The organism is Aquabacter sp. (assembly GCF_965279295.1).
GTDB lineage: Bacteria > Pseudomonadota > Alphaproteobacteria > Rhizobiales > Xanthobacteraceae > Aquabacter.
Window position 1 is genome coordinate 1 of sequence record NZ_CBDIHQ010000009.1, and the last position, 57,671, is coordinate 57,671.

Genomic DNA, 57,671 nt, shown 5'->3' on the forward strand with positions numbered 1-57,671 from the left:
CCGGCGTGAGGGCTAACCCCTGCCGGGCTTCCAGTATCGCGGGCGGAACCAGCAGCACCGCTCCCAGGCCCATGATCATCGCAAGAAACGACAAGGCGCCCAGCGCGGGGCGTATGCGCAGGATCGCGGCATAGAAGGAGTAAATCACCAGCCCGGCAAGCATCCAAGGTCGCCGATGTTCGGCTTAAAGTGCAGCAGAATATCGAGATCGCCTCCGCTGACGATGACCAGCACGCCCAGCAGCGAGATGAAGATGCCGATGGTCTGGCCGCGCGAGAGCCTGTCGCGAAACAGGACGAGGGCTCCACAGCGCGATCAGCAAAGGCGAGATCGACTGCACCAGAAGCCCATTGAGCGCCAAGGTATATTGCAGTCCGTAATAGCTCATGGCGTTGAAGCTGGCGATGCCGGCGGCCCCTAGAACCAATAGGAGCGGCAGGTTGCGCGCGATCACCCGCCGGTCGGCGACGATCTGGCGCCAGGCAAACGGCAGGATGATGAGGGTGGCGAGAAACCAGCGCAGGCAGGCGAGGGTCAGCGGCGGGATATGTCCGGCCACGAAACGGCCGAGCACGATGTTGCTCGCCCACAGCAATGCGGTGCAGCTCAGAAGAATATAGGGGGCGTCGTACAGGCGCCGGCCGATGCGGGCGAGCGAAGCAAAGGGCATGAAAATTCCTGACGTCCCCTGCGGTTTAGCCGCCAGAGGGACGTCAGGAAAGTCAAAGTTTTACACCCTTCCATCAGCATCGCTGATAGGTCGGTCTCATTTTCCGAGCAGGCCCTTCAGCGCGCCGTCCTGTAACAGCATGTAGGAGGTAGGTTCGTCCGGGCAGAGCCCGCCGGCGCATTCCAGGACCGTCGAGACGCCATTGGACAGCGCCAGGATGGACGCGATGACGAGGCTGGCTATGGCAAGGGCGGAAAGCGCGGAGAGCGGCACACGCCGGTCCTCGAACTGCTTGTCGAACATCAGCATCACCGCGCTGCCGAGGATGATCAGCGTGAAGATGACGACCGCCCAGACATAGAAGTGCATGCCAAGCAGGGCGGCTCCGAAGGTGCCGGTTCCGGGCGTGATGTGCAGAAGTGTCTGGCGCACCGAGATCGACCCGCCGACCAGCGCCGCCAGGATCACCATGGCATAATGGCTCGGGCGCGGGCCGAACTTGACGTTGAGGGCAAGTCCGATGCCGGCCGCGACAAAGCCGACGCGCTGCAGCAGACACAGCGGGCAGGGCAATTCGCCAAACACCAACTGGTCGAAGAAGGCCACCGCGAGGATCGCGGAAAGGCCGAGTAGCCCGAGGGCATTTAGTGTGCGGGAAAGTTCAGGAGACATGGCTCGCCCCTCACAATGTAATGGCGAGAGGATCGGTGGCGTGCAGCTTGAACAGCACGAGCAGCACCACCATCGACAGGGCGAACAGGACAATGGACGCGGTGCGTTTTCCCGCCATCACCAGCGCAAAGGCAAAAAACAAACCGAAAAACGGCACGCTCATCATTGGCAATCCCCCTCCGCGCTTGTGCGCGATTCCGTCGGGGAGCCTAGAGCAGGCGCCAATCCGGCCGCAATGCGGTCGGATTGGAAAAGCTTCCCTTAGCTTAATTTTGGCGCGTTAACGGCCGGTCTCGCCTCGTTTGGCGCTTAAGCTCAAGGTATGGGCGGGCTTACGCCGCCCGGCGATATCGCGCCGCGGCATGGGACTGGAGGAAATTGGGCAACATAGCCTGGCGGGCGGCATCCAGGGCGTCCCACTGCGCGGCGTCCGGCAGGGGCGGGATGGTGATCGGTTCCCTCAGGTCGAAGCCGGCGAGCGCTGCATCCACCAGTTCGTCCACTTCCATCACACCCGGCAGCGTGTTCACGTCCTTGCCCGACTTCTCCCAGATATCGGTGCGGGTGGCAGCGGGAAGAACCGCCTGGACGTAGACGCCCTTGGGGCCCAGTTCGAGCTGCAGTCCCTGGCTAAGGTATAGAACGAAAGCTTTCGTGGCGCCGTAGACCGTGAGGCCGAGTTCGGGGGCAAGGCCGACCACGGAGGCAATATTGATGATCGCGCCGGTGCCGGCAGCGGCAAAGCGCGGCGCCACGGCGCTGGTCAAGCGGGCGAGGGCGGGTGGTGTTGAGGGCGATCAGCTTGCCGACATCATCCGGGCTCTGCTCGATGAACGTGCCCGCCGCGCTTGCGCCGGCATTTGTTGACGAGGATGCCGATGCTGGCGTCCGTCCGTACCTTGTCTTCCACCTTGGCAAGGTCGGACAGGCTGGTGAGGTCGGCCTGGATGATCTCGACGGCGACCCCGGCTTCCGCGCGCAGGCGCTCTGCGAGAACTTCCATGCGGGCGCGGTCACGCGCCACCAGAATGAGATCATGACCGCGCTTGGCAAAGCGGTCGGCATAGACGGCGCCGATGCCGGTGGAGGCGCCGGTAATCAGGACTTTGGGCTTCGAGGCCATGTACGTGATCCTTCAAGGGAAATGGTTTTTGATGATGACCATCATATAAGTTTATTGATGATGATTGTCATGTATAATGTCAAGCGTGCGTATGGAGGCCCCGATGAAGGTCAGTCGTGAGCAGGTGGTAGAAAACCGCCGCAGGATTCTGGATGCCGCCGGCCGCTTGTTCAAAGCCCAGGGGTTCGAGGCCGTGACCGTCGCGCAGGTGATGAAGGCCGCTGGCCTCACCCATGGCGGTTTTTATGGCCATTTCAAATCCAAGGAGGATCTGGTCGCACAGACCATTTCGCATGTCCTGAACGCGGGCGCGCCCAAGCAGAAAGATCTGTCGGGCTATGCCGCCTTCTATCTTTCGTCCGCGCACCGGGACGATGTCGCGGGAGGATGTCCGGTCGCGAGCCTGGCGACGGAGACGGTGCGCCAAAATACGCAAACCCGCACGGCCATGACCGAGGGTCTTAAGCGCCAGATCGCGACTTTGAGCAAAGGTGCGCCGGGCGAGAGCGAAGCTGAAAAGCGCCGGGCGGCCATTCGCGGCTGGGCCGCCATGGTGGGCGCCTTGGTTCTGGCGCGCATGAGTAACGATCCCGCTCTTTCCGACGAAGTGCTTGCAGCGGCGCAGAGCTGGATCGAGGAGGTCTGATATCGAATATATTGAGCGCTTGGTGCGAGGTGACCGGCTCGGGGGCACGCGGTCGAAGCACTTTTGGCACTGTGTGCGGGCTGCTGTGTGGGCGTGGTGTTGCTGGCGGGGCAGACTTGCGTGCCGCTTGCAACCCTCAGTAACGCGCCGCTTAAGACATCACGTCTGATAAAATACGTCTAAAACGTCAAATTCTTTCCGCTCTGGGAAAGAACCGGCGACCCCTGGGGGCCGCCGGCATCGGTCTCAGGAGACCTTCTTACGCTTCGCAACGGCCTTGACCGGAGCGGCAACGACCGCGTTCCGGCGCTGTTGGCCGAGGCCCATCTGCTTTGCCAGTTCCGAGCGCGCCGCCGCATAGTTCGGGGCAACCATCGGATAGTCGGCGGGCAGGCCCCACTTGGCGCGATATTCCTCGGGGGACAAGTTGTAAGTGGTCCGAAGGTGGCGCTTCAGCGACTTGAACTTCTTTCCGTCGTCCAGGCAAATGATGAAGTCAGGGGTCACCGACTTCTTCACCGACACGGCCGGGGTCTGCGGTTCGGGAACAACGATGACGCCCTTGGAAAGGCCGGTCAGAGCGGCGTGCACGTCGCTGATCAGCGCCGGCAGCTCGGCGGGAGACAAGGTGTTGTTCATCACGAATGCAGAGACGATCTCCGCTGAAAGCTCCAGGAACACGGAGTCATCGGGCGCCTTAGTTTCGTCTGTCAAATCTCTCTCCTGCTGCTTGAGTGCTTGTTGTTTACCCCCAAAGGAGAAATGCGCAACCTCGAAGTGAATATTTTTATCTAATAAGCCCAGAAATGTATCTCAAAACCCGGAAGAAGCGCCCCGTACCTGCACCAGAACGCAAGCTTTATGGGAAAAGAGAGGCATGAACGTCATCCGTGTGCCTGCGCACGAAAAAGGAGGCAGAGATGAAGATCGACGGACAGTGTCATTGCGGCGCGATTGCTTTTGAGGCGGAAGTGGAGCCTGATTCGGTCAGCATATGTCATTGTACAGATTGTCAGACCATCTCCGGCTCGCCGTTTCGGGCGACCGTGCGTGCTCCTGCAGACAGATTTCGCCTTTTGAGGGGCACGCCCACGCAATATTTGAAGACCGCCGAGAGCGGGAACAAGCGGCTTCATACTTTCTGCGGAGCGTGCGGTACGCCAATCTATGCTTGTGCCCCAGAAAGCCCGGATAATTATGGATTGCGGGTCGGCACCATTTCCCAGCGTGCGCAATTCTTGCCTCGCCGTCAGGCTTGGTACAGATCGGCTCTGCCCTGGCTTGCGCTGATCCCCGAAGCTCCGGCCAGCGATAAAGCCTGAATGCACGGCAGGCTGGGTCGCCAACAGCATTATCGGTGAAGGACCGCCGCGCGTTATTGTCGCGCGGCGCCGGGGGCTAGGGTGTCGGCGGTTGTGGACCTCTGAAACGCTCCGGGTTCAGAAAACAACATGGCTTGTGCATGCCAAGTCTTAAATCATCGATTTTCGGAGGTATTTTAATAATGCGAAAGCACAAGCTCGGCTGTTTCCATCCAAATTAATATCCGGCTCGAAACCGAGGTCGTATTGAAATGAACTATTGGCGAAGTTGTCGGGCTGTCGCGCCTCCATTATAGGAAGGGAATATACTTTAGGGGTTTTTTGTGGGAATTATTGCTTCCTGCCGGTCCAAGGCATTTTTCGGCCGCTTGCGTCTTGTCTCCAGTACCGGCGTGGCGGGCATCCTGATCGCGGCTTCGGCCGGCTTTCCGGTCGCGCGCGCGGCGGACGAAAGTGTGACGCGACGGGTCGAGACCGGGGCACGCGGCGCAAACGGCAGGATTGTGGTTTTCGGGCATAACGTGCCCGGCGAGCGCGGCGGCGACGGGCCGGCCCTCACCATCTCCAACATCTATTCGACCACGCGTGCCACCGGGACTGCCGTGACGATCGGTTCGGTGGGCGGTAACGGCGGTGAAGGCAACGAACTCCTCGGCTTCAACACGTCTGCCGGTTTCGGTGGGAACGGCGGGGCGGTGAGTGTTGATCAGAAGGGTGTGCTCGCCGGCACCGGACCGCAGACGCAGGGCAACGCCTTGCTTTCGGTCTATTCCCAGGGCGGTGCGGGCGGCGGCGCGCTGCACGGTTTCGGCGGTGGCGGCAACGCCGGAAATGTCGACCTGAAGGTCAGCACGAGCATCACCACGTCAGGCGCGCTTTTTGCCGGCGTATGGGCGCGCTCAGCCGGCGGCAATGCCGGGCGCGGCGGTGTCACCCAGGGCCTTGTTGCAAGCAACGCTGGTGGAAATGCCGGCAACGTGAAGGTCACGATCGCGCGCAACGGTTCGGTCGCCACCAACGGCAAGAATGCCCCCGCCGTGATCGTTGAATCGTTGGGCGGGCACGGCGGCAATCGTGGCAACGGCTATCTCTCGGACAATTGGGCCTCGCGGGGCGGCAATGCCGGCGAAGTCACCTTTGAGAACTTCGGCTCGGTGTCCGCGATCGGCGAGAATTCATCGGCCATCCTTGTTCAGAGCGTCGGCGGCAGCGGCGGCGACCAGGGCAGTTCCGGTGGTGATCCCGGCGGTCCGGGCGGCAATGCGGGTAAGGTCTCAGCCATTCAGTGGAGCAAGGTCGTCACCAGCGGCGCGTACAATTTCGGCATTCTCGCGCAGTCGCTCGGCGGAAGCGGCGGTGCCGGCGGGGCCTCTGATTTCTTCTCCGGCGGCGATGGCGGCGCGGCGGGCGCGGGCAGCACGGTCTCCGTGGCGAATTACGGCACGATCACCACCAGCGGCAAGGGCTCGACCGCCATCGTCGCGCAAAGCGTTGGTGGGGGTAATGCCGCGAATGCGTTCAGCCTCGGGCCCGTACCGCAGCCTGCCGGCGGCGGAAACGGTGGTAGCTCCGGCATATTCTTCGGCAGCGGCGGCACCGGCGGCACCGGCGGGGACGGCAACAAGGTCTCCGTCACCAACGGCGGCCATATCATCACGACCGGCGAAGCCGCATTCGGCATTCTCGCCCAGAGCGTCGGCGGCGGCGGCGGCTCGGGCGGAAAGGCGGTCACGTTTGGTCCGTTGCTCGGCTTCGCCCTGGGCGGGCGCGGCGGCGGCGGCGGAAACGGCGGGGATGTGGAAGTTCTGCCGCCTTCTGCCTTCGTCGCCTATCCCGAGTTCCTCACCGGCAGTTCGGACATCACCACCAGTGGCAACGGCGCGACGGGCATCGTCGCGCTGAGCATCGGCGGGTCGGGCGGCATCGGCGGCACCGCAACGGCGCGCAGCGCAACGCCGGTGCTGGCGATCGCGGTGGCGATCGGCGGCGCTGGCGGGCAGGGGGGCTCTGGCGGAAAGGTCACCGTCGCTAATTCCTCGGCCATCACCACGGCGGGCATCCAGGCGTTCGGCATCGATGCCAAGAGCATCGGCGGCGGCGGCGGCAATGCCGGCAATGCGAGCGCCTATGCCCTCTCGCTTCCCGCTCCTGGCGTTCCCAGCATATCCGTGACTTATGCCGCCGGCGGCACCGGCGGAAAGGGCGGCAACGGCGGGGTGGTCAACGTCAGCAACAGTTCCGAAATCCGCACCACAGGCGCCGAGGGCAAGGGCATCCAGGCCATGAGCGTCGGCGGCGGCGGGGGCAGCGGCGGCGCTGCTTCCTCCATGTCCGACATGCTGAGCTTTTATCTCAACGTCGGGGTGACCATCGCAGTCGGGGGAACCGGCGGCGAGGGTGGCAACGGCGCGGCGGTCATCGTCTCCAACAGCGGTATCATCGAGACCTTCGGCAGCTTCTCCCCGGCGATCAGCGCGCAAAGCATCGGCGGCGGCGGGGGCAGCGGCGGCACCGCGAATGCGGTGGCCAATGCCGGCCTGTCGTGGAACGACAAGTTGAACACGGTCGCCACCACCGCACTGCCCATCGCGAATTCATTCACCGCCCGTCGGACCGTGGGCGGCAGCGGGGCGGTCGCCGGAAACGGCGATGCAGTGACCATCACCAACACCGGCTCGCTGATCTCCTGGGGCGCCAATTCGCCTGTCGTGTTCGCCCAGTCGATCGGTGGCGGCGGCGGGGACTCGGGCGGCTATCTCGCCAGCGGCAAGGGCAATTTCAGCGTCAACAGTTCGGTGGGTGGTCTGGGCGGGGGCGGCGGCAATGGCGGCGCCGTCACTGTCACCAACTCCAGCAACAGCATCATCGAGACCCACGGCGTCGGCTCCATCGGCATCCTCGCGCAGAGCGTGGGCGGGGGCGGCGGCATCGGCGGCATGTGGGCCGGCTCTCAGAAAAGCCCGGCGAGTGCCAGCCAGACGGACATCGGCAAGACCGTGATTCAGTTCGCCGATGAACTGATCAAGATCGACAAGGTCTTCTCCGAATTCCTTGGCTCCAAGGAAAAGAACGCCCTCAAGCAATATTCTCTGCTAGATAAGAACAGTGATTTCCAGAAGAAGCTCGGCATGGCGTCCGATGTTCTGAAGATCGTCAAAATCCTCGCGGACGGTAACAAGAGTATCGCCGCGCGCATCGCGGAGGCCGGGGGTACGGTGATCGCGGGCGTCTTGCTGGACGCGTTCAAGGATGGCGTAAAGAACATCTACAAGGAGTTCTCCTCCTCCGCCGGCGTGAACCTGCCGAGCATCTCGCTGGAGCAGTCGGTCGGCGGATCCGGCGGCAAGGGCGGCGCGGGCGGCGACGTGACCGTTCTCAATGACGGCACCATCCTCACCTATGAGACCGGCAGCTGGGCGGTATTCGCGCAGTCGATCGGCGGCGGCGGCGGGTTCGGCGGCGCGGCGGCGGCCACCGGCAACAACAAGATGAACATCAGCGCGACCGTCGGCGGCAGTGGATCGGACGGCGGCAAGGGCGGCGACGTCAAGGTCACGAACAATGGCATGATTGCTAGCCTTGGCGGCGGCGCGTTCGGCATTCTCGCGCAGTCGATCGGCGGGGGCGGCGGCACCGGCGGTGCGGCGTCCAGCGCCAACACCATTTCGCTTGCTGTGACCTCGCGGGTCGGTGGAAACGCGGGCAAGAGTTCGGACGGTGGCAAGGTCACCATCATCAATTCCGGCACCATCTCGACTTTGGGCAAGGAAGCGCACGCCATCGTCGCGCAGAGCGTCGGCGGCGGCGGCGGCCTCGCCTATGTCAGCCGCTACGATCCGAGCGACCCCGCCAATCTCGCGAACTCTGCGGAAGAGTATGCGGGGGTCAAGACCTCCTACGACCTGATGAAGGATTTCGGGCTCAACGTGGGCGGTGGCACCTCCGACACCTCAAGCACCCTGTTGCCGATCCCGAGCCTTCTGCTGTCCATCGGCGGCGATGGCATGCGGGATTCCGGCGGTAGCGGCGGGGCGGGCGGCAGTGGCGCCGAAGTGTCGGTCACGCACAGCGGCACCATCAGCACCGCCGGCATCGGAGCGTTCGGCATTTTCGCCCAGAGCATTGGCGGCGGCGGCGGTTTCGGGGCCGATGTCAGCAACGGCACCAGCGAACTGGCGATCAAGGGCACTGAAGGCGGCGTGGGCCTGCTCGGCGGCAGCGGCGGTGTCGGCGGCAATGGCGGTCATGTCATCATCACCCTCGGCGACGAGGCGTCGATCTCGACCACCGGCATGGGCGCCAATGCCATCTTCGCGCAATCCATCGGCGGCGGCGGCGGGTATGGCGGCGTCGGCACGTTCACCGTCACCGGCCTGCCCAAGGATCAGGTGATCAAGGACAGTGCGGCAAGCGGCAATGGCGGCTTGATCGAAGTGAAGATGGGTGCGGCCGGCGACGAGATGGACATCCTCACCACCGGCGCGCGCGCAAACGGCATCTTCGCCCAGAGCATCGGCGGCGGAGGCGGCACGGTGTTCGACCTCGCGGGCAACGGCATTCCATTGACCAGCGACGCCAAGGGCCGGACGGGCGCGGCCGGGGTGGGCGGTGCCATCACCATCGACACCGTCGGCCAGATACTGGCGCAGGGCGCCGGCTCCTATGCGATCTTCGCGCAAAGCGGGGTGCAGAAGACCGATGGGACGCTCGATGCCAGCAGGCTCGGCGGCAACATCAATATCACGCACCAGGGTGACCTGTTGGGCGGCAGCGGCGCAACCGCGGCGGCGATCCGCATCGACGGCGGCAATGCCAACCGCATCGATATTCTTTCGGGCTCCTCGGTCAGCGCGGCGTCGAATGTCGCCATCCTGGGCTCGTTCGGCACCGAGAGCGTCTATAATTCCGGGACCATCGAGGGGGCCATCGACCTGGTCAGTGGTCGCACCAACGAGGCGAACTATTTCTATAACCTCGCGGGCGGCACCTATCGCTCCCATCGCACCATCGATCTCGGGACCGGCGGCCTGTTCCGGAACGAGGGCACCTTCCATATCGGCGACGACGATTCGATCGCGCGGGTGATCGTCAACGGCAATTTCCAGCAGACCAGCACCGGCAAGCTCATGGTCGACGTGTCCAGCAGCGTCGCCGCGCATGAAGCGACCAGCGACCGGCTGGATGTGAACGGCAACCTCACGCTGGCGGGCCAGATCAAGGCCAATGTGATCGAGGGGCTGAAGCCGCAGGCGTTCCAGGTGGCAATCGCGACCGGGACGATCGATCTAAGCGCGCTGGCTTCGTCGGCTTCCAATGGAAGCCCCTTCAACTGGTCGGTCTATCGCGACGGCAATTCGGTCTTCGTCAAGCCGACCGCCAATTTCGCAACCCCGGCCGGCTTCACGGCCACCGGCAGCGAGCAGAACGTCATGCGCCGCCTCCAGGACATCTGGGGCGCGGGCAATCTCTCAGCCGAAGCCACCTCGTTCTTCGGCTATCTCGCGGGCGCCAATTCCGCCTCGGAATATATCGAGGCCATCGACAGCCTCGCGCCCGAGGAAACCGCCAGCACCGCCACCCAGCAGACGCTAGACGCGCAAAAGTCCATGCACGCCTCCCTGAGCTGCCCGGTGTTCGAGGGTTCGGGCACCCTGATGCAGGAATCGGACTGCGCATGGGCGAGGATCATCGGCAACTGGACCCAGCAGACCACCTCGGCAGCGGCGTCTGGCTTCAACCAAAGCGCCATCACCTATCGCGTCGGCGTTCAGAAGGAGATCATCTCCGACTGGTTCCTCGGGGCGACGGCAGGCTTCACGCAGTCCTGGCTCAACGACGCCAGCGGCTATTCGAGCACGCAGGGCAATGGCGCGGACGCGGCGGTCTCCCTGAAGCACCAGATCGGGCCATGGCTGTTCGCCGTCTCGGGCCATCTCGGCTTCGGCAGCTATGATTACAACCGGATCATGGATTTCGGGTCATCCGTCTATCTCTCGAGTGGCACCTCGAACGTCCTCACGGCGGCCGGTCGGTTCCGGGCAAGCTATGAGTTCGCCTTCCCGCAATGGTACGTAAAACCCTACGTCGACCTCGACGTTCTCTACACCTACCTGCCGGGCTATGAGGAGGATGGCAGCACCCTCTCGCTCAATTTCGCCACCGCCCAGCAATGGAATTTCGCGGTCACGCCGACCGTCGAGTTCGGCGGGCGCTTCGACCTCTCACCGGACCTGTGGCTGCGCCCCTACGCCTCCGTCGGTGTCAGCTTCTACCAGAAGGACAGCATGGCGATTGGCGTGAGCCTGAACGATGCCACGGGCACCGTTGGCGATTTCACGACCGAGGTCAGCATTCCCTCCACCCTGGTGCGCTTGGGAGCCGGTGCGCAGCTGTTCAGCAGTCAGGGCTACGAAATCCGGGCGGAATACAAGGCTGACATTGGCGACAACTACCTGTCTCAGGAGTTAAGCGCCCGGTTCGCGGTGCCGTTCTAAGCTGATCTCCGACGTGGCTTGCGATGCCGGAGGCCTTTAGTTTATCTCGACGATTTCAACCTCGCGGCCGGCCACCATCGCTTCTTCCCCAACAGCCTTGCCCAGGACGGCGCTCGCAAGCGGGGAGACATAGGACACCGAGCCTTGCGCCGGGTCGGCCTCGTCCTCGCCGACGATACGGAAGATCTGGCGGCGCCCGTCGGAGCGGTCGAGGGTCACGGTGGTGCCGAACTGAACGGTCTGGGGATCGGCGGGGCTCTCGATCAATTGGGCATTGGCGCGGCGGGCGCCGTAATAGCGCAGATCCCGCGTGGCACGCGCCATGGCGGTTCGGTCGGCCTGCACGTCGCCGGTCTGCGCCGCTCCATAAGCCGTGCGAGCGTCGGCCAAGGCGGCATCGAGCGCCGCCAGCCCTTGGACCGTCACAAGATTGGGATGCGGCGAGATCGGCCGGTCCGGCAGGTCGGCGGCGGTCGCTTCGAGGTCGTTCTCGCGCGTGAAGGCGACGGACATGGGGCAGGAAATCCGAATGATCTGTGTTTGAAGGCAGGAGTATCCCGCATCGGTGTGACGAAACCGGGACTTGGCAGATGTTACCGGTTTTGCGCCCTCATTCCACGTTCCACTGGCACATGCGAAACCCGCCGCGCCGCTGGCGCATATCCAGGTGCACATGGTCCGCGTGGGAACTGTCGGCCCCCGGACCGAGCACGGTGAGAAAACGCGCGCAGGTGCTTTTCTGAATTTCCGCACGGATTTCGGCCGTGGCGGCATCGGCATGCGCGAGGCTGATCAGCCGCCCGTCCGCCAGCTTGATGCCGAGAAGGTCGAAGGCGTTGCCGCTGGCGTGCTCGCTGATCGGCGCGTCGGACTGGCCATTGCGCATGCGGCAGGAATATCCGCCCACGCCTGTCACGCCTGTCACCGCGGTACCGTGGCGCTTGGCGATGGCGGTGAGGTCATCGCGGATCCATGACGCAAGCTCCAGCGCCATGGTGCACCGGACGGTCACAGCGGTTTCCAAGGCAACGGTCGGCCCGTCAGGGACACGGACGCGGGAGAGCGACACTGGACCTGGAATGCTGCACGCGGCCATGGGCTCTGCCTGCCCGTCCGTCTGTTTTTGCGGCGTCGCCTCTCCGCCGCGCGCCTCCAAGTCTGCGAGGCAGGCGGTGAAGGTGGCCTCGTCGAGCGGCGGCGGTGGCGCCGCAGGTGGGTTCGGGGATGGGGTGGCAGCCTGGGGAGGCCCCGCGATCTCCGGGGGGCGGGGCAGGGGAAGCGGCGGTGCCGTGATGCGCGGCGCTGTTGCCCCTGCGACGCGTGGTTTCGGCTGCGGAATGGGCACGAGCCTGCCCGCTTTCGGCTTTGCAGTTTGCGGCTTGGCAGCTTGTGGCTTGGCGGGCGGTATGTTGGCGGGCGGCCTCTGCGCGAGCGCCGCGTGCGGAAGACCGACGCAAAGTCCCGCCATCATCAGCCAGGCGATCGAGGTCAAAGCGGGGCGTTGTGGGCGCCTCATATGCCGGTCTTTTCCACGAAGCGCATGCGTACGCCCGGCTTCAGCATCGACGCCAAGTCCTCCGCGTCCCAATTCGTCAGGCGGACGCAGCCATGCGAGGAGGTCTTGCTGACCTGCGAGGGCTCGGGCGTGCCGTGGATGCCGAAGGTCGGCTTCGACAAGCCGATCCAGATCGTGCCGACCGGATTGTTGGGGCCGGCGGCGAGAACCAGCTTCTTCTTGTTTTGCCCCTGCTGAAAGTTCTTCTCGGGGTCGTAATGATAGGTCGGATTGCGGGCGATGCGGGTCACCGTATAGTCGCCTTCCGGCGAAGCGATCTCGGTGCTGCCGATGGTTGCGGGATAGCTCGCTAGGATCGTGTCGCCCGCGCCATAGACCACCAGCATGCCGGTGCTCTTGTCGGCTTCGAGCCGGCTTACCGGGGTTTCCGGGGCTTTGTGCGGCACCGAGGCGACGAATATCCGGTCGCCGGTCTTGCGGTATTTTTCGCGGGGATTGAGCGCGTTGAGCAGCCCCTCGCTCATGTGGAAGCGTTCCGCGAACATCTCCTGCGCGTCTTTGTAGGACAGGCGCTTCATGGCGGCCTGCTTGGCGTAGTCGCGCGGGATATTTCGGGAGAATGGGGCGGAGATGTCTGCCTTGGTCAGGATGTATTCCGTGACGATGTCGCCCGCCGCCGGACCGCCGAGCGCCACCCAGGTGGCCTCGTCCATCTTGTCGCCGTCGCCGAGATTGTTCTGTCGGCGGAATTGGGCAATGGCTTTGTGATAGTTCTCGCCGTCCACGCCGTCGATCTCGCCGGGCGAGATGCTGCGACGGGCGAGCAGGACCTGGACTTTGACGATGACAGGGTCGAGCTTCTTCGTATCCTTCTTATTTCGATCCGCCTTGGCGCTCTTCTTCGTGTCCTTCTTGACATCTTGCTTGATGTCTTGGGCGTAGGTCGCCTTGTTCACGTCGTCGGCGGTGAGCGCCAGGACCGGCCCGGTGATGCACAAGAAGATCGCGAGCGACCAGGCAGAGAGGCGCGAGTTATACATCGGAGTTCAGTCCAGCTAAGCGGGACGGAAACAACCGATGTCACGACTTGTTCCTGCCCCGCTTGCGCAGGCGGGGCAGGTGCACGCTCAGGCGCCCCAGAATGCCCGCATCTGCTCGGCATCTGCGAGGCCGCGCTCGTGTCCGTTCTTGAGACAAGGCTCGATCCATTTGGGGTCCATGATGCTGTCGACGAAGGTCACGCCGGGCAGCAGGCCAACCACCTTGAGTACGGTATTCGTGCCCTGGCTTTCCAAGGTCTTCACCTCGTCCTGAAGCGTGTTCGGCAGGCCGGAGGTGCGCAGGCCGACCTTTACTGCATCCGCGCCGCCATCGGACAGCGAGATGATCAGGGCGCGCGCGACGCCGGACACCACGTCGCTGTGGGTGCTGGTCTGGCAGATGCCGCCGTCCATGCACAACCGGTCCTTAAGCCAGGTCGGCCCCATCGATCCCGGCAGCGAAGAACTGGCCGCGCAGGCTTCGTTGATGTGGATGTCCGACTGGCTGGAAACCACGAGCCTTTCGCCGGTGTAGCAGTCGTTGGCGGTGGTGTACATTTTGGGCGAGGGCCATTTCTCCCCGCCGATCAGATGCTTGACCGTGGTCGGATAAGTGTCCGCCCCCGCCGGATTTCGCGCGGCCATGGCGGCCCGGCCGATCTGCTGGATGGTCGCGGGAACGGCGGAGGTCGCGGTGTTGGCGATGGCCCGCGCGCGCAACTGGCTCGCGTTGGGCGCTATGGCGGGAATGAGTTCGGCGAACAGCCTGGGAAACCGCCCGAGGATGTCCAACTCGGTGGAGAGACGCCACAGGTGTCCGCCCATCAGCGAGGCGCCCATCACCGAGCCGGCCGAGGTGCCGACCGTGATATCGGCGCTGGCGAGATCCACGCCCTTCTGTTTCAGGCCATAGAAATAGCCCGCCATCCAGGATGCGAGATAGGCGCCGCCGCCGCCGAGAACGAGGCCTCGCTGCTTGCCGGTTCCAAGACGGGGCTGATAGGGGATTGCGTGGGCAAGCCCATCGTCCCAGCCGGCTGCCGCGGGCGCTGCGGCAGGGGCCGGTGTGCCGGCGCTTGGCGTTCCCTGTGCCATCGCCGCCGCGTTCGTGAGCAATGTGGCCGCACCCACAGCCAGCAGATCGCGTCGCCCAAGCATGGTTCATCTCCCTCGGCAAACCTGTGCCGGCACCCTGCGCCTTCTCTCGAGGCGAGGCCGGCACCTCCCGTATGCACGCACAGTTTTAGTGTGGTTCGGTTGGCCGGCAAACACCGATAATCTACCCGGTTCGGCCGACGCGACGATGCGCCCAGGGGAGAGCATTCTGGTTCGCTGGTCGGCAAAAGATGGCCGAAAGAGCGTGCGAATCACCGGTCCCGTCGTTGTGGATTGTCGGAGCGCCAATCGTCGCGTGATTTGAAATATCGAAAGAAATGCAGAGTCTCACTCACCTGGTGCATCTTTATGGTCAGGTTTCAGCTGGCGTGTGACTGTTCTGCAACGTCGTCTAGAATCATACGTCCGGGTCTGCTGATTTGGCCGCCGCTCCCTGCGATTTCGATTGCTTGCCGTCCCGTCATCGCGGACACAGGAAGGTAATACGTTCGGGGCGACCTGGGCTTGCCGCTCTGTGGGGGAATTAAGATGCGCAATGCATGTGATGTTCGTGGTCCGGAGACTGCCGTGACTCGCGATAGCAAGCAGGCGGATGTGTTCACCCCGCTAAAGGCCGGCTCCTTCCGCAGAAAACTCCTCGTTACGTCCGCTCTCGTTCCACTGCTCGCGGGATCGCTGATCTTGTCGGCGTCTTTGCCGGCATTCAGCCAAGCCATCATCGCCATCGACCCGACCGCAGGCGGTAGTGGCGGTGTAGGTGGGGAGGTCGGCGGCGGCGGCGGTGGTGGTGCCGGCGGCGGTGGCGGCGGTGGCGGCAGCGAAGTCAATTCGGCACTAGGCCGAGGAGGCGTGGGCGGCGCTGCGGGGTACGGGGGTGTGTCGCAGGCCGGGGGCGCCGGCGGGAACCAGAGCGGCGTGGGCGGCGCGGGTGGAGATGGTGGCGGCACCAGTGGTGCCGGCGGCGCCGGTTATTCCACGTCCGGCACCACCGGCGGCGCCGGTGGAACCGCTAACGGCGGAGCGGGCGGCGTCGGTACCGCCGGCCGCGCATCAGGGCCCTCTACGGACGGTGCGGGCGGCGGCGGCGGCGGTCACGGCTATGTGGGATCGGTTCTTCCCACCAGCACCGCCACGGGCGGCGCCGGCGGCAACGGGGGCGCTGCGGATACGGGCGGCGGCGGCGGCGGCGGCGGCGGCTTTGGCGCGATCATCAGTGGTGGCGGCAGCAATCTCGGGACTCTGGCGATCACAGTCCTGGGTGGTGATGGTGGCAACGGCGGCATAAGCACCTACGGCCTGGGAAGCGGTGGAGGCACCGGCGGCGGCGGTCTCTATATCGACAGTTCCGTCGCCACGACTTTGACGGTCAATTCCATTGTCTACGGCGGTGATGGCGGGCAGGGTCAAAGCTTTGTCTCTGGCGGCGGTGGCGGCGGCGGCAGCGGCATATTCGTCGTAAACACCGGTGGCGAGACAACTCTCACCTTGGCCAGCGGCGCCCAGGTCTCTGGCGGCAATGGTGGTATCGATATCTCCAGCGGAGGTGCAGGACACGGTGCCGGTGGGGTCGGCATCTCAGGCTCGCAACTGACCGTTATTCTCAGCGCGACCGCGACTGTCTCAGGCGGTCTGAGCGGTGACGGGACCACGCAAGCATACGCCATCGATTTCTCCAATACCGGAAACGTCCTGGAACTTCAGGGCAACGGCATCGGCTATGCTTCGATTACCGGCAATGTTCATGGCTCGGAATTCGATAACACCAGCAACTCGATGAAGCTGACGGGAACAGGCGGCGCGTTCGATCTTGCCGGCATTAACTATACGCTCATTGACGCAAACGCGAAGTTCCAGAATTTCACCTCGTTCGAGATCAACACGACCAACACCACCGATACGTGGGTCGCGGTCAATAATTCTAGTTTCAATGCCCAGGGAACCGTTTGGACCGTCACCCGCGGCGTTCTCCAATTGGGCGACGAGTCCAGCGCCGCCATCCTCCCCGGCAGCCTCAATGTTGCAAGCGGCGCGACATTGCGGAACGTCGCCAGCGGCGCGACCAACGCGACGATCTATGGCGACTTGACGGTCGCGGCTGGCGGCAAGCTGACGCTGTCCGCCTACAATTCCGATGCCGCGCTCAGCGTAACCGGAGCGATGGTTCTCAGCCCCACCTCCACCCTTACAGTGACGCTGGGCGCGCCGGCGTCGCAGACACCTCCGCCCGGCATGCCTGCGCTCATTTATGTGGGTGGTGGCGGCGCGATCACAGTCGACGCCACGTTGAACATCACGCCCAACGCCAACCTTGCTGTCGGCTATTACCTGCTGATCCTGGGCGAAGGCGATGCCTTCGGCAGCGGGCTCACCCTCGGCACCGCGCCTGACGATTACGACTATGCGCTGACCTACGACACGACGTCGACGTTCAAGACTGTGACCCTCCAGGTCCTCGCGGGCGGCGCCTATTGGAACGGCTCGACGACCACGGGCTCGACCCTGGTCGGTGGCAACGGCACCTGGACGGCGGACACCTCCGTCCACAACTGGACCGACGCCAGCGGTGCGACGCATGTTGGGTCGGACGGCAGCAAGGCCGCGATCTTCGCTGGTACCGCCGGTACTGTGACGGTGGCGAACGACGGTGTGACCACCAAGGGCCTGAAGTTCCTCACCTCCGACTATATCATTCAGGGCGCTACGCTGACCTTGGTGAACGCCTCGGCCAAGCCCGTCATCAATGTGGACGGCGCCGCGACCATCGCAACCATCAATGCGGTTCTCGCCGGCACGGACGGCATGGAGAAGGTCGGCGACGGCACGCTCTATCTCGGCGGCATCAACACCTATACCGGCGGCACCAAGGTTACGGCCGGGACGCTACAGATCGATGTCGCCAACGGCATCAGCGGCGATGTCGAGAACAACGCCGCGTTCATCTTCAACAATTCGGCTGCCTGGACCTACTCGGACGTCCTCTCCGGTACCGGCACTCTGACGCTCCAGGGCGGCGGCACCGTCACCCTTACCAATACCAACACCACCAGCGGCGCCATCACCATATCCACCGGAATACTGGTGGTCGGTGACGGAGCGACCGCCGGGTCGATCGGCTCGGCCAGTGGCGTCGCGAACAGCGACACACTGGCCTTTGACCGCTCCGATGCAGCCAGCTTCACGGGCGTGATTTCCGGCGCCGGCACGGTGGAGCAGCGTGGCACCGGCGCCCTCACCCTCTCAGGCGTCAACACTTATACCGGCGAGACATCCGTGCTGGCCGGTGCACTGATCGTCGGCAATGCGTCGGCCCTCGGCACTGTCGACGGTGGCACCACCGTGTCTAGCGGCGCCACCCTTGCGTTCAACCTCGGCGCGACCACCATAGGCGAGAGCATCACCCTGTCCGGCGCAGGCGCCACGGGTTATGCCGGCGCCCTGGTCGGAAGCACCGGACTCCAGCTGTCCGGCTCGATCATGCTGGCGGCGGACGCGACCATTGCCGGAACCGTTTTGATTTCCGGGCCGGTTTCCGGCAACAACACCACCCTCACCCTCAAGTCGGCCGGCGAAATCACCGGCGATTTGGATCTTGGCAGCGGCGGGCTGATATCGGACGGGCAGTGGGCGCTCAGCGGTGCCAACAGCTACACCGGGGCCACCTCGGTCAGCGGCAATTATCTGCGCGTCAGAAGCGACACCGCGCTCGGCAGTACGAGCAGCGTCACTGTGAACGACGGCGCGTCTCTCTGGCTGTACGGCGACGCTGGGCCGGTTAATGGCGGCGCGGCGACACTTCACCTCTCCGGCACGGGCTTCAACGGCTTCGGCGTTCTCTACAGCACCCTTGGCGTGAACAGTTATGCGGGCGCCATTGTGCTCGATGCGGATAGCAAGATAGGCGTCGAGGCCGGGGTAAGTGTCAGGTCGCTCACCTTGTCGGGGGGCATAACCGGAGCTGGAAAGAGCCTTACTCTCGACGCCGGTGCATTTTCTATCGGGGCGACGTCATTCACAAGTTCGGGCTTAGTCTCCGGCGCGATTGCGACGGGCGCAGGCACCGTGACCGTCCAAGGCGGCGGCACCTGGACCTTTACGGGCGCGAACACCTATACCGGCAACACCATCCTCGCGTCGGGCACCAAGCTCTCCATCGGCGATGGCACCACGAACGGGTCGCTGATGAGCGGCGCCATCGTCAATGATGGCACGCTGATCTTCAACCAGCCCGGCAACCGTTCGTTCGCGGGCGACATGTCCGGCGGCGGCACGCTTCAGAAGCTCGGCGCCGGAACCCTGACGCTGACAGGCGATGTGACCAGCACCGGCTCCAAGACAGTGACGGCGGGCCGGCTCCAAATCGGTGACGGCGGCGCGGACGGGTCGATCACCGGCAACATCTCTCTCGCCAACCTCGCGGTTCTGGCATTCGACCTTTCGAGCGACCGCACCTATAGCGGCGTCATTTCCGGTGCCGGCGGGGTCCTGAACCAACTGGGCACCGGCAAGCTCACCCTGACGGGAGCCAACACCTTCACCGGCGATACGCTGGTTGGAAACGGGACACTGGAACTCTCGGGGGGCAGTCTCGCCGGCGGGGTCTTGATCGCGGGAGCGGGGACACTGCAAGGGGGCTCCAGCGCGGGGACCGTGACCGGCGCCGTGGTGAACTTCGGCACCATCGCGGGAACCTCCGGCACCACCTCGCTGAACACCGGTGCGCTCACCTTCGCGGATTCGACGTCCACCCTCTCGATTACTTTGGTCGCACCGTCGACGACGGCGGCGGTCTCCGTCACCGGGAACCTGGCTCTGAACGGTTTGCTGGATCTGACGGCCGGCGTCGGCTTCGCTTCGGGCACCTACCGCCTGATCGATTACACCGGCACACTCAGCGGCACGATGGCGCTCGGTACCAGGCCCGCGCGTTCCCTCTTCACCCTCAGCACCGCCACCGCAAATCAGGTCAACCTGATCGTAACGGCAGGTCTGTGGTGGAACGGCTCGACCACGACCTCCGGCTCGGCCGTTGTGGGCGGGGCCGGCACTTGGACCGTTGCCTCCGGCCCGACCAATTGGACCGACGAGACCGGCGCCACGCCGGCGGCCTGGGCCCAGAATGGCCTTGCCATCTTCGGCGGCACGCAGAGCGGCACCGTGACGATTTCCGGAAACGCCCAGGTCGCGGGAATGGACTTCCTGACCACCGGCTATCTGCTGACCGGCGGGACCGTGACGCTTGCGGCGGCGAGCGGGCAGACCCAGATCAACGTGGAAAACGCGATAACCGCGACCATTCGCTCGACCCTCTCCGGCACCACCGGGCTTGAGAAGGTCGGTGCTGGAACTCTCGTGCTGACGGGGAACATGCCCTACAGCGGCGGCACCACCATCACCGCCGGCACACTGCAGGTGGGTGACGGCGTGGCGCTGGTCGGATACATCGGAAATGGCGCCTTCGTTAACAACGCAGCCCTCGTGTTCAATCTTCCCACGATTCTTGGGCTTGTCCAAAGTGGCGTGATCTCCGGCTCCGGCACGCTGACGAAGCTCGGCGGGGGCATCCTGGAGTTCACCGCCGCCAACACCTATAGCGGCGCGACGACGGTGTCCGGCGGCATTCTCAATCTCTCGGGCAGCGGCACGCTGGGGTCGTCCGCAGCGGGGACGACGGTGGAAGCGGGTGCCACGCTGGCGCTCTACGGCGTCACCACCAATGAGGGGCTGACGCTCTCGGGCACGGGCGACTCGAATTCAGGCGCGCTCCAGGGCGGAAACCCCGGCACGCCGGGCGGCAGCACGGTGAACGGCGCCATTGTTCTGGCAGCGGACAGCCTGATCACTGTCGACACCACGCAGACCTTCACCCTCACCGGCGGGATCACCGGGGCGGGCAAGACGGTGACGTTCGGCGGCGAGGGAAGTCTCGTCGTCTCCGGGGTGATCGCCACGGGCGCGGGGGGCGTCGAGGTTGCCGCCGGTAGCGTGTCGGGTCAGGTGACGCTCTCCGCGGCCAATACCTATGACGGCGTCACCAATGTCTCGTCCGGGAGACTGATCATCACCAGCGCCAGCGCCTTGGGCTCGAGTGCTGCTGAGACCATCGTTGCCAGCGGCGCGACGATGCGGGTGGATGCCGGTGGTGTGGTGAGCGAAGCGTTCACGATCTCCGGGACCGGCGCGTCCGGCTATTCCGGCGCGCTCTCCGCTGGCTCCTCCAGCGTCGAGATGAGCGGGATCGTCACGCTGGCGGCGGATGCGACGATCGACGGCGGCAGCTATGGCGCCTTTAGCTTCACCGGCGCCATCACCGGCGCGAACCATACCCTGTCCCTCAACGGCGGCGGCGGCACGATCACGGGCGCGATCGGTCTCGGCAGCGGTGGCCTCAACGTCGACGGCGGGATCTGGCTGGTGGGTGGCACGAACACCTATTCCGGTACGACCACCGTCGCGAACGGGGCGATACTTGTGGCCAGCAACGATGCGGCGCTGGGCAGCACCGCCGGCGGCACCGTGGTGGCGGACGGCGGCACGCTGCAACTGGATGCGGCTGGCGGTTCGATTGCCGTCGGCAACGAAGCGCTGACCATTTCGGGCTCCGGCCAGGGCGGGTTCGGTGCCCTGCGGACCTTCGGCATCAACAGCTATGCCGGGGCGATCACGCTCGCCGGCGACACCTTCATATCGTCCGAAGGCGTTGGACCGGGGATGCCCGGTCAGTTGACGCTGTCAGGCGGGATCACCGGTGCGGGCCACGACTTGTCGCTCCGGGCGGACGACGACGCCCTAATCTCGGGTGCGATTACCACTGGCACCGGCAGCGTCACCCTTCTCGGCGGGGCGTGGACCTTCACGGGCGCGAACACCTACACCGGCGGCACGACGATTTCCGGCGGCTCGCTCTCGGTCGGCGATGGCGGGACGACGGGGTCGATCCTGGGCGATGTGGTCAATAACGGGGCCCTGACGTTCAACCGTTCGGATGCGACCGCATTCGCGGGCGGCATCTCGGGCACCGGCGCGCTGACCAAGCAGGGCGCGGGCACGCTGACGCTGACGGGCGCGGCGACCCACACCGGCGGGACGACCATATCGGGCGGCACGCTGTCGATCGGCGATGGCGGCACGAGCGGCTCGGTGGCGGGCAACATCGTCGACAACGCGGCGCTGGTGTTCAACCGCTCCGACGCGGTGACCTATTCGGGTAATATTTCCGGATCGGGCACCCTTGAGAAGCTGGGCGCGGGCACGCTGACGCTGTCGGGCGCCAACATCTATGGCGGGACGACGACGGTGTCTGCCGGCACGCTTACGGTTTCGGGCGGTTCGGCGATCGGCGATCTGAGTGCGGTGACGGTCGCGCTCAACGCGAACCTGGTGGTGACCACCATCGAGACCGTTGGCTCCCTCGCAGGCGCCGGCAGTGTCACATTGGACTACGCTCCCGGCGGCCTGACTGCGGGCGACGCCACCTCGACTGTGTTCTCCGGGGCGATTGGCGGGGTCGGCATTCTGACGAAGGCTGGCACCGGCGACCTCACGCTGAGCGGCACCAACACCAACACCGGGGGCATCATCGTCCAAGCCGGGCGGGTGTTGCTGTCCGGCGGGACCGCTGTGGCCGATACGGCGATCGTCGGCTTGATGGCCGGCGCGACACTCGTCCTGACGAACGCCAACGAGGCGATCGGCGCACTCGGCGACATCAGCGGCGGCACCGGCGCGCGGACGGTGGAGCTCAACGGCAACACCCTCACTGTCGGCGGCAGCAATCTTGCGCGGTCCTATACCGGGACGATCAGTGGAACCGGTGGCCTGACCAAGGTGGGTACGGCCTCCCAGACTTTGTGGGGCACCAATACTTTCGAAGGCCCTGTTCATGTCATGGAAGGTGTCCTTCTGCTCCGGGGCGGCTCGGCTCTGGCAGACAGCGTGGCGGTGACGGTGGATGCCGGCGCCGATTTGACAATCAGACAATCGGTGGAAGCGATAGGGTCGCTTTCGGGTGCGGGCACCGTTAGCAGTCTCATGGTGTCGACACTTGTCACCGGCGGAAACAATGCATCCACCACGTTCTCGGGTGTGCTGCAGGCGCCTTTCGGCACCCTGAGCCTGACCAAGGCCGGCACGGGTACGTTCACGCTGACCGGCGCCAACACGTACACGGGCACGACGACGATCTCCGGCGGCACGCTGCAGGTGGGCGATGGGGGCACGTCCGGCAATCTGGGCACCGGGGCGGTGGTCAACAATGCGGAGTTGGCGTTCAACCGGTCGGACGCTGTGACCTATGCGGGCGGGATCTCGGGCACGGGCACGCTGACCAAGCTCGGCGCTGACACCCTGACCCTGACGGGCGCGAGCACCTACACCGGCGGAACCACCGTCACGTCCGGCACGCTTGTTATTGGCGATGGTGCGACGTCGGGTTCGATTGTTGGGGATGTGGCGAACAGCGGGACGTTGGTGTTCAACCGGTCGGACGACATTTTGGCGCCGGGGGCGGTGACCGGGTCGGGGGCGCTGGTTCAGCGCGGGACCGGGGAACTGGCGCTGGTCGGGGCGAACAGTGCGCTGGCGGGGACCACGGTTGAGGCGGGGACGCTGGCGATTGTCGGCGGGGCGACGCTGACCGGCGATGTCACGGTGCTGTCGGGCGCGACGCTGCGGGGCGAGACCACGGGGGCGTCGGGGACGGCGATCACGGGCGCGGTGAGCGTCCAGGGCGGCGGCCATCTGCTGGCGGCGCCGGCGACGGCGACCGGCATGTATGGGCTGTCGATGAGCAGCCTGACGCTGGCGTCGACCGCCAACATCGACGTGGTGCTGGGGGCGAACACCGGCAATGCGGTGTTCCAGGCGGGGACGCTGGCGCTGGACGGCGTGCTGAACGTCACCAACGCGGGCGCCATGTCGCTCGGCGTGTACCGGATCCTCGACTTCACGACGCTGGCGTCGAACAACGGCGTGGTGCTGGGCGATACGCCGCTGCAATACGCCTATCAGATCCAGCTTCTGTCGAACCAGTTGAACCTCGAGGTGCTGCAGGGCGGGATCCTGTACTGGAACGGCGAGACGACCACGGCGGACGGGACGATCCACGGCGGCAGCGGCATCTGGACCAACAATTCCGAGCAGACCAACTGGACCACCTCGACGGCGAATCAGGCGCGGTCCTGGGACAGCACGTTCGCGGTGTTCTCGGTCGCGGGTGGCGATGTCACCATCGCGGGCACGGTGTCGGCGACCGGCGTCCAGTTCATGGTGGACGGCTACGCCGTGGACGGCGGCACGCTGACCCTGGCGGCGCCCTCGGGCCAGACCCAGATCCGGGTGGGCGACGGGACCGCGCAGGGCGCCACTTATGTGGCGAGCATCGGCTCGGTGATCACCGGCAGCACGGGGCTTGAGAAGACCGACCTCGGGCTTCTGGTCCTGAGCGGTGAGAACACCTACACCGGCGGCACCACGATCACCCAGGGCGCGCTTCAGATCGGCGACGGCGGGACCTCGGGGTCGATCCTGGGCGATGTGGTCAACAATGGCGTGCTGATCTTCGACCGGTCCGACGACACCGGCTATGCCGGGGTGATCTCGGGCACGGGCGGGCTGATCAAGGCGGGCGAGGGCACGCTGACGCTGACCGGCATCAACAGCTTCAGCGGCGGCACGACGGTGAGCGAAGGCCGGCTGCTGATCGGCGGCGGCTCCTCGCTGTCGGACACGGTGGGCACGCTGGTGATGGCCGGCGCGATCCTGGAGCTGATGGACAGCGACGAGACGGTCGGCGGCCTGTCGGGCGCCGGCGCGGTGACGCTGAACAGCTATTGCCTGACGGTGGCGGGTGCGACCAGCACCGCCTTCTCCGGCAGCATCTCGGGCACCGGCTGCCTGACCAAGACCGGCCCCGGCACGCTGACGCTGTCTGGCGCCAGCAGCTATAGCGGCGGCACCAACGTGTCGGAGGGCACGGTTGCGCTCGGGGCGGCGGGTGCGCTGGGCACCGGCACCATCGCGCTGTCGGGCACGGGCGTTGTGCGGTCCACCGGGACCTACAGCTACGACAACGACGTGACGCTGGCGGCAGGGCTGACCGGCGGGTTCGAGGTGGACGGCACGCTGGAGAACCCGGCGGTTGAGACGCTGACCCTGACCGGCAGCATCACGGGCCTGGGCGATCTCAACAAGACCGGCTTCGGCACGCTGCTGCTGAACGGCACCAACAGCTATTCCGGCGCCACCAACGTGGCCGTCGGGGTGATGATCGCCGAGGGCGGCAATGCCATCGGCGATACCAGCGCGGTGAGCGTGGCGTCCGGGGCGCAGCTGATCATCCGGCCGAGCGGGGCGACCGAGACGGTGGGTTCGCTCAGCGGCGCGGGCGCGCTGGAGCTGACCGGCAATGTGATCGCCGGCGGCGACAACACCAGCACCAGCTATTCCGGGGTGATCTCGGGCGGCGGATCGTTCGAGAAGACCGGCACCGGCGTGATGACGCTGTCCGGCCTCAACACGTTCACCGGCGCGACCAGCGTGTCGGGCGGCGAGCTGGCGCTGGCGGGTGGGTCTTCGCTGTCGGACACGGCGGGGCTGGCGATTGCCGGCGGCGCCCTGGTGACGCTGACCAATGCCAATGAGACCGTGGGCGGGCTCGACGGCGCGGGCAATGTGAACCTGAACGGCTACTGCCTGACGGTGGCGGGCGGGGGCGCGTTCTCTGGCACCCTGAGTGGGGCCGGCGGCTGCGTGACCAAGACCGGCGCCGAGACGCTGACGCTGACCGGGACCAGCACCTATTCCGGCGGCACCACGATCTCGGAAGGTGCGATCGAGATCGACAACGCGCTGGCGCTCGGCACCGGGGCGCTGGCGCTGCAGGGCGCGGGCGCGTTGAACGTCACGACGAGCTTCGCCTATGCCAGCGCGATCTCGCTGACCCCCATCGAGGGCTCGGGCGGCGGCACGCTGGGCGTGGCCGAGACCCAGACGCTGACGCTGACCGGGGTGGTCTCGGGTGCGGGCGAGCTGACCAAGACCGGCGCCGGCATCCTGCTGATGACCGGCCTCAACACCTACACCGGCGCCACCAATGTGGCGGACGGGGAGCTTCGGATCGGCGGCGGGCAGTCGCTGTCCGACACCGCGCGCCTCAGCGTTGCGGCGGGTGCGCTGCTGTCGCTGACCGACGCCAACGAGAGCGTGGGCTCGCTGGCGGGCGGCGGCGAAGTGGCGCTGAACGGCTATTGCCTCACCACCGGCGGCGACGGGACAAGCTCGAGCTTCTCCGGCGCGATCACCGGTGCGGGCTGCCTGACCAAGACCGGGGCCGGCACGCTGACGCTGACCGGCGACGGCAGCAACTACAGCGGCGGCACGACGGTGGCCGAGGGCACGGTCCAGGTGTACGGCGCCTCGGCGCTGGGCACCGGCCCGCTGGCCCTGACCGGCTCGGGCGTGCTGCGGGCCAGCAACACCTTCACCTATGCCAGCGCGATCAGCCTGGCCACCGGCCTGACCGGCGGGTTCGAGGTGGACGGCACGGCGGAGAACCCGGCGGTCGAGACGCTGACCCTGACCGGACCGATCACCGGGCTGGGCAATCTCAACAAGACCGGCCTCGGCACTTTGGTGATCTCCGGCATCAACACCGGGTCCGGGGCGACCAACGTCACCGCCGGCATCCTGATCGCCGAGGGCGGCAACGCCCTGGGCGATGCCAGCGCGGTGAGCGTGGCGCTTGGCGCGCAGCTGATCATCCGCCCGAGCGGGGCGACCGAGACCGTGGGTTCGCTCGGCGGCGCCGGCGCGATCACGCTGGACGGGGCGACCCTGGCGGCGGGCGGCGACAACAGCAGCACCACTTTCTCCGGGGTGATCTCGGGGTCCGGCGGCCTGACCAAGGCGGGCACCGGGGTGATGACGCTGTCGGGCGCCAACGGCTACACCGGCGACACCAATGTGACGGGCGGCGGCCTGGTGGTGGCGGGGAGCCTGGACAGCGACGTCTATGTCTACGACCAGGCGACGCTGTCGGGCTCGGGCAGCATCAGCAAGACGGTGCATGTGCTCTCGGGCGGCACGTTGGCCGGGGTGCAGGGCAGCGGCCTGAGCATGGGCGCGCTGGACCTGCAGGGCGGGTCGAACGTGAACGTGACGCTGGGGGCGCCGAGCGAGGCGACCACGGTGTTCACGGTGGCCGGCAATGTGACGCTGGACGGCACGCTGAACGTGACGCCGACGCCCGGGTTCGGGATCGGCATCTACCGCATCATGACCTATGGCGGGACGCTGACCGACAACGGGATGGAGGTCGGCGCGCTCTCGGGCGGTCTGTCGGGCGGCATCCAGTCGAGCATCCAGGGGCAGGTGAACCTGTTCGTGGAAGGCCCCGACAGCCCGATCCTGTTCTGGAACGGGTCGAACACGACGCCGACCCAGAGCGTGCTGGGCGGCACGGGAACCTGGACCGCGGGCAGCCAGACCAACTGGATCAATGCCAGCGGGACCATTCCGCGGGCGTGGAACGGCGGGTTCGCGGTGTTCCAGGGCGCGGCCGGCACGGTGACGGTGGACACCACCGATGGCCCTGTCATGGCCATCGGCATGCAGTTCGTGGAAACCGGCTATGTGGTGACCGGGGGTCCGATCGCGCTGACCGGCGGTGCGCCGGTGATCCGGGTCGGCGACGGGACGGAAAGTGGCGCCTCGACCGTTGCCACGATCCAGAGCGTGCTGACCGGCGTGGCCGGTCTTGAGAAGGCGGACTTCGGCACGCTGATCCTGACCGGCGCCAACAGCTATACCGGCGGCACCACGATCTCCGGCGGCACGTTGCAGCTGGGCGACGGCGGCACCTCGGGCGCGGTGCTGGGCGACATCGTCAACAACGCCGCCCTGGTGTTCAACCGGAGCGACGATACCAGCTTTGCCGGCGTGATCTCGGGCACCGGTTCGGTGCTGAAGACCGGCGCCGGCACGCTGGCGCTGACCGGGACCAACACCTATTCCGGCGGCACCAGCATCAACCAGGGCACGCTCCAGGTGACGAGCGCATCGGCGCTCGGCACCGGCGCCCTGACGGTGGGCGGCACCGGCGTGCTGCGCGCCAGCGGCAGCTTCGCCTATGGCAACAGCGTGACGCTGGCGGCGAGCGTCGGCACGTTCGAGGTCGATGCCAGCCAGGCGCTGACCCTGTCGGGCGTGGTGGGCGGCACGGGCGGCCTGACCAAGACCGGGGATGGTCTGCTGATCCTGACCGGCGCCAACACCTATAGCGGCGTCACGACGATCTCGGCGGGCACGCTGCAGATCGGCAATGGCGGCGAGACGGGTGCGATCGTCGGCGACGTGGTGAACAATGCCAACCTGGTGTTCAACCGCTCCGACACCTATGCCTTCACCGGTGCGATCACCGGCGCCGGCCAGGTGACCTTCACCGGCGGGGGCACGGTTGAGTTCTCCGCGCCCTACCAGGGCCCGGTGGCGGTCGACAACAGCTTTGTGCAGCTCCAGGCGGGCTCAACCACGGTCTCGCCGTTCACGGTGAACGCGGGCGGCGTGCTGGGCGGGACGGCGACCATCGGCGGACTGACGGTGAACACCGGCGGCACGGCGGCGCCGGGCTACTCGCCGGGCACCCTGACGGTCAACGGGGCGGTGACCTTCAACGCCGGCTCGGTCTATGCGGTCGATGTGAACACGGCGGGGGCCCACGACCTGATCATCGCCACCGGCACCGCGACCCTGTCCTCCAGCGCCCATGTCGAGGTTCTGGCGGAATACGGGCGCTATCCCGCGCTGAGCCAGATCACCATCCTGACCGCCGCGGGCGGGGTGAGCGGCACGTTCAGCGAGGACGTGACCTCCAACTTCGCGTTCCTGACGCCGCAGCTGACCTATGACGCCACCAACGTCTACCTGACGCTGACCTATACCGGCATCGACTTCGTGGAATACGCGCAGACGCCGAACCAGGCCAACGTGGCTGTGGCGGCGCAGGCGCTGGGCGCGGGAAGCCCGGTGTTCGAGGCGATCTTCGGGCTGGCGGCGAACGAGGTGCCGGCGGCGTTCAACCAGCTCACCGGCGAGATCTATCCCTCGATCAACACGGTGATCCAGCAGGAATCCACGTATCTCAGGGATGCGGTCGGCGCTCGGCTGCGCCAGTCGGTGACGCCGCAGGGCGCTTCCGCGCTGAGCTATGCGGCGCAGGCGGCGGGCCCGGCCAACACCAAGCTGAGCCAGGACCTGACCCCGACGCTGTGGATGCAGGGCTACGGCGGCTGGGGCAATGCCTTCGGCAACACCAATGCGGCCTCGATCTCCAGCACGGTGGGCGGGTTCTTCGCCGGTCTCGACGTCAGCGTGCTGGACAATGTGCGGGCCGGCGTGGTGGCCGGGTTCAGCCAGACCCAGTTCGACGTCGACGCCCGCAACTCCTCGGGCACGATGGATAATTACGACATCGGGTTCTATGCCGGCGGGCAGTTCGGGGCGTGGGCGCTGCGCGGCGGAGCGTCCTACACCTGGCACGACATCAGCGTGTCGCGCTCGATCGTGTTCCCCGGCTTCTCGGGGTCGACCAGCGCCGGCTACACGCTGGGCACGACGCAGGTGTTCGGCGAGGTGGGCTACGACTTCAACATCGGCGCCTATGCGTTCGAGCCGTTCGCGGGGCTCGCCTACCTCAACATCTCGGGCGGAAACCTCGCCGAGAGCGGCCTTGCCAGCAACGGCGCGGGGCTGAACGTGAGCACCGACAGCCAGAACACGCTCTACACCACGCTCGGCATCCGTGCCGCGACCTCGCTGTCGCTGGGCGGGCGGACCCTGACGCCGAGCGCCACTCTGGGCTGGCAGCACGCCTTCGGCGACACCACGCCGACCGCCACCATGTTGTTCCAGAGCGGCGCGACGCCGTTCGCGATCTCCGGCGTGCCGATCGCTGAGAATACCCTGCTGCTGGGCGCGGGCCTGGCCTACGCCCTCTCCGACCTCGCCACCTTGCAGGTCAATTACACCGGCCAACTCGCCGGCGACGCCTCCCAAAACGCCTTCACCGCCCAGTTCTCCCTCAAGTTCTGAGGGGGGGAAGGCATCGGGTTGAACCCTCTCCCGCGTCCGGGCGTTCTGCAAAAACCGACCTCGCTCCTCGCGGAGCGTGGCGCTCGATGAAGGACGATACCGGCGGTTCCACCTCGCCCCGAGGGGGAGAGGTCGGCTGCGCAGCAGCCGGGTGAGGGGGCTCCGGCATCTCAGAACGGGTGAGGGTGGCCCCCCTCACCCCAACCCTCTCCCCGTCGGGGAGAGGGGGCGCATTGCACCTGGCGCAGCAGTCTCCAAGGGCGAGATGCGCCCAAAGGTTCTGGTCAAAGACCCCCGCGCCGGCTATGCCCCGGCGGGTTCCATATCGGCGGCCCCCAATGGGCGTCCCGATGGGCACACACACAGATGACGGATCACGAGACATGATGAAGCGTTCGGCACTGTTCCTCGCGAGCGCCCTGTCGGCGCTGACCCTCTCTGCGCTGACGCTCGCCGGCCCGGCGCAGGCGCAGCCCAAGCCTGCGGCGGCCCCCGCGGCGGACGCCCAGCCCGGCGCCACCACGGCGACCTACCAGGACTGGCTGATGCGCTGCGTGAGCGCGGAGAAGACCCGCACCTGCGAGATCGTCCAGAACCTGCAGGTGCAGGGTCAGGGCGTGGTGGCGAGCATCGCGGTCGGCAAGGTGGAGGCCTCCGGCCCGCTGCGCCTGGTGGTGCAGGTGCCGGCCGGGGTGTGGCTGCCCGCCGGCCTCAAGTTCCAGGTCAGCGAGAAGGCCAAGCCCCTGGCGCTGGAATACAAGCGCTGCCTCCAGGGTTGCTTCGCCGAGCTGGAGCTCGACGCCGCCACCCTCCAGGCGCTCAAGGGCGCCGGCGAGCCCGGCAGCTTCACGTTCGAGGATGGCGCGCGCAAGTCCGTCACCCTGCCGGTCTCGTTCAAGGGCTTCACCCCCGCCCTCGACGCCAGCCTCAAGCCCTGAGCCAAGCGCGGGGGTGAGGTCTGACGAGGACCACAGCCCCGGACCCGAACCTCCCGCGCTTGTGATCTCCCATCCGTCCGCGGCGACCCTGCCGCGGGCTCTCCTCATACGGGCTCTGCCCGCGGCTCCTCCTCCTGCGAAAGCCTTGCCCGTGACCGACCAGACCCCCGCTCCCGCCACCCCTGGCACCCCGACCCTGCCGCTGTTCTACCGCGCCCCGGCGCTGCTGCGGTTCGCCGACCATGCCGGCTTCGGGCTGCGCCGCGCGGCGGACTACGCCGTCGCCGCCGGCGCCACCGCGATCCCACTGGTGGCGGCGGAGTTCGCCTTGGCGGGCCGGCACTATCCGATCGTGTTCGCCTCCGACGCCAGCGCCATGCCGCTGGCGGTGACCGGGGTGAGCGTCGGGCGCAACCTGTTCGTCTCCACTGAGGGCCAGTGGGCCACCGGCCGCTACATCCCGAGCTATGTCAGGCGCTATCCGTTCATCGGCATGGCGCTTGAGGATGGCGGCACCACCATGCTGGGCATCGACGCCGCCAGCCCGCGCATCAGCACCGACGCCGCGCGCGACGACGCCGACCTGCTGTTCACCCCCGAGGGCAAGGCCACCCCCACGGGTGATGCCGCCATGGCGCTGTGCGATGCCTATGCCATCGAGCACGAGCGCACCGTTGCGTTTGCGAATGCGCTCAAGGCCCACAACCTCCTGGTCGAGCGCTCCGCCGAAATGCGCTACGCCGACGCCACCCAGGCCCTGGTCCAAGGCTTCCGCCTGATCGACGAACACGCCGTCCGCGCCCTTCCCGCCGCGACCGTCACCGAGTTCCACGCCAAAGGCTGGCTCGACGCCATAACCCTCCACCTCGCATCACAACTCTCCTGGCAAAACCTCGTCGAAGCCTCAGCGCCGAACGTCGGGTGAAGGAAGCCAAAACCACTTTTAAAGCTTGCGGCGCGCCGACAAAGGCGCGGCCGCACGGGCAGGTCGGGACGCTGCGTATATTCTCCTCAGAAATGCGCGAAAGCTGAAAGGCAATGCGCCGCCGCATGTAAGCCTGCGGTGGCAGGGATCGCGCGCGCGTGAGGATGCCTGTGAAGCACATGGCTGGCTGAAGCACAGGGCTACCCTTTTCCTCAGGAGAAGGCATGTTTCTTGCTTGTTAATCGTTCATTCTGACGCTCCTGCGCGCAGATATGGGAGGCCAGCTTGCCGTTCGTCCATCGCATCGGAGCCAAAAGCTACGTCTTCGCGGATATGAAAGACCTGATGGCCAAGGCCACCCCGCCGCGCTCCGGGGACATGCTGGCCGGCATCGCTGCCACGACGGCGGAGGAGAATGTCGCCGCCAAGATGTGCCTCGCCGATGTGCCGCTGAAGGTGTTCCTCACGCAGGCGCTCATTCCCTATGAGAGCGATGAGGTGACACGCCTCATCCTCGATACCCACAACGTGACTGCCTTCGCGGTGGTCTCGGCCATGACGGTGGGCGATTTCCGTGATTTCCTTCTGTCCGATGCCGCAACATCAGACAGGCTTGCGGCACTCGCGCCCGGCCTGATGCCTGAAATGGTGGCGGCGGTTTCCAAGATCATGCGCAACCAGGATCTCATTCTGGTGGCGCGCAAATGCCGGGTGGTGACGGCCTTCCGCAACACCATCGGCTTGCCGGGCACCATGGCGGTCCGCCTTCAGCCGAACCATCCCACCGATGATGCCGCCGGCGTCTCCGCCGCCATTCTCGATGGGCTGCTCTATGGCAGCGGCGATGCGGTGATCGGGATCAACCCGGCATCCGACAGCCTGCCGGTGATCGAGCGCCTTCTGACGCTCATGGACACGGTAATCCAGAAATTCGAGATCCCGACCCAAAGCTGCGTGCTCACCCATATCACCACCGCCATCGAGCTGATGAACCGGGGTGCGCCGGTGGATCTGGTGTTTCAGTCCATCGCGGGGACCGAGAAAGCGAACCGTTCCTTCGGCGTGGATCTCGCGGTGCTGAAGGAGGGGTATGAGGCGGCGCGGGCACTGGGGCGCGGAACGGTCGGCGGGAATGCCATGTATTTCGAGACCGGGCAGGGGGCCGCGTTGTCCGCCGACGCGCACCACGGCGTGGATCAGCAGACCTGCGAGGCGCGGGCCTATGGGGTGGCGCGGGCGTTCGAGCCGCTGCTGGTGAACACAGTCGTCGGCTTCATCGGCCCGGAATATCTCTATGACGGCAAACAGATCATCCGCGCCGGGCTGGAGGATCATTTCTGCGGTAAGCTGCTGGGCGTGCCGCTGGGATGCGACGTCTGCTACACCAACCATGCCGAGGCAGACCAGGATGACATGGACACGCTGCTGACCCTGCTCGCGGCGGCCGGCGTCACCTACATCATGGGTATTCCGGGCGCTGACGATGTGATGCTGAATTATCAGTCCACCTCGTTCCATGACGCGCTTTATGTGCGCGAGGTGTTCGGGCTGAAGCGCGCGCCGGAATTTGAGGCCTGGCTGCTGAAGATGGGCATCACCGGTGCCGATGGGCGTATCCTGCCGGCGAATGCCGCCCATCCTCTGCTGGGCTTCGTGGCGGGCCGGGCGGCATGATCGACCGCGATCCCTGGGAGCGTTTCGCCCGCCATACACCCGCGCGGATCGCGCTGGGGCGCACCGGCGCCAGTCTGCCGACACGGGAGGTGCTGCGCTTTGCGCTTGCCCATGCCCAGGCGCGCGATGCCGTGCACACGGCGTTCGAGGTGGAGGAAACGCGGTCAGGTATCGCCGCGCTCGGTTTCGACACCGTTCGGGTCACCAGTGCCGCACCGGCACGCGATACCTATCTGCGCCGGCCCGATCTCGGGCGGCGGCTTTCGGATGAGAGCCGGGCCGCATTGGCTGCGCAGGCGCGGCCGCCGGTCGATCTTGCCCTGGTGGTGGCGGACGGTCTCTCCAGCGCGGCGGTGCATGCCCAGGCGTTGGGGTTTCTTGCTGCCTTCAAGCCGTGGATCGAGCGGGAGGGGTGGAGCCTCGCTCCCGTGGTGCTGGCGGAGCAGGCGCGGGTCGCGTTGGGCGATGAGGCCGGGGAATTGCTGAGGGCACGGGCGGTGCTGGTACTGATCGGCGAGCGTCCGGGCCTGTCCTCGCCCGACAGCCTTGGCCTGTATCTCACGTTCGCGCCGCGGCCCGGCCGTTCGGATGCCGAGCGCAATTGCATCTCCAATGTACGCGCGGAAGGGCTGTCGCACGCGGACGCCGCCTTCAAGCTGGCCTGGCTGCTGCGGGAGGCGCTGCGCCGGTCCCTGACCGGGGTGGCGCTGAAGGACGACAGCGATCTGCTGCTCAGCGATGGTCGCCCGCCGCCGTCTCTGGCGTGAGCCGCATGTATTGCCAAGAACACTCCGATTGACACAACGCGGCACGTTAATTGCTAAGTGATTTGCTTGAAGTCATTTGGGGCATCCCCTTAGGGCAGATGCAGGAGACTGTGATGAGCACGCAGAAAACGTCCGGTGTCAGCTATACTAAAGTCGATACCGCCTATTTCGAGCAGCGTGCGCTGAAGCGGCACGCCCGGGTCTGGTCGCTATGGGCGCTGGGGGTCGGCGCGGTGATCTCCGGCCATTTCTCCGGCTGGAATCTCGGCCTCGCCTCGGGCGGCTGGGGCGGCATGTTGATCGCGTCCATCATCATCGCCGTCATGTATCTGGGCCTGACCTTCTCAATCGCCGAGATGTCGCCGGCTCTGCCGCACACCGGCGCGGCTTATTCCTTCGCGCGCACCACCATGGGGCCGTGGGGCGGCTTCGTGACGGGGCTCTGCGAGAACGTGGAATATGTCATCACCCCGGCGGTGGTGGTCTCGTTCATCGGCTCCTATATGGGCTCGATCTTCGGGACGCCATCGGGTTTCCAGCCGGTCTATTGGATCTTCGGCTATGTGATCTTCGTCGGACTCAACATGGTCGGCGTCGAGCTGTCGTTCAAAGTCACGCTGGTGGTGACGCTCGCGGCGCTCGCCTGCCTCGTGGCGTTCTGGGTCAGCGCCATTCCGGTGATGAATTTCTCGCGCTGGGCGCTCAATATCGGCGTCGGGCCGGACGGGGCGGCGGTGGAACTGCCCAATGGTGGCGGCCCGTTCCTGCCGTTCGGTTTGGGGGGGGCGCTGGCGGCGATGCCGTTCGCGGTCTGGCTGTTTCTGGCGATCGAGCAGCTTCCGCTCGCGGCGGAGGAATCGGTGGATCCGAAGACCGACATGCCCAAGGGCATCATCGCCGGCATGGCGACCCTGATCGTCTCCGCCTTCATGATCCTCTGGCTGAACTCCTCCGTGGCCAATGGCGCGTTCGGCCTGTCTACTTCGCTTGAGCCGCTGCTGGACGGGTTCAAGGCGATCTACGGCACCGGCATTGCCAGCCTGCTGGCGCTGGTGGCGGTGGTGGGGCTGATCGCCTCGTTTCACACCATCATCTATGCCCAGGGCCGGCAGATCTATTCGCTGTCCCGCGCTGGCTATTTCCCGCGCGCCTTGTCCATCACCCACGGCAGCCGCAAGACCCCGCACGTCGCCATGATCGCCGGCGCGGTGGTGGGGCTCGCCATCATGCTGGCCATCTGGTTCGCGCTGGGCGCCGAGGCAGGAGCGGCCGCAATCGGCGGCACGCTGCTCAACATGGCGGTGTTCGGGGCCATGCTCTCCTACGTGATGCAGGCCCTGTCCTTCATCCTGATGCGGCGGAACATGCCGAACATCGAGCGACCCTATCGTAGCCCGTTCGGCATCCCGGGCGCGGTGCTGACGATCCTGATCGCCTTGGTCACCATTTACTTCCAGCTCTCCGACCCGATCTACCGTGCAGGCGTGATCGGCGTCGTCCTTTGGTTCGCTGTGGGCATCGCCTATTTCGCGGCCATCGGTCGGCACAAGCTGGTGCTGTCGCCGGAGGAGGAGTTCGCGCTCTCCAAGGGCACGGCCGAATACAAGAGCTATTGAGCACAACCGGCGTGGCGGGCGTGGTGTCGCCACGCCGGAGATTTCGCACCGCAAAATTGATTTCGCGCAATGCGGTCGTTCGCGTCCGGGCATGATAGACTAAGGTCTTATTTTTAGGAGCCGGACCATGAGCACCATGTCACCATTCCAGGCTTGGACCCAGGCGTTGCAGGGAATGACGCCGACCAGCGGCGCATCTCCTTTCGAGGCGTGGACCAAGATGGTGCAGGGTGGGATGGCTCCCGGCGGTGCATCGCCCTTCGACGCCTGGACCCAGGCCATGCAGAAGATGATGCCAACCGGCGCCATGCCCGGTGCCTTTGCCGGCGGCGCCGCTTCCCCGTTCCAGCCCTGGATCGAGGCCATGCAGGGCGGTACAGCTCCCGGCGGCTGGCCCATGACAACCGCGCAGGCGACAGCGGCGCAAGCTCTTTACCTTCAACTGCCGACTGAGGTCGCAGCGCGCATTCAGAAGCTCTCCGCCGCGAAGGTGCAGGAGCAGGTTCGGCTGTTCTCGGAAATCTCCGCGACGGAAGGTCCATTCGTCGCGATGCAGAAGCAGATGGCGTTTCTTCAGCAGTCCGGCCTCGACTGGAGCACGGAACTCATGGAGATCATGCAGCTCTACCAGGAGAAGCTGATGAGCCCCGCGCAGCAGGATGCCGGCACGGCTCCGGTCTCCTACCCCCAGACCGTCGCCTGAGCGGCTGGTAGTCTGCCTTAAGGGCAATGCCGCCGAGCGCGGATAACACGCCTAAGGGACAGTGTCCGGCGTCGCGGCTTTTTGGGCAGAGACGCTGCTGCCTGCGGATGCCGCGATGATGAGGCCAATGGCGAGCCATTGGCTGATCGACAGGTGTTCTCCCAGAAAGATGAGACCGGAGAGTGCGGCAAGGGCCGGCTCTCCGCTCATCAGGATGGAGAAGGTCTGCGTCGGCAGGCGCTTCAGGGCCAGAATTTCCAGCGAATAGGGCAGCGCGCTCGACAGCACGGCGACGCCGAGTGCGGCCGGCAGGAGCGAGAGCTGAAGCATGTCCGCTCCCGCCTGTGCGATGCCCACCGGCATCGCCACCAGGCTTGCAATGATCATCCCCAGCGCGACCGCGACGCTTCCATGGGCCTCCGCGCTTTTCTGGCCGAACAGAATGTAGAGCGCCCAGCAGGCACCGGCCGCCAAGGCGAGGCCTGCGCCTATCAGATCGAGATGCCCGGCCGCGCCATGGAACGGCAGCAGGATGAGTACGCCGACCACCGCCATGGCGACATAAACCCAATCCCTCGCGCGACGCGAACTCGCGACCGCAACGGCGAGCGGCCCGGTGAATTCCAGCGCCACCGCGATCCCGAGCGGAATGCGAGCGAGCGACATGTAGAACAGCAGATTCATGCCGCCCAAAGCGACACCGTAGATCACCAGTGATCGCCAGCCGGTCCGGGAGGGCAGATGCTTCCAGGGCCGCCACACGATCGCGAGGATGATGCTTGCGCACACCAGGCGCATCGTGGTCGCGCCGGCGGGTCCCACGGCGGGAAACAATTGCTTGCCGAGCGCAGCGCCGCCTTGGATCGAGGCCATGGCGATCACGACGCTGATCAGCGCCAGCGTCACGCCGGCCGCCGGCCCGGTTTTGGAAGAAGAAGGCATCGGGGCCGGGGTCCTGGACAATTGCGGCGGAGGAGGACGGGAGGTCTAAGCGCAGCCTCGCAGCCCCGATATAGCGGCCTTCCCGGAGGAGACCAACCTCCGGCCGCCCTGGTCGCGGCCTGTGCCCTCCGTCCTATCGCCCGGCGTAAATGATGAAGGCGAGCAGGACATGGGGCGGTCGAAGGGTCAGCGGGACGCTGAAGCCGTCAGTTGCCATGCTGCGGAGCACCTTTGTGCTCGCCAATGCCGCGTCTCGCTGTTTATCGGTTCTTTCGCCTTTTCCGACATTGCGGGTGTCCGTCAAGACCATTGCCGAGGCGGGCACCAAGCTGCCGCCGTGATCATGCCACGGCAGGTTTTCCAGCTTCAGTTCGATATAGGGCTGCTTGGAGCTTTTGCCGACTACCGCGTAATCCGTCGCGTCGGATTTGTCGCTACTGCCGACGGCGAAGACATTGCGCATGTCTGGTACGGGTCGCCCATCCGAGAGGGTGCCTGTTCCGTCGCAAAGCAACCACCCCTCCGGCAGCCTGAGCGGATCACCGCTCCACATGGCGATGGCGCCCACCGGTACGGTGCCAGGTCCCTTCAGCGTGCCCGTTGCGGTGAGGTCTCCGGAGATGGACAGAGGAGAAGCGATCACTATCGCACCCATGTCGAGCGACATCTGGGTCGGCTCGGCCCACGCCGGCTTCGTACACGCCAGAGCGGCGAGGATGACGCACAAGGCTTGGATACGCGGATGCATAATCACCTCTCCCGTGTTTCGCGGTGCCGGGCGCGACATCAGCGGCCGCCGTAGATGATGAAGGCGACGACGAAATAGGGGGGCCTCATATCGAATGCCTTGGGTGTTTTCTCCCCTTCGGGAGAAATCTTCAGCGTGACCTGACGCGGGGCGGGCGCGGCGACGTTCACCATACCGTCCGGGCCGTCGATCGCGTTCGCGACCGCCTCGAAATTGCCGGCGTCGATGTCGAAGAACCATGTCATGTCGTGGTCGTGCTGCGGGAGTTCCTGCACCGTCAGGACATGGCGCGCCCGCCCGTCCTTCTTGAGATCGCAGGCACTTGTGCCGCTGCACGCGTAGTCCGGATTCTTCGCGTCGTAGCCGACGATGAACCGCCCCCGGAGATCGGGCACCGCGCGACCGTTCGGCAGAATGGTCTTACCGTCGCACAGATGCCAACCCGGCGGTGTTTGCCCGGCTGAGCCGGACCACATCATGATGGCGCCCACGGGCAGAGCCCCCAGCCCCGCAAATCCTTCACCCGATGCGACAATGCCGCCGTTCACGCGAAGGTTGGCAGCGACCGCGACGCGATCGTCAGAAACAATCAGCTGGTCCACGGGCAAGGCTGCAGAAACTGTCTGTGGCGATGCCCGGCGATTTCCGGTGAAGATGATGTAGGCCAAAACATAATATGGCGGCCGGATATCGAAGGCCTTGCCGTCTCCTTCGGCCTTGAGCCGGATGCTGCTTGCAGTGACGGGTTTTGCAACATTTCGCCAAGAGAGGATCTTGTTAAAAAAGCCTCCCGTGTCGGTCATGACCGCTGTGTTTCCCCTCGATTGCTGAAAGCCCAGGTCGTTGCCTTGCTGATCGGCGACGCGCACGCCGTGGCTATGCACCGGCATTTCCGCCCGCGTCAGCGTGTGCGCCTTCTCGCCACCCCTCCGGAGCATGAAGGCGTGGGGGACGGCGGGATCGTATCCCATGACAAACTGGCCGCTGAGGTCGGGAACCCGTTTCCCGTCCGCCAGCGAGCCGTTCCCGTCGCAGAGCGCCCAACCTTCGGGCAATTTCTGCGGATCGCCGGACCACATGACGATGGTGCCGACCGGGACCGCGCCTTTCCCGGAGATCAGCCCAGGCGCGGGCACATCGACCGCACCCGAAACGGTCAGCGAGCCGTTCATGGTGACGCCGTTCGCGTCGATCACCAGCGGGCTCTGCGCCCGCGCAGCGCAGAGGAGAGCGAGGGTCGCGCCCAGCATAATCACAGTGACATTTGCTGATCTGCTCCTTGAGGCCATGGTGTTCAGCTCCGAGCGTATGAGGCTTAATCCGCCGGCCGTTTTGGCTGCGACCGACAGTGCATCCATCGTTCAAAATCCCACGCGCGCGTTCAGCCGGCCGCCCTTGGGTATGCGCAGGCCCGGCCCGAAGATGATCATCTTCCCGGAGACCAGCCGGATGCGCTGGCCGGCCATCAAGTCGAATGGGACAGGGGTGTCGCACTGTGAGGCGACGGCGCACAGCAGAACGGTGTCTTGAGCCCGGAACAGCGTGCCGTCGTTATCCCTCAGCGTCTGCCCATCCACCATCAGGACAGCGCTTGCGGCCGCGAAGGCATCGGGGACGATGCGCAGAAGCGAGGGGCCAAGACCTGTATTGTAGACGCTGCCGTCTGGCGCCAGCATCAGGCCGGACGAAAGCCCCTGGATATCCGACTGGCTGCACCGCACGGACGCCAGGACAGGCCCCATAGCGGCGATCACCCAGTGTGCCCGCAGAGCGAAGAATTGCCCCGTGTGCGCACGGCTTTCCGCAGGCGCGACCGCGTGAAAATACACCCCGGTGCCATCGCCAATCAGGGTGCTTGCGCGATGCAATTTGTCGACGTCGCATGCGCGACCCGGGCTCTGCGCATCCTGGCTTGCTGTTACAGTCAGGCAGTTGCCTTCCTGCTCGCGGGCCCAACAGAATTGTCCGTCCTTCAGGTAATAGACCTCCTGGCCCTTTCCCACGACCGGCGTGGAAAGGGAGAAATCCCCGCTCTGCGTCATCACCGAATAGCTTGCCGCCGGATTGTCTTCGCAGCCGGTGGATGGCGGGATGATCGCGCCGCTGGCGGGGTTGGGCATGCGATCCGGGTCGTAGAACGCGTTGAGGGCGCTGCCGGTCGGGTCGTGGTCGGTGGCGAAGATGCGTGCTCCGGCCACCACCGGGACAGGCATATTCTCGTTCAAGCCGCGCTTGATCTTCCTGGGTAGCGATTGCCGCCATTTGCAGACGCCTGTGGTGGCATCAAGGGCGAGAATTTGATGCCGAGGGTCGCCAATGAGAACATATGCCGTTCGCCCGTCTTCGCTGAACGCGAGAGAACTCACCGCTTCCGGTACATCGCTTATGTCGTAGTCCCAGAGCGGGCGAAAATCCGGCGCGGCGGCATAGGCCCTGATGAAACGGTTCGTCACCGCGAACAGCGCGCCGTCGGCTCCTATGGTGGGGGCCTGCATGATGATCTCGCCGTTTGCCAGAACAGGCACGTCGCCGGTCCGGATGCGCAGGTCCGGGCGAAGGTCTGCGACCGTGAAACGATTATGTGAGGCAGAGAGCAGGGTTCCCGTCGCGCTCGCGCCAATGAATTTCGGAATGCTTTGGTCCGGCAGCTGTGCGGTGAGGTGCCCGCCTGGATAGTACTGGGTCAGGCCGTATGCACTGTCGCCCTTCTGCGTCGCCGCCACCAACGCGCCGTCGAACAGCAGAGGCGATTGGGGCAGGTGCAGGCTGGTGACACCGGTCATCTCGACGGCGCGATAGCGTGTTGGGCCATAGGCCCCCTCGGGATCGTAGATGCGCCAGTCGGTTCGCCCTGGATGCTGTGGGCCTGCGCGCACCTGCCTCCAATCTCCAGTGCCCGGCATGGAATCCGCCACACGATACGTCAGGATGAGCCGTGGAAGCTTGTCGGTGGGAATTCGCGGTCCTGCTCCACGGATCGCCAGGATCCCGTCGCGCGTCTGCGTCTGAAGGCTCATCGAAACCGTGGGGGCATCGCTTCCCAACGCGGCGGTTAGGGCGCCACACAGAGAAACGCTGCGGAACACCAGTGCGGTGCCCGCCGGCAAGTTCTGCGGCGGCACCAGCAGGCCGGCGATGGTGCCGCCGATGGAGGACAGCAACTCCACAAGCACGCCGGTGCTCTGGTTCGCGCTTTTCTCCCGGCTCATCACCACGCGCAGGCCGCAGGACAGCAACTCTGCTTGGGGCGGCAGCCCTTGAAGCTGGAAGGTCAGGTGCAAGGTGCCGGTCGGCGTCTTGCCGGCGTCGGCGCTGATGATGACTTCCCCGGTGCCCGGCACCTGGGCCTGCGGCAGGCGCGCGGTGGTGAAGGTCTCGGGTGAGCTGGCCGTGGACACATGGGGCTGGGCGAAAAGGACGAAAAGAGCCGTGACTGACACGGTTACGCTTCTGATGGCGCGCATGGTCGGGCTCTCTAGATGAGGATGAGACGACGGAGCCTGGCGTCCTGCGGATCGGCAGGGCTCAACTCCCAGAGAAATATGCTTCCACTGAAGATGGCGCTCGATAGACAGAAGAAATCGAGTTCGAGAAAAATATTATTCGAACTGATGTCGTTCATGCGGATCGGCGCGCCAATCTCCCAAGTGTTTCCCTTCTTGAAGCGGAAGAGTTTCTGCCGATAGCTTTTGCCCGGCTCGTAATAGACGGCGATGGCCGCGACGTCGTCCGGCCTGGAATCCAGAAGGCGACTGTGATCGAACACGGTGCTGGCGCAATATTGCAGCTTCGCCAGACTCTCCGACGTGCTGCGGCCGCCAGCAAATGCGTGATTCAGGTTCGGCAGGCTCTCGTACGCATCGGATTTAGGGTCCCAGCGCAGGACATCATTGTAGGTGAGGCCACCCGGCGTGCCGAACCCGCCCGCGATAATAACGGCGCCGCCCGTGACCGCGGTCCCAAACAGGCAGCGCGGCTTCCATCCCTTGGGCGGTTTGAAGCCTTTCTCTCGCCAGCCCTCCCCGGCCTTGAACGTCCAGATATCACCCAGCGCCCCACCATCCTGTGACCAGCCGCCGATCACCCACAATTCGTCGGCAACAACGAGCACACGATGCCCCATGCGCTTCGGCCATTTCGCGGGCGCCGCATTGATCCAGCGCCGGTCCCTGAGATGGAAGTAGCCGACGCCATTGTCCGGCCTGTCTGGATCGCAACAATCGCCGCCCACCAGCCACAGCTTGCCGTCATAGATCGCCCCCGGCCGGCGGGCAGCGTCGAGCGGGATCCGGGCGGGATCGCCTCTGTCGTTCAGCACCGGCTCCCACATTCCGCTGTCGAAGCCGGTCTTCGTGCTCCAAAGGCTGGCCTGGGGCGTGGGGCTCCCGTGGTGCTGAAGCAGCACATAGAGGATGCCTGCGCCGTCATCGGGATAAATGCCGAGCACGCCCCAATCCAGCGTCCCCGCCGAAGCGGCATCCGGCGGCGAAAAGCAGAGTTCGCTTTCCTGGTAGCGTGATGTCTCGTTGACGCGCACCCGCACCTGCCGGTTGGTGGGATTGTCGTCTTTGGTAACAATCTCGATGTCGCAGGTCTGTGTGATCATGGTGCGCGTCGACCAGGATTTTCGCGCGGCATCCCACGCAGCCGGCGGGCAAGCGAGGGGGGCTGACAATGCGGAAGGCGGCTTGATCGACAATTCGTAGTCACGCCCCGCGATGGGGGCGCCGAGCGCCGGCTCGAACGCGAAGCTGAGCGTGACGGGACCGGCACCGACACGGTTCGCCGGGCTCGCCTCGAGCCGCGTGATCGACAGGGCCTCGCCGCGCTCGACCTTGGTGAGCACGGCGTGGCCGAGCGAGGCGGCACCCTTGCGCAACTCGAATGCGACGAGGCCGGGGAGCGGTCCGACGGCAATGTCCTGAAGCGATAGGGCGAAGCTTCCGCCGGCGGCTACTGTGATCTTCACGATGCCAGCCGAGAGATCGCGCGACATTTCGCGGCCGGTGACTTCGGGCATGCTGTCTTCGCTGCCGAAGGTGTGCTCGACGATGACGATGGTGCGCTCGTTGTCCCTGAATGCGTCAGGTGAAAGTGCGCACAGGTCTTTCGCCCCATTCCCGAGCGGGATGTGGAGATAGAGGTTTCCAGGCCCCGCAGCGGTGATGGAAAACCGCACGCTCTGCTTTCGCCCCGCTGCGATTTCAAGCGGGGACGTGAGCGAGAAAGGCCCATCTGTCACGACGTTAGCGGTCACGGCTTGCCTCCTGTGGTCGGGGGCTGGCGTTTGGGCCGGTATTTCATCCAGCCCTCGAACAGGGATATCGGGCCGGACAGCGACGCGGCTGATTTGAGACCCTGGCTGAGCGGCGTCTCCTCAGCGTCCGCCTGCGCTTCGGGGAAGGAGATGAATGACCAGTCCCCGTGCGTGTCGGTGGGCAGCGGGATATCCAGCGCCAGTTTCGCTTTTCCCCCGGGAAACCGTTCGCCCAGCACCGGTGCGGTCAAGAACGGCACCTCGAAGTCCGCCATCAGGTGCGAAACCAGCGTCGGCGCAAGCCTCACTTCCATGGCCGGCAAGATGCCGCAAACCAGATGGGTGCTGCGCTTGGGGTCCATCAGCAGCGTGATCCGCACTTCGTCGGATTGCTCGCGTCCCGCGTCGAGCTGAAGGTCTATGGCGCACGCGGGGTCGAGATAGTCCTCCGCACTCGGGCGCGCCGGCAACTCCACGTCAGCCCGCGCGCGCAGCGCACGGTAGCCACGGCCGTGGGGTGGGTCGACGAAAGTACCCACCAGCCCGTCCGGTCCGAGCCGCCGGTCGCCCACGCGGGCCTGGATGCGGATGGAGGGGCCGGTCGGCGGCGGGCCATCGCCGATCAGGTTCTCGAGGCTCTGATCGTGCCATGGAGGGCCATCCAGTTCCAGCAACAGCGCCGCGCGTACCAGCGCGAGCGGCTGCCCGGATAGTGCCGACAGCCAGCCTCTATCGGCCGCCGGGGGCGCCTCGTCCTCGAACCTGTCGAGATGATCGCGGAACGACTTGAATGCAGCGGAGGCAGTCTGCTGCGTCAGCGCCACCAGCCCCTCGACGAAGGCGTGCAGGTGCGGGTTGGAGATCTCGCCAAGCTGAGCATCTGGCGCGTTTCCCGCGGCCTGCCGCCGCAACACTGTGTTCCAACGCACCATTTCCTGCCCGCTGGGATTGATCGCCGCCTCGACACTTCCGAGCAGCGCCCCGGTGCGGTCGTAGACCAGCAGGCTGCGGGCGAGGCGGTTGTGGATCACCCAGCCGCAGATCGGATGGGCGTGAACGTCGGTTGCGAAGACCTCTCTCTCATCCCGCTCGGCGTCCAGCCAGCGCACTCTCAGGCGGGCGGGCTGCGTGAGACGCCCGCCGAGCCACGCGGCCGTGGCCCCCGTCATTGGCTGGGATGCGGCGCGCAAGGTTCTGCCGAGTTGCAGGCGCGACTGCCTGTCCGTCAGCTCGCCGCGCGCGATCACGGTGAGGACACGACCGAACGTGTCGACAACCGAAAGCTGCTCCAGCTGGAGAAATCCGTTGCGCGATGGCTCGAACGCCCCGGCTTCCCCACGCGAGTGGGAGAGCAGGGGGCCGACCGAATACTCCTGTATGACCAGCGCGGCGATCTCGTCCACGCGTTCCAGCCCGCCCCGAAGGATCAGCGGAGGAAGTTGGGCGCCGGCATCGCGCATGCCCAGCGCCTCCGTCAGGCCGGAAAGGCTCTGCCCCATCAGCGGCGCGAGCGCGCTTCGCTCAAGGAAGGGCTGGGGGGTGAGCGGAAACGTGCGCTCCAGGTTCGTCGTGGCGAGGCACACGCCTTCGTAAAGCGCACCCTCATCATGACCGGGCGCGACTTCGGCAGGTCGGCGGCAGTCGATGCCATCGGCTTCAAGGTCGTATCGACGGACGCCATCGTCTGGCAGGGGCGTGCGCGTCCAGCGCGCTTTCCACACCAGGAACACCGGCTGTGCGGGCGTATCGGGCTGCCAAGCATGGAATGCCGAAAGCAGGGAGAGTAGCGGCTTGGTGCTGTCGCCGGCGGTGAGCTTGAGGGCCGCGGCCGCACCGTTGAAGTTCGGTTCTGCGGCCGCTGCCAAAAGAGCCGCCACCGCCCGCCCGATTTCGGCCGCTCGCAAGGCGATCTGCTCCGGCCCGGGATTGGGCGCCTCCGCTTGGCAGGCGCAGCGCGCCAGGACGCTGCGCAGGTTGGGGTCCATCATCAGCAGGTCGTGCATGAGGGTGCGGGCGCCGGTATCGGGCGGCAAGGCGTCGCGTGTTGCCTTGATCGCCGGATCGCTTTCCAGCATGGCGCGGGTCGCCAGGATGTGTGGGGCTTTCCCAATGCCACTGACCAATCGTGCCGCGACCTGGCTGTCCAGCCGGCAGGGCAAGGAATGCGCGGCGCCCAGCATCACCGGCGCGGGAATGCCCTTCAGCAACACAAACGGATCGGCGGCGCGCCAGAACCGCGCTGCGGGACGCTCGACGACGTCGCAATCGAGCGCCGCGTCGGCCAAGGCTTGCGCCAACTGCGCCTTGGCAGCCTCACATAGTGATGCCGCCGTGCCCAATTCGTCGTTGAGCGTGCTGAGATCATGGGTGGCGTCGGCGACGCGTTGGTCCAGCGCGAGCCGGATGCGGGCGCGGGATGCGTCCTCCTCCTGGCGGGCGACGGCGTTCTGATATTGCCGCTGGCACCACAGATCGAACACTTCGCGCCGAGCGGCGCTGGCATGACGTTGATTCAGATCAAGTGCCTGCTGGCGCATGTTCAGCGCGGTGAGCAGATCGGAAAGCGCGCGGCTGACCGTCACAAGAGGTTCCGGCTGCGTTTCCGGCCGAGCGCCGCGTCTTGGCCTGCGCGCAAGTTCCCACTGGGAGCCGCCGGGATAGACGGAAAATTCGCTCTGATGGAGGCGCGCCTGCTGTTCCAGCAGCAGGCCCACCCCGTCGAGGAAGCGGTGATTGCGGAAATCGGCCGCGATGGGTCTGCGTTCGGCCAAGGCGGCAAATTGGGCCGTATCCGCGAGTTGCCGTGGGTGGTGTGTGCGATCGAGCGCCAACACCGCCGCCGCCTCCATCAGGCCACGCCCCAGGGCGACATCGATGGTGGAATTGAACGGCAGGCGGGGCGGCGCATCCGGTATCCAGACCACACCGCTCAGCGCAGCGTGGCAGGTGAGGGTGGTGGGGAGGTGGCGGGCTTCACCCGCGCCATGGATTGACCAGCCTTGCTCGTCCATGACGCGCAGCCAATTTGCGCGGTCGACGGCTCCGGCGAGCGGGTCCGCAGCCGGGTCGGAGAACCATCCGGTGAGGAGGTAGGTGCACGATGCTCCCGGACCAAGACCCTCCGCCGTGTCGTGGAAACCGAACACATTGCGGCACGAGGGGTAGAAGGCGGCGAAGCCGAGATTTGCCGGGCCGAAAGCCGTGAGCGTGAAATTCGGCGCCTTCTCCCCTGCGGTATCCGCACCTTCGCCGAAGACGCGTGACCGGCCGATCCAGCAACGCTTCAAGGTGCCGTTTGCAGAGATGAGCCAGGGTGCACCTCCGCTGCTTTCCCGCGCTTGCACGGCATCGCTCTCGATAAGCCAGGACTTGGTGGCGAGGCCGTTGCCGGCGTCGGCGATGAGGCGTGTGACGAGCCATCTGTTGGGCACCGGCGGCTGGCGCAGGTCCGCATCGCCTTCACCCATCTGCGCATCCTGGGGCACGGCGCGCAGATGGGTGAAGGCGGCAGGCAGCGTCCAGTGCAGGTGGATGCCCTTGGTGAGCCGCTTTCGCTTGCCGTCTCCCAATGGCGGCCGCATGGCCACGCCAAGCGCCGCCTCGTCCTCGTCGAACAGGTTCCGGTAGAGCGGCGTGAGATCCATCACGGGCGATCCCGCCGCGCCGACCACCAGTGCTTCCGCCGCCATGGGCACCAGCAGGCGCCAACGCGTCGACGTTATGGCGTCGGGGTGGATGAAGCTACGCCAGTCATCCCGCTCCATCTCAGACGTCATCCAAGTGGAAGACATATTGAAGCTGCGGGGCCAGCAGACACTGCGCGAGATCAGCGGAAGTGCCGCCGGCAACCAGCGCGGAAACATCCAGCCGGCGTGCCGAGGAGGGTTTTGTGACGAAGTGCAGGCCTTCGGGCGGCTGGGTGATTTCCAATGCCGAAATGACGCCATCGGCGAGGCCAAGCAGCACATCCGACGCCGGCCGCTCGAGACGCAACAGGTTCAGTTGATGCTCGGGCGCCAGGTCCGGGGTCGGTCCTTTTCGGAATGCCCGCACCTCCAGCCCCGGCCATCCCGAAAGCAGGCGCGAGCGCAGGATGAAGCCGGTGAAATTGAACGTCGCAAACCCCTGTGCCGTTTCCGGGGTATCCACATTCCCGGCCGGGCGACGCACCGCGCGGGCGGCGGCGATGATCCCGCGCGCGTGGTCGCCTGCCATCGCGGTCTCAAGCAGCAGGCGCCAGTCTTCGCTGCGGCCCACCATGAGTGCACCGCCCAGGAGGGCACTCAGCCATTGTGGGTCGATATGGAAGAATTTCAGGCTTTCCGGCTTCAGCAGCGCGGCGTCCGCCACCAGATAGGAGAACGGCACGCCATGCAGCAGCAGAAGGCGGCCGAGGAAGCCGCTCACCGCATCCGGCAATTGGGGCGGCGTGTCGGCGTGGCGGATGAAGTCGGGCGCCTTCAGTTCGTGCAGGAGATCGCCGGTCATGCGGGCGCCCCCGGCGGAGCCTTGCTGCCGCTGAACATCTCCAGGATCACCGATGTCAGCAGACCGTTCCGTAGGATTTCCGCCGCCTGCTGGGTATCCAGCGAGATGCCCTCGGCGGCCGGATGCAGGGCCGCGAAGGCGGCCTTTACATCGGCCATCGCCTGATCGCCGAAGCTGTCCCTGCGCCAGCGGAACATGGCCTGGATGAATTCAGGCGACTGGAGCGCCAGCAGCCGGCCGAGTTGCCATGCGGCGGCGTAGGACACATCGAAAAGTCCCGTGTCCCGGTCGAATTGCAGCGCCTCGTCGGCGCTCAGGTAGAGCCTGGGCTGGCTCTGTGCAGGGATCGGCACCGGCGAGAACGGCCCGCGATACCAGGAGACGGTGCGATCTCCATGCCGTAGCGCGTGGGGCAACGGCACATGCCCAAGCGACAGGGCGGTCTCCACGGCCGGATGGCTCATCTGGACGGGATCGGCACGCAGCCAGGCGTTCCCAGCAGCGTTCCCGCCGTTCAGATTGCCCACCATCTCCTCAAAATTCCGGCCGCCTGATACGAACGACCACTGCGCCAGGACCACGAGACGCACCGGCGCGCGCGTCGGCATGCTGTTTTCCAGAAGCGCGGCGTGGCCCTCGAACGAGACCAGAAGCGCGGTCTGGCGGGCGTCCGCGAGAATGCGGCGGTCGCAGATGACTACGGAGAACGACCCGTCTCCAATCCCCGGAACATCTTCCTTGTCGCCGGTCTCGACGTGCCGCACATGGGCGAGCAGGCTCAACGTGGTCATGGACGGTGCCACGCTCGCGAAAAGCTCAGCGGGTATGTCGATGGTGGTGCAGCGGGCCGCCTGTGCGTCTGCCGGCGTCTCCTCCCACGGATCAAGGGCGATGTCCGGACAGCGGATCGCGCCGCCTGCCGCAACCTTCTCATCCGGCGGGTCTTTCAGAACGCCCGTGTAGCTGCGCTGCGCGAGCGATGTCAGCGCCAACTCGTCGGCGTCGAACAGGAGGAGCCCGAGCCATGGCGCGGGCGTGTCTGTCTTGGCGGGACCACGCAGCCACGGCGTGTTTTTGTTGCGCAGGACGACGTGGGCGAGCGTATCCTGATAGGCGCCGGATTGGCCGTCCGGCGGATAGAGTGAATAGACCTCCCCTGGCGCGAGCGCGAAGCGGGGCGCCTGCACATGAAAGGGCAAGGCCGCCCGCGCGTTCACGTCTTCCGTCTGATCCGGTGCGTAGACGACGCTCTGGGTGGCTTCGACCTGATATGGCCCCGCCTTGAAAGCCGGCTCGGAGCGCGCGGCGAACCTGGTGCGCATCATCTCGCCTTTCGTCTGCGGCGCGCCGTCATCAGGCGGCCGCGCGTTCGGGAAAGGCTTCGCCCATGCGCACCAGCAACGGCACGCCCAGAAGCCCGCCGGCAGCCATGTTTCCTAGCCTGCCGAGGTCGGGCGCCACGGTGTCGGTTGCTGCGAGAAAACCGGCGGATCGGAAGGCCGCGACAACCTCGGGGGGCGGCGCCTTGAGCGCCTCGCGGAACGCCCGCTCCGGCGCCAGCGCGACATCAGGGGCACGAAACGTATAGGCGCGCGGCAATCGGGCCACGCGGATCACGGCGCTTCGGGTTTCGGCGGTGGCGACCTTCGTGCCCTTGTCGTTGCAGGGGCGCGGCAGGATTTCGACGGTGGAAATCGCGTCCGGCAGAACCCGCGCCTCCAGCCGCTCAGCCTCGGCGCCCGGCGCGGGCAGGGGGCTCCAGAGGGCCTCGGGCACCGCGGAGCGGGACACACGGTAGGTCATCGCCACGGCTTTTCCGGCGCGGGTGACTGTGACCACCAGCTCCGAGCGATAAGCACGCACGTCCATGGGGCGGATGCCGAAGGCGGGGCCGGTTGCCAGCTCGCCGGCGGGCGTTCTCACCTGCGTCGGCGGCACGAAGCATGAGAGGGCGATGCGCAATTCGTTCGGGTCGACGACGGCGAGGGCGGTCTTGCTCCCCTCGCGATGCTCATGCCGCATGCCGCCTGCGAGGACGATGTCCAGCGGGCGCGGCGGGGCGCTTGGAGTGGGCCTGGGAAAGAATTTCTCCGCAAACTGTTGCCAGGTCAGGGGCGGCACCTTCGTGGGAGCACCGTTGGCGCCGATGGGAATGGTGATGGACATCGCCCCGAGATCGGCCTTGGCTTCTCCTGCGAACGGGGGACCCCAGACGCGGAACTGAACGCCCATCTCGAAGCTAAGGGTCTGGGAGATGCCGAGCACGCTGACCACCACCCGCGCGCCCAGGCGCACCTGTAGGCGGGCTTCATACTGGAACGGCTCCCAGCCGATCAGCAGGTCGAGGCTCATGTCGAACCAGGCGTGCACGGAGCCGGAGCGGTAGACCGCGCTAAGGCGCCCGCCGGCCATGATGAAGGAGGGGGTGAGAGCGAAATAGACCCGGCCCTCGATCGCGACGCCCTGCTTCGGCATCAGCCAGGAGAGGCCGATGCGCGGCACGCGGGGATAATGGGCCGGAACCGCGAATTTCGGGTGGTATCCGCCGAATGTGACGACGAAGTCTCCGGCGTGATTGTCCTTTGCCAACAGCGGGTTGGTGGGGTTGAACCAGACATTGAAGGCGAAGCCGCCGGTCAGCTTGCAGTTGCGACTGAAAAGGAACGAATTTTCGGTCAGCACCGCCATGATCGAGAGCACGCCCTCGTCCGGTGAGAAGCGCGCCTTGAGGGCCATTTCGATCTGGATGAACGGAGCATCAAGGCCCAGCGGCTGGCGCAGGATGGCGAGGCCCAGCAGGGCGATTTCGAAGCGGGCGCCGAAGGCGACGGTGACCAGGGCGAACCCGTCGATCAGCTTGAACGAGGTGAATTTAACCCCGGCGGCAAGCCAGTATTGGCCGGGGGCGGGCGGGAAGGCGTCCAGCTTAGAGATCAGCGCGCCGGTGCCGCCCGCCGCCGTGCCGGAATCGCCCATCACCATGGAAACCAGGGGGAATTCGTGGACCTTGTCGACCGGCGGCAGCACCAAAACGCGGTTGTAGCCGAACCCTGCCGCGAGGCCCTGGACCAGGAAGGCGGGCGGGCCGCCGATGGTCCCGAGATAAGCGCCGAAGATGAAGAAGGATGGCTTGCCGGCAACCAAGGCATAGGAGCCGATGGCGCTCAGGCTCATGGCACTGGTGCGGATCACCGCCGCGCCGGAATAGGAAATCTCCTCTCCCTGCAAGGACTTGAGGAGGGCGCCGCCGATCGAGACTGGCCCGCGCTTCAGGTCGAGGGTGAGGCCGTCGAGTGCGAAATCCAGGTCCTGGAAGGCGAGGGTGGTGAGCTTGGATGGCGGGACCCTGACCGCAAGTCCTGACAGCCCGACCTTGAGGCCGAGGAGATCGACGCCGGCGTCCAGCAGCACGCCGATTTTGCCCTGATGCCACTCGCCGCCGATGCGGCGCAGGTGGAGCGGGCCGTAGGTTTTATCGATGTCGCGCCAGTAGCGCAGGCGGCCGTCGGTCTTCTCGGATTCCACCTTAGGTGTTGATCCGTCAGAGATTTCCGCCGGCAAGGGAGGTGGCCCTTCGGCGGGAAAATCCAGGCTGGCGCCGGATGTTTCGCCGCCGAACCGTGCCGAGAAGGACAGGCCCTTGCCGAAGCGCCGGGGCCCGCCGCCGGGCGATCCGAACACAGGCTCGGTGGTGATGATGTCGTCGGCCGCCCAGTAAATTCCCAGATTGTCGATCCGCGCCTCGCCAAGGAATTGAGCAATGATGCCGCTTTGTGCGCCTATGCTGGCGAGGGAAATGGGGGTCTTGGTGAACACGCCGGCCAGCAGGCGGGTGGGCTGGGGCGGCTTCGAGATGGGGGGCGGCGCCGGGAGGCAGGCGACCACCAGGCCGACCTTCAACGGCATGTCGGCGCTCAGTTTCAGGTCCAGGGTGGTGCTCGCCATGACCAGGCCGGAGGCGGAATCGTAGGCCACCTCCAGGCCGTTCACTGCTAGATTCGGCATTAGATCTGGGTCGTGTAAGGCACCTCCAACAGGTAGATCTGGACGCATGGCGGTGACGATTTGGGCGATCGTCCACGCGCCCGCGATCTTGCCGGTGAATCGCCATGCGGGGTCCGCCCCGGTGACCAGCCGAACCGCCATCTGCCACGCCATCGGGCGGGCGCCTGCCCCCAGCTCGCCCTCCAGGATCAAGGCGAGTTCGGTCCGGGTATCGGATGCGGAGGTGTCGCTCATGGAGTGTCGCTCATGGGGGATGTCCGCCGCTGGGCGCTGGATCAGCCGCCGGCCAGTTGCTCTCCCGAGGCGATGCCCTTGGACTCGGCGGAGGCCGCGATCGCCAGATCATTCCCGGCCGCTCCGACCACCTTGGCCTTGATGGCCAGCACGGTCCCGGCGCCCCCGGCCTCGTAGCTGAACTGGGCGATGTCGGCGTTGGCGGACGCGGTGAGGCCGTCCACCAGCTTTTTGATCGTCTCCTGGAGGGTTGCCTCGATCTTGGTGGTCTCACCCGTCTCGGCGCCGGCCGTGAAGGTCCAGATGGTCTTGCCGAGCGTGATCGTGCTCTGGTCCGCCGGCTGATCGGCGAAGGTGATGGTGCCGGATGCGTAGGAGGGTAGGGCGGGGATCTCGGTACGCTCCGGCGGGTTCGTGTCGTCGGCCGGTGTGCTGGTGATCAGCAGGCTGATCTTCTTCAGCTTCATGCTGGGCAGCAACTCCATGTCCGAGTTGAACTGGATGGCGATGCCGAATTTGTATTTGTTGACCTCCTTGCCCTCGACCTTCTTCTGGTCGATCAGCAGGTCGGTGAGAATGAGGTCGGCGGTGAGCGCCGTGGTCAGCATCTCGACCATGCTGTCCGGCACCTTGGCCACATCCTTCAGGTGGGTTTTCACCGCAGTCAGGGCCGCGACCTTTTCCGGATCAGCCGTTGGCTTCTGAATCGCCGCAGTGAAGTCCGTTGCGGTATATTCAACCGATCCATTCTTGATCGGCCCCAGCAACCCCACCTGGGTCTTGAACGACGTGTTGAGCCACATGCCAAAGGTGACGGGCGAGCCGAGCTTGGCTTCCCTGTTCAGCTGAAGGAAGAAGCTGTCGCCGAAGACACCTTCGACCGCGACCGGCTTGTTGTCGATGTCGACATCGGCCCGCAACGCAACGGTGGTCTTGTTGCCGGTGGCGGGATTGGCGCCCGCTTTTGCAGTGGGTTTAACGCTCGGTTTTGTCGACATCTTCCCCTCCACCGACTGATGAACCGATTGCCAGCACCGGCGCCTCTCGGGCGTCCTGCGGTGTGGGCACACGTCCGCGTTGACGGGCGCGTCCTTCGACGCTCCCGAATGATTTTCGGCATGGCGCATCGCACGGCGCGAAACGCTCCGTGGCACCCGATCAATCCTGAAATGTGTTCCCCGACCCGCACCATCCCGCGCCGCAGGACGCCTTAAGACATCCGGCGGGGGCAACAGTGCGATATATGCATCAATAAGGGGAGAAATATAAAAATACAACCAATTATTGTCGATGCGTGCATCGCGCGCACGCTGTTGCGGGCGTTGCGTTATTCCCCCTGGCTTGCGGTGCGCTCCCTCTCCCGCTTGCGAGAACGCTGAGAAAGGGAAGACACGCCATTCGCGGAAAATGCGAGAACTCTTACGGCCGTCATGGCCGGGCTTGTCCCGGCCATCCACGCGGTTCCGCCGGAGAAAGCCTCGCCACATCGTTCTTGCCGCCCGGCGTGGATGCCCGGGACGAGCCCGGGCATGACGGCAGTGAGAACATTTTCAACGCCCCGCAACGTTTCGCAGGGCTTTCGCAAGCGAGAGAGGGCTTTTCCCGCTGCCTGCGATGTGGCTCGCGTCGAACCGCGACGCCTTCGCCTCAGTGGCGTTGGGATCGGGCGTGGGTTGTGGCTAGATGGCGGTCGGGGTATCGCCGGAGCGGATGGGGGCGAGACCGGGCGGCGATGATCGATTGGAGAAGCTATCCATCCGCGTCTCGTGCGGCCCGGCGTCACGAGACGCTTATGATCCGCAGGCTGTGTTTCTGATGCTTCAAATCAAACGTTTGTAAGTCAATCGTCCTTAGAGAAAATCATCCACAAGAGAGACGAGATGTCCCTGAGTGACAATATCGATCACGTCCATCGCATCATTGGCGGTGTCGTTGCCTCGGTGGGCGCACCGGTCGTGAATGTCTTCACGGACGTGGTGGATTTTCATTTTGATCGGTTGATTATCGCTTTGGTGCTGTTCGCGATATTTTTCTCCCTGCGCCGCCCCATCGCCCATTTTCTGTTCTTTTGCGCCGGGCGGATCTTCAGGTTCGAGAACAGCGAATTCCGCCAGAAGCTCGGCGGCGCCCTGAAGGGGCCGGTCGAGTTGCTGCCTGTGGCGGTCGGGACGTTTCTCGCCTTCCAGGCCATCCAGCCCGACACCAGCGGCGCGACTGCCCGGTTTGGCGATCGGACGGTGGGAACGCTGTTCATCGTGGTGGGCTATTGGGCGCTCGTCGCCCTGATTGAGCCGATCATTGAGCACCTGCGGCCGCGCGCCAGCACCTTGACGGACTCGGTGGTCGATTGGGCGCGCAAGGCGCTGAAATGCGTCGTGGTGTTCTTCGCGATCGCGGCGGTGCTGGAGGAGTGGGGGATCAGGGTCGGCCCGCTTCTGGCCGGCATGGGCATCGCCGGCGCCGCCATCGCCCTGGGCGCCCAGGCGCTGTTCAAGAATCTGATTTCCGGTGTCCTGATCCTGCTGGAAGAGCGCTTTCAGTATGGCGATTGGGTCAAGGTTGAGGGCGTCATCGAAGGGACGGTGGAGAGCATCGGCTTCCGCTCGACGCGCATCCGCCAGTTCGACGATTCCGCCGTGCAGGTGCCCAATTCCGACCTCGCGGACAATGCCGTCATCAATTACAGCCAGATGCGGCGTCGCCGGATCTATTGGGTGATCGGCGTTCCCTATTCCTCGACGATCGATCAGTTGAAGCAGATGCGCGATGGCATCGAAACCTACATCCACACCAGCGAGGATTTCGTTTCCTACAAGATGGCGTCGACCTTCGTGCGGATCGATTCCTTTGGCGCATCGGCCATCAACATCATGGTCTATTGCTTCACGAACACCACGCATTGGGGTGAATGGCTGCTGGTGAAGGAGCGTCTTGGCTACAAGATCATGGAGATCGTCGAGGGCGCGGGGTCTAGCTTCGCTTTCCCCTCCACCTCGCTCTATGTGGAAACCCTGCCGAACGACAAACCAGACCTGTTCCTGCCGCCCGAAGGCAACCGCCCGCGCGTCGAGCCGGCCGCGACTGCCGCAGAAGTGCAGTCGCCGCTTCAGGGAGCGCCACCGCACCCGGCCGCCGCCAAGGCCGCCGCGCCTTCGGGCCGATAAGGGCTGCGCTATTCCCTCTCCGGGGCTTGCGAGAGCTTTGCAAAAGCCGGATCCCGCACGTCCCGAAAAGCATTGTAATGCTTGTTTTCACCTCTCCCCGAGGGGGAGAGGTCGGCTGCGAAGCAGACGGGTGAGGGGGCTCCAGACGTGCAGAACGGAGAGGGTTGCCCCCTCACCCCGACCCTCTCCCCCTCGGGGAGAGGGGGCTATAGCGCCGCTACTGAGTATTGCGCGAACCGCCCGTAGTTCCCTCCCGCTTGCGGGGGAGGGGTAGGGAGGGGGAATTAGTGAGAAATGGGCAGGGGACAGAGTCTCTTATGATGCTCCTTGCCCCCTCCCCAACCCTCCCCCGCAAGCGGGAGAGGGGGAGATCTTGCATAACGCGACAGCCCCACAGTGAGAGGCTAGATCGCTTTTGGCGGCCAACCGATCAAACGGCGTCGAAATCCGGTGCGAAGGGCGGGCGGACGAAACGCTGGTCTTTCGGCAGGGCGGCGATGGCCGCGCGGTCTTCGTCGTCGAGGGTGAGCTTCAGCGCGTCCAGATTGGCCTGCTGGCTTTCCGCGCGTCCGGCCTTGGGGATGGCGATGACGCCGTCCTGATCCATCAGCCAGGCAATCGCCACCTGAGCCGCGCTCGCACCGTGCTTGGCACCAATGGCGGCAAGGGTCGGGTCGTTCGCGGCGCGGCCCTGCGCCAGCGGCGCATAGGCGGTGAGCGGGATGTTCTTGCTGCGCAAATAGGCCAGGAGCGGCGTCTGCGACAGGAAGGGATGGTACTCGACCTGCAGCGCAGCGATGGGCGCGCCGATCTCGTCCACCGCGGTGCGGATCATCGGCAGGTTAAAGTTGCAGACGCCGATTGAGCGGGTCAGCCCCGCGTCGCGCAGCGCCACCAGGGCTTCCAGCGTCGCGGCCATGTCCATGTCCTTGGAGGGCCAATGGATCATGTAGAGGTCGACGTAGTCGAGGCCCAGCTTGCCCAGGCTGATGTCGAACGCCTTGCGCAGGGCATCGGGCGCGAGCTGGTCGTGCCACACCTTGGTGGTGACGAAAAGTTCGTCGCGGGCAACGCCGGATGCGGCAAGGGCGTCGCCGACGGAGGCCTCGTTATCATACATCGCCGCCGTATCGATGTGGCGATAGCCGAGCGCGATGGCGCTCTCTACGGCCGGCTGGGCTCCGTTGCCCGGCATGCGGAATGTACCGTAGCCGAGGCGTGGGATGGCGACGCCCTGAGTCGTGATCGTATCCATGATGATTATCCTTCAGACGAGCGTCGGCCGATGGGACTGTCGAGGCGAAGATCCTGGCCGCGCGAGCCTATGACGATCCCCTCCTAGCACGCCGCGGCTTTGCGCCGCCACGCTCCAGCGGGTCTTCGCACCATGTTTTGAGATCACCTGAGTGAGGTGCGCTCAGGCGGGTTGGAGATCGCTGTCGTCCAGGCCGGCGCGCTTGGTCAGGGCGAGGCGATGGGTGAGCCAGAGCGCGCGCTCGAACAGGCTCAGGCTGGCCAGCAGGCGGCGGGCGCCTTCGCCCGTGCCAAGCGGCGTGGTGGAGAGCGCGCGGCGGATGCGGTCCAGGGTTTCGCTGCGGTCGGCGGTCATGGCGATGACGAGATCGAGTTCTTCCTGCGATCCATCCTGCGCGTCGGACAATTCAAAGATGATGGTGCGCAACGCCTCGCACAGATTGAAGGCGAGGGGCGGGGGCGGGGAGAACTCGTCGATCAGGCTGGCAAATTCGTTCAACGTATCCTGCAAGGTGCGCAGCACGTCCTGGCGTTCCTGGAGGTGCAGGGCAAAGTCCAGGTCCTCGCGCAGCAGCCCGCGATCGATCAGCTCCACCACGAAGTGAACGGTGGCGCCAGAGATCGTGGAGGCCCCGCGCCAGGAGATCGCGCGCATTTTCGCTTCGTTGGGGTCGTGCTGGTCGAGGTCGGGAAGCAGATCGGGGAGATGCTTGACCAGCCGGTCGGTCTCGCGCGCGGCGAGGTCGAGGGCGGTCGAGGGATCGGCCAGCGCCTCGTCGGTGATGAAGTGCGGGCGCGAGACGTGGTCTTCCCGGCTGGGCGGGCTGAATTTGCGGACGATGCGTTCGGTGGTGCCCCAGAACAGCGTCACCGCGACCGCGCCGGTCGCCTGGAGCATCAGGAAGATGACCGAAATGCAGAAGGAGACGCCGTGCTCCGCCACCAGATCGAACATCACCAGGTCGAAGATGCCGAGCGCCTCGCCGGCGGCCCAGAGGGCAAACACCACGACGCAGCCGATCACCTTCACCAGGATGTGGACGAAGCAGAGCTGCTTGCCGGTGCCCTTCAGCGCCCCCGCCGAGATCAGCGTCGCGATGCCGGAGCCGAAATTCGCCCCGACGACGATGAAGAAGCTCAGCTCAAGATCAATCATCTCCGCCCGCACGGCGGCGACGCAGAGGATCGCGGCCATGGAAGAGGACTGGGTAACGATCGCGACCGCCACGCCGATCAGAAAACCCACCAGCGGTGTTAAGCCGGAAAACAGGAA

General features: G+C 65.6%; 31 protein-coding genes and 1 pseudogene (1 of these 32 running past the window's edge). 11 read left to right on the forward strand and 21 right to left on the reverse strand.

Annotated elements, in window-relative coordinates; all coding sequences use genetic code 11:
* Positions 1-184: 184 nt before the first annotated feature.
* From ADADO0_RS03090 to ADADO0_RS03105, 4 genes and pseudogenes are all read right to left on the reverse strand, one after another.
* Complete coding sequence (locus ADADO0_RS03090; RefSeq protein ID WP_511303625.1) at positions 185-670, reverse strand: DMT family transporter; 486 nt, start codon at positions 668-670, stop codon at positions 185-187.
* A gap of 96 nt (positions 671-766) precedes the next feature.
* Positions 767-1,342 carry a disulfide bond formation protein B gene (locus ADADO0_RS03095; protein ID WP_511303626.1) on the reverse strand — a complete coding sequence of 192 codons (576 nt, stop codon included), beginning with the start codon at positions 1,340-1,342 and terminating at the stop codon, positions 767-769.
* Between the two features lie 10 nt (positions 1,343-1,352).
* Positions 1,353-1,508 carry a DUF5993 family protein gene (locus tag ADADO0_RS03100; protein ID WP_511303627.1) on the reverse strand — a complete coding sequence of 52 codons (156 nt, stop codon included), beginning with the start codon at positions 1,506-1,508 and terminating at the stop codon, positions 1,353-1,355.
* A 166-nt stretch (positions 1,509-1,674) separates the two neighbouring features.
* Positions 1,675-2,465 (reverse strand): annotated as a pseudogene (locus ADADO0_RS03105) (SDR family NAD(P)-dependent oxidoreductase).
* Positions 2,466-2,568: 103 nt separating this feature from the next.
* On the opposite strand from ADADO0_RS03105, the gene ADADO0_RS03110 reads away from it, so the two are divergent.
* Entirely contained in the window at positions 2,569-3,111 is a 543-nt protein-coding gene (locus ADADO0_RS03110; RefSeq protein ID WP_511303628.1) for a TetR/AcrR family transcriptional regulator, read from the forward strand.
* A gap of 246 nt (positions 3,112-3,357) precedes the next feature.
* On the opposite strand, the gene ADADO0_RS03115 is transcribed toward ADADO0_RS03110, so the two are convergent.
* Positions 3,358-3,825: a Ros/MucR family transcriptional regulator gene (locus ADADO0_RS03115; protein WP_511303629.1), complete on the reverse strand. Its 468-nt coding sequence runs from the start codon at positions 3,823-3,825 to the stop codon at positions 3,358-3,360.
* 206 nt (positions 3,826-4,031) lie between these two features.
* Between ADADO0_RS03115 and ADADO0_RS03120 the strand changes: the two genes are divergently transcribed.
* The gene (locus tag ADADO0_RS03120; protein WP_511303630.1) at positions 4,032-4,433 is read left to right on the forward strand and encodes a GFA family protein; all 402 of its coding nucleotides are present in this window, start codon (positions 4,032-4,034) and stop codon (positions 4,431-4,433) included.
* A gap of 368 nt (positions 4,434-4,801) precedes the next feature.
* Positions 4,802-10,927, forward strand: a complete 6,126-nt coding sequence (locus tag ADADO0_RS03125; protein ID WP_511303631.1) for an autotransporter outer membrane beta-barrel domain-containing protein — start codon at positions 4,802-4,804, stop codon at positions 10,925-10,927.
* Between the two features lie 36 nt (positions 10,928-10,963).
* On the opposite strand, the gene greA is transcribed toward ADADO0_RS03125, so the two are convergent.
* The 4 genes from greA to ADADO0_RS03145 all read right to left on the reverse strand — a co-directional run bounded on the left by greA (position 10,964) and on the right by ADADO0_RS03145 (position 14,641).
* On the reverse strand, positions 10,964-11,440 hold the full coding sequence (gene greA, locus ADADO0_RS03130) for a transcription elongation factor GreA (RefSeq protein ID WP_511303632.1): 477 nt from the start codon (positions 11,438-11,440) through the stop codon (positions 10,964-10,966).
* Between the two features lie 97 nt (positions 11,441-11,537).
* On the reverse strand, positions 11,538-12,272 hold the full coding sequence (locus ADADO0_RS03135; protein ID WP_511303633.1) for an extensin-like domain-containing protein: 735 nt from the start codon (positions 12,270-12,272) through the stop codon (positions 11,538-11,540).
* Positions 12,273-12,439: 167 nt separating this feature from the next.
* A complete protein-coding gene (locus tag ADADO0_RS03140) occupies positions 12,440-13,483 on the reverse strand; it encodes a L,D-transpeptidase family protein (RefSeq protein ID WP_511303634.1) in 1,044 nt (347 codons plus the stop codon).
* A gap of 87 nt (positions 13,484-13,570) precedes the next feature.
* A complete protein-coding gene (locus tag ADADO0_RS03145; protein ID WP_511303635.1) occupies positions 13,571-14,641 on the reverse strand; it encodes a patatin-like phospholipase family protein in 1,071 nt (356 codons plus the stop codon).
* 525 nt (positions 14,642-15,166) lie between these two features.
* Here ADADO0_RS03145 and ADADO0_RS03150 point away from each other — a divergent pair.
* The 7 genes from ADADO0_RS03150 (at position 15,167) to ADADO0_RS03180 (ending at position 36,306) form a co-directional block, all read left to right on the forward strand.
* Positions 15,167-29,683, forward strand: coding sequence for an autotransporter-associated beta strand repeat-containing protein (locus tag ADADO0_RS03150; protein WP_511303636.1), 14,517 nt, complete (start codon positions 15,167-15,169; stop codon positions 29,681-29,683).
* A gap of 383 nt (positions 29,684-30,066) precedes the next feature.
* The gene (locus tag ADADO0_RS03155; RefSeq protein WP_511303637.1) at positions 30,067-30,621 is read left to right on the forward strand and encodes an invasion associated locus B family protein; all 555 of its coding nucleotides are present in this window, start codon (positions 30,067-30,069) and stop codon (positions 30,619-30,621) included.
* Between the two features lie 151 nt (positions 30,622-30,772).
* A complete protein-coding gene (locus ADADO0_RS03160) occupies positions 30,773-31,546 on the forward strand; it encodes a SapC family protein (RefSeq protein WP_511303638.1) in 774 nt (257 codons plus the stop codon).
* Between the two features lie 285 nt (positions 31,547-31,831).
* On the forward strand, positions 31,832-33,220 hold the full coding sequence (locus ADADO0_RS03165) for an ethanolamine ammonia-lyase subunit EutB (protein WP_511303639.1): 1,389 nt from the start codon (positions 31,832-31,834) through the stop codon (positions 33,218-33,220).
* Positions 33,217-33,987: an ethanolamine ammonia-lyase subunit EutC gene (gene eutC / locus ADADO0_RS03170; protein ID WP_511303640.1), complete on the forward strand. Its 771-nt coding sequence runs from the start codon at positions 33,217-33,219 to the stop codon at positions 33,985-33,987. Before ADADO0_RS03165 ends, eutC begins: the two co-directional genes overlap by 4 nt.
* A gap of 113 nt (positions 33,988-34,100) precedes the next feature.
* Entirely contained in the window at positions 34,101-35,603 is a 1,503-nt protein-coding gene (locus tag ADADO0_RS03175; protein ID WP_511303641.1) for an amino acid permease, read from the forward strand.
* A gap of 127 nt (positions 35,604-35,730) precedes the next feature.
* The gene (locus ADADO0_RS03180; protein WP_511303642.1) at positions 35,731-36,306 is read left to right on the forward strand and encodes a hypothetical protein; all 576 of its coding nucleotides are present in this window, start codon (positions 35,731-35,733) and stop codon (positions 36,304-36,306) included.
* 51 nt (positions 36,307-36,357) lie between these two features.
* On the opposite strand, the gene ADADO0_RS03185 is transcribed toward ADADO0_RS03180, so the two are convergent.
* From ADADO0_RS03185 to ADADO0_RS03230, 10 genes are all read right to left on the reverse strand, one after another.
* The gene (locus ADADO0_RS03185) at positions 36,358-37,248 is read right to left on the reverse strand and encodes an EamA family transporter (protein ID WP_511303643.1); all 891 of its coding nucleotides are present in this window, start codon (positions 37,246-37,248) and stop codon (positions 36,358-36,360) included.
* A gap of 133 nt (positions 37,249-37,381) precedes the next feature.
* Positions 37,382-37,996 (reverse strand): hypothetical protein, encoded by a 615-nt coding sequence (locus ADADO0_RS03190; RefSeq protein WP_511303644.1) that lies wholly within the window; start codon positions 37,994-37,996, stop codon positions 37,382-37,384.
* Between the two features lie 38 nt (positions 37,997-38,034).
* Entirely contained in the window at positions 38,035-39,354 is a 1,320-nt protein-coding gene (locus ADADO0_RS03195; protein WP_511303645.1) for a hypothetical protein, read from the reverse strand.
* Between the two features lie 3 nt (positions 39,355-39,357).
* Positions 39,358-41,460 (reverse strand): PQQ-binding-like beta-propeller repeat protein, encoded by a 2,103-nt coding sequence (locus ADADO0_RS03200; RefSeq protein ID WP_511303646.1) that lies wholly within the window; start codon positions 41,458-41,460, stop codon positions 39,358-39,360.
* 11 nt (positions 41,461-41,471) lie between these two features.
* Complete coding sequence (locus ADADO0_RS03205; RefSeq protein WP_511303647.1) at positions 41,472-43,253, reverse strand: Kelch repeat-containing protein; 1,782 nt, start codon at positions 43,251-43,253, stop codon at positions 41,472-41,474.
* Entirely contained in the window at positions 43,250-47,044 is a 3,795-nt protein-coding gene (locus ADADO0_RS03210; RefSeq protein ID WP_511303648.1) for a hypothetical protein, read from the reverse strand. Before ADADO0_RS03210 ends, ADADO0_RS03205 begins: the two co-directional genes overlap by 4 nt.
* Positions 47,019-47,741 (reverse strand): hypothetical protein, encoded by a 723-nt coding sequence (locus ADADO0_RS03215; RefSeq protein ID WP_511303649.1) that lies wholly within the window; start codon positions 47,739-47,741, stop codon positions 47,019-47,021. The genes ADADO0_RS03210 and ADADO0_RS03215 overlap by 26 nt, the downstream gene beginning before the upstream one ends.
* Complete coding sequence (locus ADADO0_RS03220; RefSeq protein WP_511303650.1) at positions 47,738-49,066, reverse strand: hypothetical protein; 1,329 nt, start codon at positions 49,064-49,066, stop codon at positions 47,738-47,740. The genes ADADO0_RS03215 and ADADO0_RS03220 overlap by 4 nt, the downstream gene beginning before the upstream one ends.
* Positions 49,067-49,094: 28 nt before the next feature.
* Entirely contained in the window at positions 49,095-51,980 is a 2,886-nt protein-coding gene (locus tag ADADO0_RS03225) for a DUF6603 domain-containing protein (protein ID WP_511303651.1), read from the reverse strand.
* Between the two features lie 41 nt (positions 51,981-52,021).
* On the reverse strand, positions 52,022-52,978 hold the full coding sequence (locus tag ADADO0_RS03230; RefSeq protein WP_511303652.1) for a hypothetical protein: 957 nt from the start codon (positions 52,976-52,978) through the stop codon (positions 52,022-52,024).
* An 882-nt stretch (positions 52,979-53,860) separates the two neighbouring features.
* Here ADADO0_RS03230 and ADADO0_RS03235 point away from each other — a divergent pair.
* On the forward strand, positions 53,861-55,144 hold the full coding sequence (locus ADADO0_RS03235; RefSeq protein WP_511303653.1) for a mechanosensitive ion channel family protein: 1,284 nt from the start codon (positions 53,861-53,863) through the stop codon (positions 55,142-55,144).
* 430 nt (positions 55,145-55,574) lie between these two features.
* On the opposite strand, the gene ADADO0_RS03240 is transcribed toward ADADO0_RS03235, so the two are convergent.
* Together ADADO0_RS03240 and ADADO0_RS03245 are read right to left on the reverse strand one after the other, a co-directional pair.
* A complete protein-coding gene (locus tag ADADO0_RS03240; protein ID WP_511303654.1) occupies positions 55,575-56,399 on the reverse strand; it encodes an aldo/keto reductase in 825 nt (274 codons plus the stop codon).
* Between the two features lie 162 nt (positions 56,400-56,561).
* Positions 56,562-57,671 carry the 3' portion of a Na/Pi symporter gene (locus ADADO0_RS03245; protein WP_511303655.1) on the reverse strand. Its footprint extends 486 nt past the window's final position, so the window shows 1,110 of its 1,596 coding nt (coding positions 487-1,596); its start codon lies beyond the right edge, outside the window; it ends in the stop codon at positions 56,562-56,564.

Coding starts and splice junctions, on each gene's coding strand:
- ADADO0_RS03120 (WP_511303630.1), top strand. CDS start 4,032: ATGAAGATCGACGGACAGTGTCATTGCGGCGCGATTGCTTTTGAGGCG.
- eutC (WP_511303640.1), top strand. CDS start 33,217: ATGATCGACCGCGATCCCTGGGAGCGTTTCGCCCGCCATACACCCGCG.
- ADADO0_RS03210 (WP_511303648.1), bottom strand. CDS start 47,044: ATGTCTTCCACTTGGATGACGTCTGAGATGGAGCGGGATGACTGGCGT.
- ADADO0_RS03185 (WP_511303643.1), bottom strand. CDS start 37,248: ATGCCTTCTTCTTCCAAAACCGGGCCGGCGGCCGGCGTGACGCTGGCG.
- ADADO0_RS03175 (WP_511303641.1), top strand. CDS start 34,101: ATGAGCACGCAGAAAACGTCCGGTGTCAGCTATACTAAAGTCGATACC.
- ADADO0_RS03235 (WP_511303653.1), top strand. CDS start 53,861: ATGTCCCTGAGTGACAATATCGATCACGTCCATCGCATCATTGGCGGT.
- ADADO0_RS03220 (WP_511303650.1), bottom strand. CDS start 49,066: ATGATGCGCACCAGGTTCGCCGCGCGCTCCGAGCCGGCTTTCAAGGCG.
- ADADO0_RS03225 (WP_511303651.1), bottom strand. CDS start 51,980: ATGAGCGACACCTCCGCATCCGATACCCGGACCGAACTCGCCTTGATC.
- ADADO0_RS03095 (WP_511303626.1), bottom strand. CDS start 1,342: ATGTCTCCTGAACTTTCCCGCACACTAAATGCCCTCGGGCTACTCGGC.
- ADADO0_RS03180 (WP_511303642.1), top strand. CDS start 35,731: ATGAGCACCATGTCACCATTCCAGGCTTGGACCCAGGCGTTGCAGGGA.
- ADADO0_RS03090 (WP_511303625.1), bottom strand. CDS start 670: ATGCCCTTTGCTTCGCTCGCCCGCATCGGCCGGCGCCTGTACGACGCC.
- ADADO0_RS03195 (WP_511303645.1), bottom strand. CDS start 39,354: ATGGATGCACTGTCGGTCGCAGCCAAAACGGCCGGCGGATTAAGCCTC.
- greA (WP_511303632.1), bottom strand. CDS start 11,440: ATGTCCGTCGCCTTCACGCGCGAGAACGACCTCGAAGCGACCGCCGCC.
- ADADO0_RS03200 (WP_511303646.1), bottom strand. CDS start 41,460: ATGCGCGCCATCAGAAGCGTAACCGTGTCAGTCACGGCTCTTTTCGTC.
- ADADO0_RS03110 (WP_511303628.1), top strand. CDS start 2,569: ATGAAGGTCAGTCGTGAGCAGGTGGTAGAAAACCGCCGCAGGATTCTG.
- ADADO0_RS03230 (WP_511303652.1), bottom strand. CDS start 52,978: ATGTCGACAAAACCGAGCGTTAAACCCACTGCAAAAGCGGGCGCCAAT.
- ADADO0_RS03145 (WP_511303635.1), bottom strand. CDS start 14,641: ATGCTTGGGCGACGCGATCTGCTGGCTGTGGGTGCGGCCACATTGCTC.
- ADADO0_RS03240 (WP_511303654.1), bottom strand. CDS start 56,399: ATGGATACGATCACGACTCAGGGCGTCGCCATCCCACGCCTCGGCTAC.
- ADADO0_RS03215 (WP_511303649.1), bottom strand. CDS start 47,741: ATGACCGGCGATCTCCTGCACGAACTGAAGGCGCCCGACTTCATCCGC.
- ADADO0_RS03140 (WP_511303634.1), bottom strand. CDS start 13,483: ATGTATAACTCGCGCCTCTCTGCCTGGTCGCTCGCGATCTTCTTGTGC.
- ADADO0_RS03100 (WP_511303627.1), bottom strand. CDS start 1,508: ATGATGAGCGTGCCGTTTTTCGGTTTGTTTTTTGCCTTTGCGCTGGTG.
- ADADO0_RS03155 (WP_511303637.1), top strand. CDS start 30,067: ATGATGAAGCGTTCGGCACTGTTCCTCGCGAGCGCCCTGTCGGCGCTG.
- ADADO0_RS03190 (WP_511303644.1), bottom strand. CDS start 37,996: ATGCATCCGCGTATCCAAGCCTTGTGCGTCATCCTCGCCGCTCTGGCG.